The organism is Geminicoccus harenae, from assembly GCF_019800005.1.
Taxonomy (GTDB): domain Bacteria; phylum Pseudomonadota; class Alphaproteobacteria; order Geminicoccales; family Geminicoccaceae; genus Geminicoccus; species Geminicoccus harenae.
Genome location: NZ_JABGCL010000022.1, coordinates 1 through 56,601 on the forward strand (window position 1 = coordinate 1; position 56,601 = coordinate 56,601).

Sequence of the window (56,601 nt, forward strand, 5' to 3'; positions counted from 1 at the left end):
ACCCTTACCGCACGCATGGGGCTGAACCCGCTGCCCAGCGGTCCCCTCGGCCGCACGACCACCACGACCACGACCGGCACAACCACGTCCAGCGATCGAACCACGCGACCCTGAGCATTAGGTCAGCACATAGGAATCTGGGAGACCATCTCGTGGCACAGCAGACCATCGTCGCGCATTTCGACAACCGTTCCGATGCTCAGCAGGCAGTGGATGCGCTCGTTCAGGCAGGCATCAGCCAGACGTCCATCACGCTCCTTCCAGAGAACGAGGCGGCCTATCAGCAGACCAATACGGCATCCTATGACCATGGCCGGGACGAGGGCGGGTTTTGGACCTCGCTTGGCAACCTCATGCTGCCTGATGAGGATCGTTACGCCTATGCCGAAGGTATGAGCCGGGGTGGTGTCACGCTCTCGGTCATGACGGACGACGCTCAGTTGGAACAGGTGGCCGACATCATCGAGCGCTATGGTGCGGTCGATATGGACGAGCGGGAGGCCTCCTGGAAGCGGGAGGGATGGACGGGCTATACGGGCAGCTCTGCGGCCGTGTCCGGTGCTTCGACGGCTGCGGCCAGCAGCTCAGCGGCCCGTCCGGCGCTCGATGCCACCAGTACCGAAGATGGTACAATCGAGCTTGTCGAGGAGCAGCTCAGGGTCGGCAAGCGCCAGAGCAGCAAGGGCAGGCTGCGCCTTCGCACCTATGTCATCGAGCGGCCCGTTGAGGAGCAGGTCAACCTGCGGTCCGAGCGGGTGACCATCAAGCGCCGCCCGGTCGATCGGGAAGTCGCGCCGGGCGAGGCCGCCTTCCAGGAGCGGACAATCGAGGCTGAGGAGCGGTTTGAGGAGGCGGTGGTCTCGAAGACTGCGCGGGTGAAGGAAGAGATCGCCCTGCACAAGGATGTCGAGATCCATACCGAGACGATCCATGACACCGTGCGGAGCACGGAAGCCGAGATCGAGGATGATCGGGCTGGCCGTGGTCCTGCGGACAACACGGATCCGCTGCTGCCGCGTGATCCTGACAAGATCTGACAAGACAGGGAGCTGGTCGCCTTGGGCGGCCCCCCTGAACAACGCACATGCACATGCTCATCGGTTTGCCGATGGTAGGTCATCAGTTTAGGAGGATGAACATGAGCCGAGGCATGCCATCCATGGCAGCGCTTTTGGGACTCCTTGCGGTCGCCGGCTTCCAGAACCGCGACAAGCTGGCTGAGATGTTTGGCGGAACGGGGCCTAATCCTGGTGGTGCCGACGGCCAGCCTGATCCCCGCGGTGGCTTAGGTGGCGGACAGCAGGGTGGCCTAGGCGGTCTTCTTGGCGGCCTGTTTGGTGATGCTGGGACAAGCGGTGGTGCCGACAGCCTTCTGCGGGGCGGTCTTGGCGATCTGGTTGATCGCTTCAAGCAGACCGGGCACGGCGACATCGCCGACTCCTGGGTGAGTAGCGGCCCTAATCGAGAGGTGGTGCCGCATCAGCTGGGACAAGCGATCGGACCTGAGGTGTTGGCGTCGCTCACCCAGCACACCGGCCTTTCGCGCGAGGAACTGCTATCCCGGCTGACCCGGGAGCTGCCAAGCGCGGTCGACAACTATACCCCAAACGGCCGCCTGCCCTCCTGAGGCTGCTTCTTTCGCTTACAGTTCAAACGACCGCGGCAAGCTCCTCCTCCACCCTGCAGCGCTGTTGAGCGAGGGACACGGCAGGGTCCGATCCGGTTGGACAAGGCGGAACTGAAGCGACACGTACGTCTTGTGCCGGATGTGTTCATTGAATTTCATCAGAATGACCGGAGTCGCGCGATGATCCGTCCTACTAGCATCTGCATGATGCTGAGCTTGATCGCGCCTGCAGCAGCCTATGCGCAGACAGGATCGGATGCCCAGCCCATGTCCGCCGGCGGCGCGGCTGCCTTGCCTCAGTCGGGCTCGTACGAGGTCTTCTTCGACTTCGACAGCGCTAGGCTCGACGACGATGCCCTGGCCACGGTCACCTCGGTCGCCAACGCCTATCGGCGGACCGGCCAGGCGAACCTGACCGTGAGCGGCCATACCGACACCACGGGCAGGGCTGAATACAATCAGGAACTCGCAGGGCGTCGTGCCGAGGCCGTCACGCAGGAACTGGTCCGCCTCGGCGTCCCACAGGACGTCATCACCCAGAGGGACGCGGGCGAGAACGATTTGCTCGTGCAGACGGGCGACGGCGTCCCGGAGCGGCGCAACCGGCGCGTCGAGATCACGCTCGAGCAGCCGCAGCCGGAAGCGCCGGCAACTGCCAGCGTCGTGCCGCCGGTCGTGTCAGAAGCCGCCACGGAGGTCGCCGATGCCGTCGACCGTGGCCGGTTCAGCCTCGGCCTCTATTACGGCGCCAACCTGCTCGATGAAGGCAACGATTCAGGCGAGGACACCCACCATGTGACCCATCTGGCGGGTCTCAACCTCAGCTTCGACTATCTGCTGACCGACTGGCTGAACCTGTCCCTGGAGCAGGCCGGCTTCTACAACATCGATACCGACGACGACGGCTTCGGCGGCCGAAGCGTGGCCGGTGTCGATTTCGTGTTTCCTGTGAGTGAAGGTGGTTTTGGCACCATCACCAGCTTCCTGCCCTATGTCGGCCTCAACATCGGCGGCATCTATGGCTCCGGCCTGGACGACGACTTCATATGGGGCCCGGAGATTGGCCTAAATATCGGCCCGATCGTCGCGAAGATCGCCTATGACATGCCGTTCGACCGCGACATGGACGAGGGCATCATCTCGACCACCGTGGGCGTCGGCATCACCTTCTGAGCCGAGCCGCTTCGGTGGATTAGGAGAGGCGGTGCTCAGGCACCGCCTCTTTTCTGCTGACGGAGAGATGTGGAGAAGGTGCTGACTTCAAGCGCCTGGGTCCTGCCGCTACGGTCGCCGAAGCTCTGGATCTCTTGATCTACCAAACACCGACGCGACCCCAGTGCCCATGCAAGCAGGCGTTCAAGAGATTGCCGGCAACCCGAGCAATCCTGGCTCCGGCCGCAGCCTTCGTAGGGTGTACCTGAACAAGGCTGCTCGACCTCTCAGGCGGCCTTCCCCTGCACGTCGAACTCGACGTGGATCCGGTCGTAGGGAAACTCGAAGCCGGCAGCAGTGCGGTCGATCACGCCGTTGACCAAGAGCGCGTGCATGTCAGCATGCACCGCCTTGACGTCCCGGCCCAGCAGCCTGGCCACGGCGCGCAGCGACATCGGCCCCTTGCTGGCCATGGCCCGGATCAGGGCCCAGCGGTTGGGCGTGAGCACGCTCCACATCGCTTCCACCGACTCGAACACGATGAACCCACCCTGATGCTCGCCGCGACAGGCCGCCTTGGCGTGGGCATGGTGTCATCGAGGCTCGACACGCCGATGTTCACGGTCCTCATGATACCCTCCACCCTTGCACGTCGCGCCAGAAGTCGTCGACGAGCTCGTTCAGGCTGCGAAAGCGGTACGGCAGCTCGATGTCGTCCAGATGCCGGTGATCGCTCTTGCCGGCCTCGTTGTCGTGGCCCGGCACGCATGTTCCCTCGCCACTCGAGCCAGATCACCGTTGCCACGAACATGCCGTCAGCGCGCCGCGTGCGCTGCCTGATCGGTAGCTCGGCCTTCATGTGCCCTGATGGACAACATAGCGCAGCGCAGGCCCGAGAAGGGTGACGTCGGGCAGAGCATGTTGGTGCAGGCCGGTCCTGATCGGCGGCCTGAAGGAGATGGGTCTGCCTGAGCTTCTCATCACGGTCCCAGGCGGTAGCCGATGCCCGGCTCCGTCACGATCAGGGCCGGGGCTGCCGGATCACGCTCGATCTTCTGCCGCAACTGGCCGACATAGACCCGCAGGTACTGGGTGTCGTGCTCATGGGCCGGGCCCCAGACGGTCGTCAGCAATTGGCGGTGGGTGACCACCTTGCCGGCATGGCGGACGAGGAGGGCCAGCAGGTCGAATTCCTTGGGCGTCAGCTTCAGTTCCCTGCCGCCCCGGGTGACCCGGTGCCTGGGCAGGTCGATCTCCAGATCCTCGACGCGCAGGACCGGCACCTCGCCCGCGGCCTGCATCCGGTGGCGCAAGGCCGCGCGCAGCCGGGCCATCAGCTCGCCGACGCCGAACGGCTTGTTGACGAAGTCGTCGGCGCCGGTGTCGAGCGCCTCGATCTTCTCGGTCTCGCGATCACGGGCCGAGAGGATCACGACGGGCAGCTGCGACCAGCTCCGCAGGCGGCGCAGCACCTCCTTGCCGTGTCGGCGCCGGCCGGCTCGTCATGCTCGAACGCCCAGCGCGCGGCGGTGAGCGAGCCCGTCCTGGCCGTCCCGCAGGATCACGACCGACCGGTCCAGCATGGCACCGATCTCGGCGGCCGCCCCTGCCGCCATCGCCTGCTCGTCGGCCAGTGTCGACAGCTTGCGGGTGAACTCGTAGAGCCGCCGGGTCGTCCGCATCCGGACGATCGCCGCATCGGCCTGCTCGCGCGCCCGGCCGACGATCGCGGAGGTCAGGACGTGGACGGCGATGCCGTTGCCGCTCTTGACCAGCGCATCGGCGAGGGTGCGGCCGAACAGGGCACGGAACCGGCCGGCCCTCGCCTGGCCGATCACGATCTGGGTGACGTTCTGGAAGCGGGCAAAGCGCAGGAGCTCGCCCGCCAGGTCGGCGGCCACCAGTTGCCGGACCTCGCCGCCCAGGCTCTCGGCCAGGCGCACGGCCTCGGCGACCCTGCGGCGGCCTTCGGTGTCGATCGTCCGCCCGGGCTGCTCGACGCTCACTGCGAACCAGGAGCCGCCGGTCAGGTCGGCCAGCCGCTTGGCTTCGCGCACGACCCGCATGGCCGAGCCGTCCGGACCGACACAGACCATGATCCGCTCGCCGGCCGCCCAAGGCCCCTCGATGGCGCAACCCTGCATGCGCGCGGCCAGGTCGCTGTGGATCCGTGCCGCCACCCGGCGCAGCGCCAGCTCGCGCAGGGCCAGGAGGTTGCTGGGCTTGAAGAAGCTCTGCACCGCCCGGGTGGCGGTGTCCTGGACATAGACCTTGCCCTCGGCCAGGCGCTTGAGCAGCTCGTCCGGCGGCAGGTCGACCAGGACGATCTCGTGGGCATCCTGGAACGCCGCGTCGGGCACGGTCTCGCGCATCCGGACCCCGGTGATCCGCTGTACCACGTCGTTCAGGCTCTCGACATGCTGCACGTTCAGCGTGGTCCAGACGTCGATCCCGGCGTCCAGCAGCTCGTCCACGTCCTGCCAGCGCTTGGGGTGCCGGCTCCTGGGACGTTGGCATGGGCGTACTCGTCGACCAGAAGGAGGCCCGGCCGGCGGGCCAGGGCCGCTTCCAGGTCGAACTCGGGCACCAGGCGGCCGCGGTAGAGGATCGACTTTCTGGGCAGGACCTCGATGCCCTCGGCCAGGTCCTGGGTTCCTGGCGCCCGTGAGTCTCGACCACGCCGATCACCACGTCGACCTTGCCGGCCCTGGCGGCACGCGCCGCCTGGAGCATGGCGTAGGTCTTGCCAACCGCCGGAGCGGCACCCATGAACACCCGCAGCCGGCCCCGCCCTTCCTGCGGGCCTGGTCGAGCAGGGCCTCGGGCGAGGCGCGCTGCGGGTCGGGCTGGTTCATGGGGAGGGCGGCTCAGGACAGCGCCGGCCCGGCTGGCCGCGGGAAGGCCCGGTCGAGCGCCAGGTTGAGCAGCAGCACGTTGACCCGCTCCTCGCCGAGCATGCCGAGCTCGCGTCCTTCCACATGCTCCAGCACCAGCCGGCGGAGCGCATCCGGCGCGATCCCGCGGGCCTGGGCGACCCGGCCCACCTGCAGGAATGCGGCGGCCGGCGACAGATGCGGGTCGAGGCCGCTGCCCGAGCTCGTCACGAGATCGGCCGGGACGGTAGCAGGCGCCCTGGCATCGCGCAGCGCCTGGATATCGGCATGGAGCCGCAGGGCCAGCTTCGCACTGGTGGGGGCGAGGTTGCTGCCCGAGGAGGCGGCGACATCGTAGCCGGCACCGGCAGCGGAAGGGCGGCCGTGGAAAAAAGCAGGGTCGGTGAAGGACTGGCCGATCAGGGCCGAGCCGACGATCCTGCCGTCCTGTTCGACTAGGCTGCCGTTGGCGGCGGCCGGGAACAGGGCCTGGGCGATCCCGGTGATCGCGAGCGGGTAGGCCAGGCCGGTGAGCAGGGTGAAGAACAGAAGCAGCACGGCGACCGGGCGGAGATGTTCATGCATGGCAGGACTCCTTCTCAGGCGAGGCCGAGGGCGGTGACGGCCAGATCGATCAGCTTGATGCCGACGAACGGCACCAGGATCCCGCCCAGCCCATAGATGCCGAGGTTGCGGGCGAGCACGCTGCCGGCATCGGACTGGGCCAGGGCCGGCGCGTCATTGGTGCCGTCGCCGCACATGGCGACCAGGCGGCCCTGGCGCTGCTCGGCGCGGATATAGGCGAGCTTGTCCTGCGGGGTGGCCTCGGCGATGAAGTCGTCCGCGCCGGCCTCGGATGCGATCGCCGCGGCGGTGACGGGATTGTCGCCGGTCACCATCACCGTGCGGATGCCCATGCGGCGCAGTTCGGCGAAGCGCTCCTTGATGCCCTGCTTCACCACGTCCTTGAGGTGGATGACGCCCAGCAGCCGGCCTCCGTCGCATAAACCCAGCGGCGTGCCGCCAGCCCGGGAGATGCGCTCGACCGCGGCGGCGAATGCCGCCAGCTCCGCCACCGGCTGCTGGGCCTGGCCGGCAGTGAAGCGGCGCACGGCGTCGATGGAGCCCTTGCGGTCGATCGCTCCTGAGGGGGCAGAAGGTCTTGCCGGCCAGCATCTGCACCTGCTCGGCGATGGGGCCGAGGGCCAGGGCCGGGAAGAACTGCAGGCCGCCCAGGATGAGGATCACGCCGGCGAGCAGGCCGACGAACAAAGGCCCGTGGGTCGGGAAGATGCCAGCCGACGCCCTGGCGCGGGTCTTGGCGGCGAGCGAGCCGGCGATCGCCATCATCGGCACGATATAGGCGAACCTGCCCGGCAGCAGGGCCAGGCACAGGGTCGTGTTCCACCAGGGCGTGTCGGCCGAAAGGGAGGCGAAGGCCGAGCCGTTGTTCCCGACTGCCGACGAGTAGGCGTAGAGGATCTCGGACAGGCCGTGCGGGCCGGCATGGCCCAGGCCGGTCAGGGCTGCGGGGAGCACGGCGGCTACCGCCGAGAAGCCCAGGATGGTGACCGGCAGGATCAGGATGGTGACCGGCAGGATCAGGATGGCGAGCACGGCCAGCTTGACCTCGCGCACCTCGATCTTCTTGCCGAGATATTCCGGGGTCCGCCCGACCATCAGCCCGGCCACGAACACGGTGATGATCGCCATCACCAGCAGGCCATAAAGGCCGGAGCCGACGTCGCCCGGCAGGATCTCGCCGAGCTGGATCAGCAGCATCGGGATCATGCCGCCGATCGGGGTGAACGAGCCGTGCATGGCGTTGACCGCACCGCAGCTGAGGCCCGTGGTGACGCGGCCCACAAGGCGGACAGCGCCAAGCCGAAGCGGACCTCCTTGCCCTCCATGTTGGCGCCGGCGGGATCCAGCCCGAGCGACGCCAGGAGCGGGGTGCCCTGCGCTTCCGCGGCATAAACGACGGCGGTGCCGGCGATCAGCAGGAGGCCCATGACCGCCAGCAATGCATAGGCTTGGCGGCGGTCGCCGACCATGCGGCCGAAGGCGAAGACCAGGGCGGTGGCGACCACCAGCATCTGCCAGGTCTGCACGAGGTTCGCGAGCGCGGTCGGGTTCTCGAAGGGGTGCGCGGCATTGGCGTTGAAGAAGCCGCCGCCATTGGTGCCGAGCTGCTTGATCGCGACCTGCGAGGCCACCGGCCCCAGCGCCAGGGTCTGCTGCCCGTCCTCCAGCGTGGTCGCGGCCACGGACGCATGGAGCGTCTGCGGCATGCCCAGCGCCACCAGCAGCAGGGGCGTGACGAACGCCAGCGGCAGGAGGACGTAGAGGGTCGAGCGGGTCAGATCGACGAAGAAGTTGCCGACCGTGCCGGCGTTGAAACGCGCAAAGCCGCGCACCAGCGCCATCGCCAGGGCGAGGCCGGTGGCGGCGGACAGGAAGTTCTGCACGGTGAGCCCGGCCATCTGGCTCCCATGGCTCATGGTGGTCTCGCCGGCGTAAGCCTGCCAGTTCGTGTTGGTCACGAAGCTGACCGCGGTGTCGAAGGCGAGGTCGGGGGCCAGGCCCGGGAAGCCCTGCGGGTTGAGCGGCAGGACGCCTTGGAGGCGCAGCAGGAGGTAGAGCAGCAGGAAGCCCGCCGCGTTGAAGGCGAGTATGGCCGACGTGTAGCCGAGCCAGCTCTGCTCGGCCGCGGGGTCGACCCGGGCCAGGCGGTAGAGGCCACGCTCGAGCGGGCCCAGGACGGGGGTGAGGACGTTGCGTTTGCCGGCATGGACGCGCGCCATGAAGCCGCCCAAGGGGAGGGCAGCGAGCAGCACGACGGCGAACAGGAGAGCGATCTGGAGCCAGCCGTGCCAGGTCATGGCGATCTTCTCTCCAGAGCAGGCTGGCTCAGGATTTCTCGGGCGATGCCAGCGTCACCACGAGGTAGACGACCAGGCCGAAGGCCACGAGGCCGCCCAGGATCAGGTCCAGCATGCCGGTCAGGCCCGTGCCACCAGGCGCAGATAGCCGGCCATCAGCAGGAAGAAGCCGATCCCGGTCCCAAGGTAGATGATGTCGAGCATGGTCGAGCTCCGTGGTGGAGCAGGCCTTCTAGCCCTGGACTGTATAAGCGGGCCACGTGAGATCCACCCGCGCAGGATAAGGATTGTATAAAGAGCGCCAGTCGAGTGATGGCGGCGGCTTCCAGGCAGGACTGCAGCCCCATTTGGCAGGACTTTCCGGCAGAACCTTCCGTTTCTATTGCGTCGTCACCGGATAGAAGCTACCCCACCATGGCGACAGGTGACCCGCGCGGCCCGCAGGACCGCAAAGCCCAACTTGGCTGCTGGCGCTCGCCCGGGGGGCAGGATGGAGTGGGTCGTCGGGATCGTCACGCAGACGCCCGCCTGGGTCTATCTGCTCCTCGCCTATCTCGTCTGGATCGGGATCAAGGCGCGCCGGCCGGGCCAGGTGAGCCTGACCAGGCTCGCGATCGTGCCGGCCCTGCTGACGGCCTGGGGCCTGCATGATCTCGTCCGGCTGTACGGCATCGAGGCCGCCACGGTCCTGCCCTGGCTGGGTGCGCTGGGGCTGGGCGCGCTGCTCGGCCTGTGGCTGCTGCGGGGCCGGGCGATCACGGCCGACCGGACGCGCGGCCTGATCCACCGGCTGGCCGACGGTACCGTCCTGCCGTTGGTGCTGGTGGCGTTCGCCCTGAAATACACGTTCGGCGTGGTCGGCGCGGTCTCGCCCGCGACGCTCGAGCAGCCGTTCTGGCGCCCGGTCGACCTTGGCGCCTACGGCCTGTTCGCCGGCATCTTCGTCGGCAAGTTCCTGGGCTACCTGCTGCGCTATCTGCGGGCAGCCGGCCCGCGGGAAGGCCCGCTCCGCACCTGATCCGAGCATCCGGAATTTTTCCCGAACGGCGCCAATGGGAGGCGGCATGATCGACTGGGACAGGGTATCGCGCCGGCAGCGTGCCGCACTGTGCGCAGGTACGGCGCTGGTCGGGCTCGCGGGCCTGATCGGCACGCTGCCGGCATGGGCGGACAGCGGCAACCCCGCCTGCGTCAACACCAACGGCAGCAATTGCCAGATCGGCCTGACCGCCAACCCGGCCGGGCGCGGCCAGACCGGCCCCACGCCGCCGCCCGACCCGATCACCTACGACTTCACCGACCAGCAGACGCTGAATGCCGGCAATGGTGCGGGTGCCGTCGACTTCGTCACGGTGGCGGGCGACGGCGGTGCCGCCAACCATGACGGCATGAACGGCGGCACCGGCGGGACCGGCGGCGGCATCGGCACCAGCCAGGCCCCGGTCTCGATCGGCTCGGCCGTCACGGTGGGCGGCGCCAACGGCGCTGGCATCCTGCGGTTCCTGAGCCAGGGCGGCCGCGGCGGCGGCGGCCAGGGTGCGCATACCGGCACCCGCGGCACCGGCGGCACCGGTGGTGCCGGCGGCGGCGTCTATGTCGACATGGAAGGTGGGCTCACCTCGTCGGACGCGGGCTCGACCGGCCTGGTGGTGACCTCGCAGGGCGGCAGCGGCGGCAGTGGCGATGCCGGCTCGACCGGCTTTTTCGGCGCCCATGCCGGCATCGGCGGCAGCGGCGGCACGGTCGGCGTGACCGTCGGCGGCTCGATCGACCTGGCCGACACGGGGATCCAGGCATCCAGCTATGGCGGGATGGGCGGCCAGGGCCCGAACGACAATAGCGGCTTCAACAGCGCGTCGGGCAGCAATGGCGGCAATGGCGGTGCGGGCGGTGCCGCGACGGTGACCGTGACCGGTGCCGGTGCGGTGACGTCGAGCCAGGCCGATGGCGTCGAGGTGGCGGCCAGCGGCGGGGACGGCGGCAATGGCGGCAACGGCTCGGCAGCACCCGCCACCGGTGGCGGCACGGGTGGCACGGGCGGCACGGGCGGTGCTGCGACCGGCACCGTCGATGGCACCGTGCAGGCTGCCGTGATCGGGATGTCCGTGGTCAGCGCCGGTGGTGCCGGCGGCACGGGCGGCACCGCGACGACCGGCGCTGCCAGCGGCGGCAATGGCGGCCTGGGTGGTGCCGGCGGTACGGCCACCGGCACGGTCAACGGCAGCCTGACCGGCGGCTGGACCGGCCTGACCGTGGCGAGCACCGGCGGGGCCGGTGGCGATGCCGGCACCGCGAGCGGCAGCAGCAACAGCGGTGCGGGCGGCGGCAATGGCGGCAATGGCGGCCAGGGCGGCTCGGCCACGGCCACGATCGCCGGCACCGGCACGGCGACCTCTGCCCTGCTGGGCGTGCTGGCGACGGCGGCGGGCGGCAATGCGGGGAATGGTGCCCAGGCCGGTGCCGGCAGCGCCACGGGCGGCAATGGCGGCATCGGCGGTAGCGGCGGCCGCCCCAGCGTGATCATCGACGGCAAGGTGGCCGGCACGGCGGGCAGTGCGGTGACCGGGGTTCTGGCGGTTGCCGATGGCGGCACCGGTGGTGCCGGGGCCGGGGCCGGCGGTGGTAGCGCCACCGGCGGCAATGGCGGCAATGGCGGCCAGAGCGGTACCGCGTCGGTCACCGTCGCGAGCGGCGGCAGCGTCACCACGACCGGGGTGGATGCGCCGAAAACCACGTCAGTGGTCGATCCCGGCGTTCACGTCAGCGCGAATGGCGGGGTCGGCGGTGCCGGCGGCTCGGCGAGCGCGCCGGTCGGCGCCGAGGGCGGCGGTGCCGGCTTCGGCGGTGCCGGCAACAGCGCGATCGCGGTCATCGACGGTACGGTCACGACCAGCGGCAGCTTCGCCCATGGCGTGCTGGCCCAGGGCGTCGGCGGCCAGGGCGGCAATGGCGGCGATGCCGGCAGCCTGTTCTGGGCCCATGGCGGCCCCGCGAAGAACGGCGGCCATGCCTGCGCCCCCAATGCCGCCGACTGCAGCGTCGCGGTCTCCGGCACGGGCGGCACGATCACCACCACCGGCACCGGCGCCTCGGCGATCGTCGCCCAGAGCATCGGCGGCGGCGGTGGCAGCGGCGGCAACGCCCTGAGCGTCGACACCGCCATCAACATCGCGATCGGCGGCAATGGCGGTGCCGGCGGCAATGGCGGCACCGTGTCGATCGGCAGCAATGCCGGTGACGCCAATGCCGGCGTGCTCGACGACACGCTGGTCACCCGCGGGGCCGATGCCGCGGCGATCGTGGCGCAGAGCGTCGGCGGTGCCGGCGGCAATGGCGGCAACGCGCTGGCGGCCAGCGGCAGCGTGCTGACCCTCTCGATCGGCGGCGACGGCAAGGGCGGCGGCAATGGCGGGGCGGTGACCGTCACCAATGACGGCGTGATCACCACCTTCGGCCTGCAGTCCGGCGGCATCGCCGCGCAGAGCGTGGGCGGCGGCGGCGGCAATGGCGGCTCGGGTGTGAGCGTCAGCGCCAACCTGATGACCGCGGCGGTGGCGATCGGCGGTACCGGGGCCGGTGGCGGCCCAGGCGGCACGGTGACGCTCACCAACAACGACCAGGTCACCACCTATGGCGCCGATGCCTACGGCATGAAGGCGCAGAGCATCAGCGGCGGCGGCGGCGAGGGCGGCACGGCCACCGCGGTAGCACTCGCGGCCTCGCCCGACCCGGAGGTCCCCGCCGTCTCGGTCGCGGTCGGCATCGGCGGCACGGGCGGTGCGGGCGGCGACCAGTCGAGCAGCCCTGCGGCGATCACCAATAACGGCTTCCTGTCGACCGCGGGCGACGGCGCCATCGGCCTGTTCGCCCAGAACATCGCCGGCGGCGGCGGCAATGGCGGCGATTCGACCGCATCCTCCTATTCGGCCGGTGCCGGTGACGGCGTCTCGATCAGCTTAGGGGTTGCCGGTCCGGGCGGGGCCGGCGGCACGGGCGGGCCGGCGACCGCCACCAACAACGCCCTGGTCCTGACACTCGGCGAATCGGCCCATGGCGTCATGGCGCAAAGCGTCGGCGGCGGCGGCGGCACGGGCGGCATCGGCGACAGCCAGGCGTCGAACCTGCCGGGCGACTTCAGCGCCTCGACCTCGATCTCGGTCGGCGGCCAGGGCGGCACCGGCAGCGTCGGCGGCACGGTGCAGGTGGCCAACAGCGGCGGCATCGCGACTCGGGGCGACGGGGCCCGCGCCATCTATGCCCACAGCGTGGGCGGTGGCGGCGGCGCGTCCGGCGGCGGCGTGGCCAAGGCCAATGCCCAGGACCTGTCGCTCGGCGTGACGCTCGGCGGCAATGCCGGCTCGGGCGGCAATGGCGGCACGGTCGAGGTCACCAACACGGCCAGCCTGCTGACCCGCGGCAGCGATGCCGATGCCATCCATGCCCAGAGTGTCGGCGGCGGCGGCGGCTCGGCCGGCAAGGGCTCGTCCACGGCCGGCGGTGCGCAGGATCCCCAGGCCGCCGCCAGCGACCTCGCCACCAGCCTCGCCAACGGGCTGGGCCTCGGCCAGAACGTGACGACGCTCACGACCGGCGTGTTCAAGGTGGGCGACGGTGCGCTCAAGGACATCAACCAGCTGGCGCAGCTGGAAACCATCCTGCCCGGCGACGACGATGCGCTCCGCCTGACCGACGATGACGACGACGGCGAGGCCAGCAACATCGAGCTGAGCGCCACGATCGGCGGCCAGGGCGGTGCCGGCGGCAGCGGCAACACGGTCACGGTGGACAATAGCGGCAGCATCGCCACCACGGGTGCCCGCTCGGATGGCATCTTCGCCCAGAACCTGGGTGGCGGTGGCGGCGTCGGCGGTGCCTCCAGCTTCTCGGGCACGCATGGCGATGCCAGCGGCCAGCTCAGGGTCGGTGCCAGTGGCGCCGGCGGCGGGGATGCCTGCATCGACAGCGATTGCAACGTCACCGTGACCAACGAGGCGGGCGGCTCGATCCGCACGGGCGGCGTGACCGCGAACGGCATCACCGCGCAGAGCATCGGCGGCGGCGGCGGCAAGGGCGGCGTCACCGCCTCGGCCAGCGGCGCGCTCAAGGATCTGACCCTGACGCTCGGCGGCTCGGGCGGACGGGGCGGTGCCGGCGGCCCGGTGACCGTCGACGTTTATGGCGCGATCGACACCACCGGCCGGCATGCCTACGGCATCCTCGCCCAGAGCACCGGCGGGGGCGGCGGCATCGCCCACGCGCTCTCCAGCGACCGCAAGACCGATTCGACCGATCCGGGCGACATCGGTCTCGCCGTCGCGATCGGCGGCCAGGGCGGCGCCGGCGGCGATGGCGGTGCGGTCACCGTCAATGTCGGCCAGTCCGCGGTGAGTCATGTCGGGACCAGCGGCATGGGTGCCATCGGCCTGGTGGCGCAGAGCATCGGCGGCGGTGGCGGCCTGGTGGTCGCGACCAGCACGGACACCGACGACAGCAACCTGGCGGGCCTGAGCAGCGCCACGGTCATCCCGGTGACCATCGGCAGCAGCAACGGGACGAGCGGCAATGGCGGCAGCGTCACCGTCACGCTCGACCCGACCGACGCCAACCACACCACCGGCAATCTTCAGACCACCGGCAGCGACGCCTATGGCGTGCTGGCGCAGAGCGTGGGCGGCGGCGGCGGCCTGGTGGTCGGCGGCAGCAATCCGCAGGACGTGCTGGGCAAGCTGTTCGCCGCGGGCAGCCAGACCGGCAATGGCGGTGCCGTCAGCGTGACGGTCAACAACGGCTTCAGCATGGGCACGGCCGGTGCCGGTGCCGTGGGCGTGCTGGCGCAGAGCATCGGCGGCGGCGGCGGCGTGATCGGCGGCCTGTCCGGCGTCGACCTGACCCAGGCGATCCGGGCCACGCCCGTGGCGCAGAGCGGCCAGGGCGGCAATGTCACCGTCGACCTGGAAAGCGGCGGCAACATCGTGACCAGCGGCCCGGGCGCGCATGTGATCGTGGCGCAGAGCCTGGGCGGCGGCGGTGGCATCCTCAGCCAGCCGGACGGCAGCGGCTACGCCTTTGCCGGCAGCAGCCCCTACGCGAACTGCAGCGGGCCTACCTGCACCGGTGCCGTGACCGTCACGCTCGGCGGCAACACGGTGGTCCGGCCGCTGGGCGAGGGCGCCTATGGCGTGGTCGTGCAGAGCCAGGGCAACGGCGTCAACGACACGACCATCAACGTCAATGGCGGCTTCATCGAGAGCTGGGCCAAGTCGGCCGGCGCCATCTTCATCGCCGGTGCCGGCACCAACACCGTCAACAACAGCGGCACCATCGACGACGGCTCGGACAGCTCGCTGCCGGGCGGCCCCACGGCGAACGCCACCGGCGTCTCGATCACCGGCAACCAGCCGGCCACGATCAACAACAATAGCGGCGGCACGATCAACGGCTCGATCGTGCTGCCCAACGGCAGCAGCGCGCTCAACAACAATGGCGGCACCTACAATCCCGGCAGCACGGTCGATCTCGGCCAGGATGGCGTACTGACCAATGCCGGCACGGTGAGCGTGGGCGGCACGGGCCGGATCAGGTCCACGGCGCTGGCCGCGGACTATGTCCAGACCCCTGCCGGCCACCTCCTGGTCGATACCGGCCATGTGGCGGGCACGGCCGACCGGCTGGAGGTGAGCGGCGACGTCGATCTGGCCGGCACCATCACGGTGCGCCCGCACGCCCTGATCCCGGCCACCGTCACCGTGCTGTCCGCCGTCGGTGCCCTCGATCTGGGCGAGGGCTTCGGTGCTACCCGCAGCCACCTGTTCACCTTCACCCCCTCGCTCGATGCGACTGGCAAGTCCGTCCAGGTGACGCCGTCGGCCGACTTCCACGTCGACGACGACCGCCTGAGCAGCGGCCAGCAGAGCCTGGCCGCGCATCTGGCGCGCCTGTGGGAAGGCGAACGCCCGGAAAGCTTCGCCACCGGCTTTGCCCGGCTGGCCAACGAAGCCAGGATCACCGACAGCACCAGCTACGGCCAGGCCCTGAACGAGCTGTCCGGCCAGTCGGTGAGCGCCATCGGCGCCTCGCGGCACCAGGCGGGCCAGCGGTTCGTCGCGGCCATGAACAGCTGCCCGGTCTTCGAAGGCGACGGTACCCGGCAGCGCGAGCGGGACTGCGGCTGGGTGCGCACCAGCGGGGGCGGCAGCGACCGCAAGGCCGGCGGCGACCAGCTGGGCTTCATCGAGCGCGCGGTGCTGCTCCAGGCCGGCGGGCAGAAGGAGATCGCCGACGGCTGGTTCCTGGGCGGCTCGCTCGCCTACGAGAACAGCACGCTGGACGCCCGGCAGGGTGCCGGCAGCGCCCATGGCGACGGGGTGCTGGCGGGCCTGCTGGTCAAGCGCCAGTTCGGCAACTGGGTGGTCTCCGGGACGCTCGCCGGCGGCTATGGCTGGTACGACAGCAAGCGCCATCTCGACCTGGGCGGCATCCGGCAGACCGCCGCGGCCTCGCCGGAGACCCAGCAGCTGGGCCTGTCAACCCGGATCGCCTACCAGCTGCCGTTCGAGGGCTGGTACCTTGAGCCCTACCTGGACCTGGACGCCACCTACCTGCGCACCGGCAGCTACACCGAAAGCGGGGCCGGCGCCCTCGACCTCAGCGTCGACAGCGCCGATGACGTGAAATTCGCCGCTTCGCCGATGATCGAGCTGGGCGGCAGGGTCCTGCTCCAGGACGGGGTGACGCTGCGCCCCTATGCCAGCCTGGGTGCCGTGTTCTACGACGACAACGACTGGCATGCCGACACCAGGTTCGCCGGCGCACCGGCCAGTGCCGGGACGTTCCAGGCGAGCACGGAGCTGCCGGACACGCTGGGCCGGCTGAACCTGGGCCTGGAGCTGCAGGCGGCCGACCAGATCCAGATCCGGCTCGAATATGCGGGCGAGCTGGGCGAGGACTATCAGGGCCACAGCGGGACGCTCCGGTTCAACTATCTGTTCTGATCCTCGGCGCTGCATAGGCCAGGCCCGTGCAGCGCCGCTTGCCCTTGCCACCAGCATGGTGCTCGCCCGGCGACCCGCGCAGGGGGCTGAAACGCGGCCTCTCACGTTCCCGAGACATTAGCTAAAATTGTTGTCAATTTTTCCCGAATGCGTTCACTGTCAGGTAGCAGACGGCTAGATAGCCACCATAGCGACAGGCAGGAGCCGGACATGACCAGGGCGCACCGGGCAGCTCGTCTCGAACTGGGGGAAGGAGAACTCTGTCTTTCCCGGGCCGATGCCGAGCTGCTCCATCGCGTGGCGGCGGCATTGGCCAGAAACGATGGCCGCGCCCAGTGCCTGCGCCAGATCATCCAGCACACCGGCCAGGCCCCGATCACGTTCACGGGGTGGCTGGCAACTTCCGGCAAGACCAGGCAATAGCCCCGACTCCCGGTTGGCAGGCAGCGGGCGCATGCTCGCGTACCGGAGGACATAACCGGAAGGCGGAAAGGCGCGAACGGCTCTGCGCAGGGATGCGCTGCCTAGCCGCTCGCACCTGGGAGCATAGCAAAACAGGAAGGCAGCCATAGTGCGGCGCAGCGTCCCGCCTGCCGGACGAGCGGACGGCCCGAGGGCCGTGCATAGACCGGCGCTGTCGGGGCAGCCGCTTCGCGACCTGAAAAAGGACCGCCCGGCAACAGGCCGGGCGGCAACACGAGGGAGGACATTCCACGCTCGACCGGTGAGGGGAAGGGGACCGGTGAGCATGCACGACAATAACTATCCAGCCCGGCTTATCGTGCCCGCGACCAGACGTCGCTGACACGGGAGCAGAACTCGTGCATCGAGGCAAGGTCCGGAACCACGCCGTAGCGGATGATTTCCGGAAGAAACGCATCACTCACCCTGGATGATCCTACACGCCACATGATGGTATCATCCTGCCCGGCTACGTTCGTCCTCGAAGAGGTCCGGGAGTCGTTCGAGCAGTATGACCACCCCCAGGCCGCATCGAGCGAGGATCGGCCGGCGCGTCGGATCTTACTGGCTCCCGCGCGTCCGCATCGTCGGGCGCGACGGGCAGAGGTGGAGAACCGTCGGTCATCCGGTTGCGAACTCAAGGGGCAATGATCTGCGGATCATCGCGCTGGTCACCATGATCATCCCATACCCCTGATACGTCATAAGACCACTACTAGTAGATGAAGAAGGCGATCGGCTCGGGCGGGCGGTGCCGGCGGCGGGGCAGATGAACGCGGCTGGCCATGCCGGCTTGCGGGCAGCCAGGATCGGGGGATGCAGCTCCGATCCGCCGTGCGTTCCGTCTGCTTCCGGACGCGCAGGTACCGGAACATGCGGCGCTCAGCCTGCCCTGGCGATGCGCTGGAAGGCCTCGACCTCGCCGGGTTGCGGGGCCTGGCCGGTGAAGCTTTGGACATAGTCGGCCGTGTAGCGCAGGCGCTGCTCGCGCGGCTCGTTCAGCTCCAGGGCGTAGTAGCCGATCTGCATGAAATAGAGCACACGCGCCCGGATGAAGGCGCCGGTCTCGTCCCAGCCATGGCGCCGGTAGAGCTGGCTGATCGCCTCGACCCGGGCGTCGTCCTCCGCGCGGACGATGGCCTGCAGCTCTGCTGAGCGCCTGGCCCAGGCGCGGATGGCGAAGTCGAGCCGCGGATCGAACGGGGCGCCGTCGACCCAGCACTCGAAGAGGTGGAGCACGCCTTCGGTGATCGTCCGGGATGGCCGTCTGGCCTGGGTGACGATGTCCTGGGTGTTGGTCTCCTGCCAGGAGCGCACGAGCTGGTCGAGCAGCTCCTGCCGGTTCCGGAAATACCAGTAGAAGCTCGAGCGGGACACGTTGAGCTGTCGCGCCAGCGGCAGCACCTTGACCTGGTCGACCCCGGCCGTGATCAGGGTCGACCGGGCCGCCTGCAGCCAGTCTTCGCGCGTCACCCGCGCCTGGGGGGAAAGCGTGGTGTCGCCCCTGCTCGTCATCGCGGCTGCTTAGAGGGCCGGGCGCCGCAGCGCTACTGCCCCGTCTTCTTGACCCGTCTTTCTGTACAGTAGTGTCTAGGCGCCAGGTGCCGGTTCGGCTAGCCATGGTGGATCGGAGCGCGAGAGGTGGCGGATGAGGTCGCACTACCGGGTCGTGGTGATCGGCGGCGGCATCGTCGGGGCGAGCGTGCTCTACCACCTGGCCAGGCTCGGCTGGCACGAGGTGGCGCTGATCGAGCGACGCGAGCTCACCGCCGGCTCGACCTGGCACGCCGCGGCCGGCTTCCATGCGGTCAATGCCGACCCGAACATCGCCGGCCTGCAGGACTACACGATCAGGCTCTACCGGGAGCTCGCGGCCGGGACCGATCAGGCGCTGGGCCTGCACGTCACCGGTGCTGTCACCTTTGCCGGCACACCGGAGCGCTGGGCCTGGCTGCAGGCTTCACTGGCCCTGTTCCGCAGCATCGGTCTGGACGAGGCACGGCTGGTCTCGCCGGACGAGATCAGGGCGCTCTGCCCGATCGTCGACGTCACCGGGATCCATGGCGGCCTGTGGGACCCGAACGACGGCTACCTGGACCCGTACGGCACCACCCACGCCTTTGCCGCCGCGGCGCGTGCGCGCGGGGCCGAGGTCATCCTGCGCAACCGCGTGATGGAGCTGCATCCCCAGGCCGACGGGCAGTGGCAGGTCGTGACCGAGGAGGGCACGATCACGGCCGAGCATGTGGTGAACGCCGCTGGCCTGTGGGCCAAGCAGGTGGGCCGGATGGCCGGGGTCGACCTGCCGGTGACGCCCATGGAGCATCACTACCTCGTCACCGAGCCGATCCCCGAGCTGGTGGCGCTCGGCCGGCAGATCCCGACGCTCGTAGACCTGGAAGGCTTCACCTATGCGCGGCAGGAGGGAAAGGGCCTGCTGCTGGGCGTCTACGAGCGCAACCCGAGGCACTGGAACGTCGAGGGCGCGCCCTGGGACTATGGGATCGAGCTGATCCCGGAGGACATCGAGCGCATCGAGCCCGAGCTGGCCCTGGGCTTTGCGCGCTATCCAGCGCTGGGCACGACCGGCATCAGGCGCTGGGTGAATGGTGCCTTCACCTTCACGCCGGACGGCAATCCCCTGATCGGCCCGGTCCCGGGCCTGCGCAACTACTGGTGTGCCTGCGGGGTCATGGCCGGGTTCAGCCAGGGCGGCGGCGTGGGCTTGGCGCTGGCGCAGTGGCTGGTCGAAGGCGAGCCCAGTGCGGACGTGTTCGGGATGGACATCGCGCGCTACGGGCAGTTTGCCGCCAACCGCAATTATCTCAAGGCCACCACCGCGCAGTTCTACGCGCGCCGGTTCCTGCTGACCTACCCGAACGAGCAGCTGCCGGCAGGGCGGCCACTGCGCACGCCGCCCGCCTATGACCGGATGTGCATGGCAGGCGCGCAATGGGGCGTTTCCTGGGGGCTGGAGGTGCCGCTCTATTTCGGACCCGCCGGCCAGCCGTTCGTCGAGACGCCGACCATGGGGCGCTCCAATGCCTTTCCGCTGGTGGCCGCGGAATGCCGGGCGGCACGGGAAGCGGTGGGTTTGCTCGATACGACCGCCTTCGCGCGCTACGCCGTGAGCGGGCCGGGGGCAAAGGCTTTCCTGGACCGGCTGCTCGCCTGCCGCCTGCCCGAAAAGGGGCAGGTACGGCTGGCGCCGATGCTCAGCCGCTCCGGCCGGCTGATGGGCGACCTCACCGTGCTGGCCTGGGAGGACGAGACCTGGTGGCTGATGGGCTCCTATTACCTGCGCGCTTGGCACATGCGCTGGATGGAGGAGCATCTGCCGCGCTCGGGCGTCACGCTCGCCGACATCTCCGATCAGGTGACGGGCCTGGCCCTGATGGGGCCGAGTGCGCGGGCGCTGCTGGCGCGGCTCGCCGAAGCGGACCTCTCTAACGCCGCCTTCCCGTTCCTGCACTGCCGGGACATGGATGTGGGCCTGACAAGAGCCAGGGTGGCGCGCCTGTCGGTTTCGGGCGAACTCGGCTACGAGATCAATGTCGCTGCCAGTGAGCAGCTCAGCCTCTACGGAGCACTGCTGGCGGCCGGGCAGGATCTCGGCCTGAAGCAGGTCGGCTACCGCGCGCTGGACTCCCTGCGCATCGAGAAGAGTTTCGGGATCTGGTCGCGGGAGTTCACCTGGACCAGCACGCCCAGGATGAGCGGGCTCGACCGGTTCGTAGCGTTCGACAAGGGCGGGTTCATCGGCCGGGAGGCCGCGTGTGCCGAGCGGGACGGCCCGCCCGTGCCGCGGCTGCTGGCGACCCTTGAGGTCGACGCCGTGCATGCGGATGCGTCCGGCTTCGAGCCGGTCTGGCTGGACGGGCGCCTGGTCGGCCAGGTCACGTCCGGCGCCTTCGGTCATTTCTGCGGCAAGAGCCTGGCCCTGGCCTATCTGGACCGTGCGCTCGTCACGCCAGGCCAGCCGGTCGAGGTCGATGTCGTCGGCATCCGGCGCCAGGCACGGGTCATCGCTCCCTCCCCGGTCGATCCGCCGGGGGAACGCATGCGCGCCTGAATCTTGGAGGCTTGCACCATGGTCGAGCGGGCCGGTCGTACCGGGCGGAGAGGGCGGCGCGAAGCTGGCGGGAGCAGTGGCGTCCCTTCAGGGGGTGCCCGCTACCGCCGGCTGGTCAACACGCTCCAGCCGCAGCGGGCCTTTTCCGACGACCATGTCGCGCACATCCACGCAACGGCCCTGCGCGTGCTGGAAGAACTGGGCATGCGGGTCCTGGACCCGGCGGCCCGCCGGGTTTTCCGGCAAGCGGGTGCTGAGGTCGACGAAGCGAGCGGCATGGTGCGTCTCGACCGCGAACTGGTGGCGGACGCGCTGCGCCAGGCGCCCGGCTCGTTCGAGGTCGCCGGCGCCCATGCCGGGCGCGACGTGCCGATCGGTGGTGCCGGCATCGCCTTTCTGTGCGTGGGCGGCCCGCCCCATGTCAGCGACCTGGACCGGGGCAAGCGGCCGGGCACGCTCCTCGACATGCAGAACTTTTTGAAGCTCTCCCAGCATTTCGACGTGCTGCACATCCAGTCGTCCAATGTCGAGCCGCAGGACGTGCCGGTGGAGTTCCGCCACCTGCGCCAGGTGGAAAGCCAGCTTTCGCTGAGCGACAAGCCGCTGTTCGTCTACAGCCGCGGCAGCGCCCAGGTCCGCGACGTGTTCGAGATGATCCGGCTGGGGCGCGGCCTGGACGAGGCGGGCTTTAGGGCGCGGCCACGCTGCTACACGGTGATCAACACCAACTCGCCGCGCCAGCTCGACCTGCCGATGTGCCAGGGCATCATGGATTTCGCCCGGGCCGGCCAGGTCTCGATCATCACGCCCTTCACCCTGGCCGGCGCCATGGCGCCGATCACCATCCCGGGTGCCCTGACGCTGCAGCATGCCGAGGCACTGGCCGGCATCACGCTTGCCCAGATCACTCGGCCGGGCGCGCCGGTGGTCTATGGCTCCTTCACCTCGAACGTCGACATGAAGTCGGGCGCACCGGCCTTCGGCACGCCGGAATTCGTGCGCGCCGCGTTCGGGGCCGGACAGCTCGCTCGCCATGTCGGCCTGCCCTGGCGGGGCTCGGGTGCCACCGCGTCCAACGTCGCCGATGCCCAGGCGACCTACGAGTACCTGAACTCGGTCTGGGGCAGCCTCCTGGGCGGGGTCAACGTGCTGGTGCACGCAGCGGGCTGGCTGGAAGGCGGGCTCTCGGCGTCCCTGGAGAAGTTCATCCTCGATATCGAGATGCTGCAGATGTTCGCCGCCCTGTTCCAGCCGATCGAGCTGGACGAGGCGGCGTTCGGCTTCGACGCCATCGCCGAGGTCGAGCCGGGCGGCCATTTCTTCGGCGCCGCGCACACCATGGCTCGCTACCAGACCGCCTTCTACGAGCCGCTGGTCTCGGACTGGCGCAATTTCGGCCAATGGTCCGAGGATGGTGCCAAGACCGCGACGATGCGGGCGAACGCGATCTGGAAGAGGGTGCTGGACGAGTTCGAGCCGCCGCCGCAGGACCCGGCTTTCCGTCAGGCCGTTGAAGACTTCGTGGCCCGGCGTATCCGCGAAGGCGGGGCGCCGCCCGGCTGATGAAGGATGGCCGCATGTTCACCCGCTCCCCGATCGAAGGCATGCCATGACCCCGACCAGCAAGGGGCTCGCTGCCCGCGCGCGCGAGCTGAGCCTGACCCTCACCGCCTGGCCGAGCGTCACCGGCACGGCCGACGAGGCGGGCTTCGCGCACAAGCTGGCGGAGCTGCTGGCCGCCTTGCCCTATTTCCGGGACAACCCGGATGATCTCGCCGTGCTGCCGGTGCCGGGCGGCAGCCATGCAAGGGCCAGCGTCCTGGCCCTGGCCCGCGGCACGGGCAGCCGGACCGTGGTGCTCGCCGGCCATTTCGACGTGGTGCCGGTGGACGATTATGGCGACCTGGCACCCCTCGCCTTTTCGCCCGAAGCGCTGAAGGCCGGCCTGATCCAGCGGCTGCGAACGACCGGGACCTTCGCCCAGGCCCTGGACGATCTCGAATCGGGCCGCTTCCTGCCGGGCCGGGGGCTGCTCGACATGAAGTCCGGGCTGGCCGCCGGCATGGCGGTGCTGGAACAATTCGCTGCCGATCCGGACCGGGTCGGCAACCTGCTGCTGATCGCCACGCCGGACGAGGAGGACCGCTCGGACGGCATGCGCGCCGCGGTGGCCGGGCTGCCGGGCTTCCTGCACCAGCGCGGCCTGGAGGTGGCGCTCGGCATCAATCTCGACGCCTTGTGCGACAATGGCGACGGTGCGGATGGCCGGGTGGTGGCGCTGGGCTGCATCGGCAAGCTGCTGCTGAGCGCGCTGGTGGTCGGCAAGGAGTCGCACGCCTGCTATCCGCTGGACGGCGTGAATGCCGCCTATCTCGCCGCGGAGCTGGTGGCGGAGATGGAATATGCGCCGGAGCTGGGCGAGCTTGCCGGCAGGGAGATCGCCGCAGCGCCGACCGCGCTCGGCATGAAGGATCTGAAGAACCTCTACAACGTCACCACGCCCGGCCGGGTCTGGGCGTTCTGGAACGTGCTGACCCAGCGCCGCACGGCCGGCAGCGTGCTGGCGATCGCCCGGCAGGTTGCGGAGCGGGCGATGGCGCGGGCCCGGGCCAGGGTGGCGGAGCGGGCCCGGCAGCTCTCGCCGGACGGGGTGCCGAGCGAGGCATGGTCGCGGCTGGAGGTCACGACCTTCGACGCGATCCTGGCCCGTGCCCTGGCGCGCGATCCCGGCTTTCGCCGCCGCTTCGACGCTCGTGCGGCCGAGCTCGCGACGCGCGACGATCTGGACCTGCCGACGCGCAGCCAGCTCCTGACCGAACTCGCCTGGGATGCCGCCGGTGCGGAAGGGCCGGCGGTCGTGCTGGGCTTCGCCGCCATGCCTTATCCGGCGGTGAACTGGGACGAAGGAGCGGCCGAGGACGCGCTGAAGCAGACGGTGCTGGCGGCCATGCGACGGACCGCGGCAGCGACCGGCGTCGCCATCAACGCCCGGAACTACCTGCCGGTGATCGTCGACATGAGCTTTCTCGGCCGCACCGACCAAGCCGACCTCGCAGCCATCGCCCGGGTGACCCCGATCTGGGGATCGAGCATCGTCTGGAACCCGGCGATGGCCGGGTTCCCGATGGTCAATATCGGGCCATGGGGCCGCGACTATCACCATTGGCTGGAGCGGGTGGACCAGGACTATGCCTTCAGGGTGCTGCCGCTCCTGGTCTGGAACGTGGCCAGCGACGTGCTGCGACAGCCGCCGCCTTCCTGACCTCGTTGCAGAAAACAGCCGCTGCCGCGCCTGCCAGCGGATGATGCGGCTCTGGTGCTCGATGCCCGGCTCATGCCAATCCGTTCGACCCGCCCCATCGTGGAGACCAGCATGGCCGACCCCTTCGCATCCAGCCGGCCCGCCGAGATCGCGCCCTTCATCGGCAAGCACTACATCTACACCTACGACACTGGCTGGCAGTACGAGACCTACATCAAGAACGAGCGCCACCTGGACTACCGGGTGCATAGCGGCATCGTCGCCGGCCGCTGGGTGAAGGACCAGGAAGCGCATATCGTCCGGCTGGCCGAGGGCGTGTTCCGGATGTCCTGGGTGGAGCCCACCGGGACGGGGGTCAGCCTGGCCGTCAACCTGATCGAGCGCCGCCTGCACGGCGCCATCTTCTTCCCGCGCTGGGTGGCGGACGCACCGCACAAGATCGTGGGCTTCCAGAACCCGCAGATCGACCGGATGCTCGGCTATCGCGATGCCGGGCCGACCTATCCGATCGAGCTGGTCGATCCCTTCGCCACGATCACCTTCGTCGAGGACCGCGGCCGCGACGACGAGACGGTGATCGCGTGCGGGCCCGAGGAATTGCCGCCCGGCTATGCGGACAGGCGCAACTGAGACGGCGCTGCGGTCGGGGCTGCCGGCTCAGGGGCGGATGGCGGGCGTCTCCATCGCCATGCCGGCGGCGCGCGCCATCAGATGGAGTTCCAGCTCGATCAGTTCCGGTGCGCCGAAGTCGAACGGCGTGGCGCGCACGCCGATCATGCAGTTGCGCAGCCGGCGCTGCAGCGAACCCAGCGCCTGCCATTCCAGCCGGTAGAGGGGATAGCCGGTCGGGTGCGCCTGCGGGATCGTGCTGCCGCCCAGCCGCCTGCCCCAGTTGTCGTCGTGGCAGGAGGCGCAGGCGAGGTCGAGCTGGCCGATCGGGGTCTGGTAGAGCTCGGCACCCCTGGCGCGGAACGGCTGGAGCCGGGGGTCGTCCGGCGGGTCGATCGGCAGGCCACGCGACTGGTGGGCGACGAAGGCGGACAGCGCCAGGAGCGCCTCGCTTTCGCGGGGAAGCGGTTCCGCTTCCTGGCGCTCTGTCCGGCACTGGCTGATCCGCCCGGCCAGGTCGATTGGCCGGCCGAGCGCGGCATCGAAGGCCGGATAGCGTGCGGCCACCCCGCGCATGCTCTCTTCAGCGTCCCCGTGGCAGCCGGCGCAGGCGGTGCCGGCAGCACCGCCCGGCTCCTGCCACAGGCGCTCGCCATCCAGCACGGAGAACATGCCGGGATTGCTCAGCTCGTCGTCCTGCATCGCCCTGAGCTCGGGCGACATCAGCTCGTAGCCGGACCGCCGGTCCGCCTCCGGGATGTCGGCCGCGGCCGCGGCAGCGGCGAGCACGGCTGCCAGGAGGAGAAGGGCCCACGGCCTGCCCCGCATCAGGTCACCGTAATCTCGGCGGCAGCGCTCTGGGTCGTGCCGTCCTCGTCGGTCCAGGTGAAGGTGAAGCTGCCGCTTTGCGTCGCGATCGTGGTGAAGGCGAGGAACGGGTTGGCCGACATCGCCGGGAACAGGTCGGCGGCGAAGATCTCCCGGCCGGCGAAGCTGCAGGTGAAGCGGTGGATGATCCGGCGCGGGATCGGCACGCCGTTCTCGCCGGTGCGGTAGCCCGTCTCCATCGGGTGGGCGATCATCGCCCGGATCTCGACGATCTCGCCCTTGTTCGCGGTCTTCGGCACGTTGATGAGCGTGCGCATCAGATCAGGTCCTCGATGCAGGCGGCGAGCGTCACCACCACGCTGGCCTCCGCCATCCAGAAGCCGCCGTCGGCCATCTCCGCCACCGCCGCCACCTTTTGCGAGGTGGCGAGCCGCATCCGGGTGGCGACCTCGGCACGGCCGGCGCCCGGGAACAGGTGAAACACCGCGATGTCGGGCTGCGGGTTGCGCTCGTTGAACAGCGCGATCCGGCGGACATGGTCGGCCTCGGTCATCGGGCTCTCGACCGTCACCTTCACCGGCACGGCGTTGCCGTTCTCGACCAGGGGCGACAGGTCGAGCGTGACCTTGCCGGTGCGCACCGCCATCCCGTTCGTGAACGCCCGGATCACCTCGTCCAGCGGTGGGCGGTCATAGGCCAGGCGGGGGGTCGGCTCGCTCGGCATCGGCTCAGTCCTTCAGGCTCGCGAGATGGGCCACCAGGTCCTCGATCTCGGCCGCGGACAGGATCGTCCGGCCGGCAAAGGCCTCTGCCACGTTCCGGCCGGGCTCGGGCAGGCGGTAATAGGCCGGCATGATCGTCGCCGGGTCCAGATGCTTCGGGTCGACGATGCGCAGGCGGATCTGCCCGGCATCGAGCCGCGCCCCCACGCCCGACAGGTCGGGACCGAGCGTGCCTTGTAGATGCGGGTCGGGCCAGGGGCCGGCATGGCAGAGGACGCACAGGCTTTTGTGCCGCTCGCCGATCAGGACGGCACCCCTGGCGGGATCACCGGGGGAACCGGTGAGCGAGGCCGGGATGGCGTCGCCGACGATCCGGAAGGGAACCGGGGCCTCCTGCACGCTCGCCGGGATCACGGCCAGGCCGATCATCGCAGCACCGAGGCCCAGCACCTTCATCCGAACACTTCGTCCGTAGCCGTGCGGAACCAAGCCTCGGCATAGGCGGCTTCCGCCTGGCGCACCGATGCCGCGGCCTCCAGCGGGCTCACCCCGCCGGCCCCCTCGACCTCGGCCAGCAGCCCGTCCTTGGGCGCATAGACCCCAGCGATCGAGATGCCGTAGTCGGGGGCCACCAGGCTGTAGCAGGTGTTGATCAGCTTGGGCGTCGGCGGCGCCTCCTCCCGCACGAGGTGGGCGATCGCCGTGGCGCAGGCCTTGGCCTGGGCATTGGCGCTGAACGCCGACTTGGGCATCGCCCCGCCGATCGCGGCATCCCCGATCACATGAATGCCGGGCACCAGCGTCGATTCGAACGTCACCGGGTCGATCGGGCACCAGCCGGTCGCATCCGCCACCCCGGCGAGTGCGGCGATCGCACCGGCCCGCTGCGGCGGGATGACGTTGGCGACGTCGGCCTGGTGGCTGCCGAACTCGGTCACGAGCGTGCTGGTCCCGGGATCGACCTCGGTGACTTGGCCGCCAAAGGAGAGCGGCACCCATTCGATCAGGCCGCCATAGATCTCTGCCCAGCCCTGCTCGAACAGGCGCTGCTTGGAGAACTGGTCCTTGGCGTCGAGGATGATCAGCTTGGCGCGCGGCTTGTGGGTCTTGAGGTAATGCGCGATCAGGCTCGCCCGCTCATATGGCCCGGGCGGGCAGCGGAACGGGTTGGCCGGCACCGCCATGACCACCTGGCCGCCGTCGGGCATGGCCTCCAACTGGCGGCGCAGCAGCTCGGTCTGCGGCCCGGCCTTCCAGGCATGCGGCATGCGTTCGGCAGCGGCCTCGTCATAGCCCGGGATCGCGTCGAAGCGCAGGTCCACGCCCGGTGCCACCACCAAGTGCAGATAATCGAGTTCCGTCCCGTCCCCCAGGCGGACTCGCCGCCGCTCCGGGTCGACCGCCACCGCGGGCTGGCGGGCGATCGTGACACCGGCCGCTTCAATGCCGGCATAGCCGAATGCCTGTTCGTCCAGCTCGCGCAGCCCGGCCAGCACCAGATTGCTGAACGGGCAGGCGAGATAGCGCTCGGCCGGCTCGACCAGGGTGACCACGAGGCCGGGATCGGCCCGCTTCAGGCTGCGGGCGCAGGTCGCCCCGGCAAAGCCGCCGCCGATCACCACCACTTGCGCTGCCGCCTGGCCGAGTGCGGCAGGGGCGCCCAGCCCCAGCAGCGCACCCGCCGCGAGCGTGCCCCCAAGTGCGGTTCTACGGCTGGTCCCCCTGGTCAGCGAGCCAGTCGGCGATGGCGCGGGTCTCGTCATCCGTAAATCCCCTGGCGATCCGGTCCATGACCGTGGCCTCGCGCTGGCCGGTGCGGAATGCCGCCATCGCGGCGGCGGTCTCCGCGGCCGGCCGGCCCAAGAGGCTCGGAACCGGCCCCTCCGATCCGGCCGGGCCGTGGCAGCCGGAGCAGGAGGCGGCACCGGGCGGCGGCTCCGCCCGGGCCGGCCCGGTGCCGGCCATGGCGACAACTGCCGCCATGAGACAGCCAAGGGCCAGCCGGCGCTGCGGGCTCATGCGAGGTCGTGGTTCTTGAGCGGCAGGGTGCGGATGCGCTTGCCGGTGGCGGCGAAGATCGCATTCAGCACCGCCGGGGCCGCCACCGCGATGGTGGGCTCGCCGACCCCGCCCCAGAACCCGCCCGAGGGCATGATGATCGTCTCCACCTCGGGCATCGAATCCATCAGCATGACCTGGTAGCTGTCGAAGTTCTCCTGCTCCATCCGGCCGCCGCTCACCGTGCATTCGCCATACAGCGCCGCCGACAGGCCATAGACGAACGAGCCCTCGACCTGGCGCTCCACCTGGGCCGGGTTGACCACATGGCCGGGATCGGTCGCCGCCACGATCCGGTGGATCCGGAGCTGGCCGTCGGTGACCGAGACCTCGGCGGCCGCAGCCACATAGCTGCCGAAACCCATGATCTGGGCAATCCCCCGATGCCGGCCCGCAGGTGCCGGCTCGTTCCAGCCGATCCCGTTCGCCGCTGCCTCCAGCACCGCCAGGTGCTGTGGGTGGTTCGCCATCAGCCGGCGGCGGAAGGCCAGGGGCTCGACCCCGGCGGCATGGGCCAGCTCGTCGATGAAGCACTCCACGTAGATGGCGTTCTGGTTGAGGTTCACCCCGCGCCAGAAGCCGGGCGGCACCGGCGGGTTGCGCATCGCATGGTCGATCAGGAGGTTCGGCACGGCATAGCCGAACGAGCCTTCCGGATTGTCGAGGACGAGGCCCTGGAACACCACCGGGTCCCTGCCGCCGACCATGCCTTCCGGCCGGACCGAGGCCAGGATCGACTGGCCGGAGATCCGCATGTGCAGGGCGCTGACCTCGCCGTCCGGGCCGAGTGCCGCCGTCAGCTTGCAGCGCGTGGTCGGGTGGTAGTTCCCGTGCAGCATGTCCTCCTCGCGCGTCCAGAGCAGCTTCACGGGCGTGCCCGGCATCTCCCGCGCGATCCCTACGGCCTGGCGGACATAGTCCTGGAAGTTGCCGCGCCGGCCGAACCCGCCCCCCAGGTGGATCTTGTGCACCTCGCATTTGTCCACCGGCAGCCCGGCCGCCTCGGCGGCGACCGCCAGGCTGGACTCGCCGTTCTGGGTCGGAACCCAGACCTCGCAGCGCTCCGGCGTCCAGACCGCGGTCGCGTTCATGGGCTCCATGGTGGCGTGGTTCTGGTAGGGGAAGGCATAGACCGCGCTGACCGTCCGCTCCGCCCCCGCGAGTGCTCCGCGGGCATCGCCCGCCTCCGCGCCGATGAACGCATCCGCCGCGTCCAGCCCTTCCTCCAGCATCGCCTGGATCGAGGCGCTGGACAGGTCGCGGTTCGGCCCCTCGTCCCAGGTGATCGGCAGGGCATCCAGCGCGGTCTTGGCCCGCCACCATGTGTCCGCCACCACCGCGACGGCCGTGTCGTCGACCTGGATGACCCGCTGGACGCCGGGCATGCCGGTGACCGCCTGGGCATCGAAGCCGGCGAGCCTGCCGCCGAAATAGGGGCAGGCCTTGATCGCCGCATTGACCATGCCGGGCATGACCAGGTCGGCGCCATAGACCTGCCTGCCGGTGAGCTTGTCGCGCGTGTCGAGCCTGGGCAGAGGCTGGCCGGCGATCTTCCAGTCCTTCGGGTCCTTCAGCTGCACCTCGGCGGGCGGGCTCACGGCGGCGGCGGCCTGTGCCACCTTGCCGTAGGTCGTGGTGCGCCCGCTGCCCGGATGGCTGATCACGCCCTTCTCGACTTGGCATTCGGCCGCCGGCACGTCCCATTCGGCGGCGGCCGCCGCAATCAGCATCTCGCGCGCCGCCGCCCCGCCCTGGCGGACATAGTCGTGGGAATCACGGATGCCGCGGCTGCCGCCGGTGGAGAAGCTGCCCCAGACCCGGTCGCGGGCGATGTTCTGGCCGGGCGTGGGATATTCGGTGGTGACGTTCGCCCAGTCGCACTCCAGCTCCTCGGCGACGAGCTGGGCCAGGCCGGTGAGCGTGCCCTGCCCCATCTCGGAGCGGGCAACCCGGACCACCACCGTCTCGTCGGGGTGGATCACCACCCAGGCATTGATCTCGGGCACCTCGGCCGGGGCCGCATCGGCGGCGGCCTTGGCCTGGAACGGCACGTGGAAGCCCAGGGAGAAGCCGCCGAGCGCTGCCGCCGAGCCGGCGACGAAATGGCGGCGGGAAAGCTGCACGCGGGTCATCGCCGTCTCCTCAGCCATTCCGGGTGGCATCATTGTCGGCGGCAGCGAGCTTGATCGCCACGCGCACGCGATTGTAGGTGCCGCAGCGGCAGATATTGGTGATCTCGGCGCTGATGTCGTCGTCGCTGGGGTTCGGGTTGGCCGCGAGCAGGCCGGCGGCCGCCATGATCATGCCGGGCTGGCAGTAGCCGCATTGCGGCACGTCCAGCTCCAGCCAGGCCTGCTGCACCGGGTGCGAACCGTCCGGGGACAGGCCCTCGATCGTCACGATCGCCTGCTCAGGGGTGAGCGCGCTGACCGGCAGGACGCAGGAACGGGTGGCGACGCCATCCACATGGACCGTGCAGGCCCCGCACACGGCGATGCCGCAGCCGAACTTGGTCCCGGTCATCCCGAGCTGCTCGCGCAGCACCCAGAGCAGGGGGGTTTCGGGGTCGACGTCGACGTCGCGGGTGGTACCGTTGATGGTCAGTCGAGCCATGCTGTGTTCCTCGTGCGAAGGGAGGAGCGTTCTTGTCCTGGCGCGTCTCGGGTCGCTGGCGCCTCGCCGGATGGCCTCTTTCTGGCCCGGAACTGTCGCAGAACCTTGTCCCGTGCAGCCGACTTCTTCTTGATCTGTCGCGAAACGACCGTTCCGACAAGAATTGATACAATTCCAGCCAGGGCCGGCAGGCTCAATGCGTCGTGCTGCGTCCGTCCAGATAGGCGATGACCGCCGCGCGCTCCGCCGGCGCCCGCAGGCCGACGGTCATGGTGGTGCCCGGCACGAGCTGCCGGGGATCGGCGAGGTAGGCGTCGATGGTCTCGCTGCTCCAGACGATCCCGGACTCCCGCAGGGCCGGGGAATAGCGGGCACCCTCCAGCGTGCCGGCCGCGCGGCCGAGCACGCCGGCAAGGCTCGGCCCCACCCGGTTCTGGCCGGGCTCGATGCTGTGGCAGGTGCCGCAGCGCGTGCGGAACAGGCGCTCGCCATCGGCGGCCTGCTGGGCCAGGGCCGGCGATGGCATCGCCTGGGCGGCGAGCAGGGCGAGCGTCAGGGCGAGGGCCATCCGGGTCATCGATGGTCTCCGGTGCAGGGTCGGGTGGTCGGCGGGCTGGCAGGGCCCGTGCCGTGAACGGCCCCTGCCGACCGTTACCCTGGCAGTACCCGTTCGCAGGAATTTGCCAGGCAAGCTGCCGGACTGTCGCCAGATGTGGCGACGGGCGCGGTTGAGACAGATCGATACAGTTACGGCGCGGATGACAGCGCAGCGCTGCTGGTCAAGCCGGCCCGGCCACACCTAGACTGCCGCCTTCCCCTGATCGGAGGCATCCGTCCTCATCGGCAGCAGCGTCGCGCGGAAGGTCCCATGGAGCCGGCACCCCATATCGCCGTGGTCGACGATCATCGCGACATTCGCGACCTGGTCGGCCGCTACCTGGCCCAGCACGGCTACCGGGTCAGCGTGGCGGAGAATGGCACCGCCCTCCGGCGCCTCCTGGAGCGCAGCGCCCCGGACCTGGTGATCCTCGACATCATGATGCCGGGCGAGGACGGGCTCAGCCTGTGCCGCCACCTGCGCGGCACCACCGAGGTGCCGATCATCTTCCTGACCGCCATGGTCGAGGACACCGACCGGATCGTCGGGCTGGAGCTGGGGGCGGACGACTATCTGACCAAGCCGTTCAACCCCCGCGAGCTCCTGGCCCGGATCAAGGCGGTGCTGCGCCGGGTCAACAGCCTGCCGCCGCAGCGGATCAAGCTGAAGGCCAGGATGCTCAGCTTCGATCGCTGGATGCTGAATGTCGGCCGGCGCGAGCTGGTGGACGGCGACGGGGTGGCGGTGCCGCTGAGCACCGCCGAGTTCCGGCTGCTCACCGCCTTTCTCGACCATGCCGGCCTGATCCTGAGCCGCGACCAGCTGCTCGACCTGACGGTCGGCCGGGCCGCGGACAGTTTCGACCGGAGCATCGACAACCAGGTCAGCCGGCTGCGCAAGAAGATCGAGCTGGACCCGAAGAACCCGATGCTGATCAAGACCCACTGGGGCGGCGGCTACAGCTTCATGGCCGAGGTCTGCGAGGCATGACCCGCCTGTGGCGCCGCAGCCTGGCCGCGCAGTTCATCTTCTTCATGCTGCTGGCGCTGGCCCTGTCGCAGGGCATCGGCTTTCTCACCTCCTGGAACGCGCGTGATCAGGCACTCCGGCTGGCGGCCAAGGGCGAGTTTTTGAGCCGCACGGGCTCGCTGGCCCTCCTGCTGGAATCGACCCCACCCGAGCTCGCCCCGGAGATCCTGCGCGTCAGCGACACGGCCTATACCCGCTTCTGGATCTCGCCGGACGCACCCCCGGACGTGCCGGCCTGGCGTGCTACGGCGCTCGGCCATCTCGCCACCCCGCTGCCGAGCGTGAAGCAGCTGCACGGCAAGCCGGTGGACCAGCCGCCGGCGCCACCGGCAGCACTCCCCGCCGGGCCTGCGCCGGATGGGGCCTGGGCCGACTGGCGGGAGCTGCCGCCCCAGGCCTGGCCGCTCTCGCGCGCGGCGAAGTTCATCTATCTCGACCAGGCCTATGGCATGGGCCTGGCCGTGCGCCTGGAGAACGGCGCCTGGCTGAACGCCGTCTATGCCAAGTCGGTGCAAAACGCCCTGTGGACGCCGCAGTCCGCAACCTCGCTCGCGATCACCGCGCTGGTGCTCTCGGTCATCGCCGTGATCGTGGCGCGCAGCGTGGCCCGGCCGCTGCGCCGGCTGGCCGCGGCGGCCGAGCTCTTGGGACGCGGCGAGACGGTGGAGCCCCTGCCCGAGACCGGGCCGGACGACATCCGCCAGACCGCGGAAGCCTTCAACCGGATGCAGGCCCGCCTGCAGCGCTTCGTCGAGGACCGCACCCGGATGCTGGCCGCGATCGGCCATGATCTGCGCACGCCGCTCACCTCGCTCCGGCTGCGCGCGGAGTTCGTGGCCGACCCGGACGTCCAGGAGAAGATGCTCAAGACGATCGATGAGATCCAGACCATGACCGAGGCGGCGCTCGCGTTTGCGCGCGAGGAAGCCACGGCGGAGCGGACCCGGACCGTCGACCTGACGGCACTGGTCGAGAGCCTGTGCGACGACCTGGCCGATCTCGGCCAGGACGTGACCTTCCTGGACAGCCCGCGGTTCAGCTATCGCTGCCGCCCAGACGCGCTGCGCCGCTCGGTGCGCAACCTCGTCGAGAACGCGGTCCGCTACGGCGAGCGCGCCCGGGTCCGGATCGTCAAGGCTGCGGACAGCATCGACATCGTCGTGGCCGACGACGGGCCGGGCATTCCCGATGCCCATGCCGAGCGCGCCTTCGCCCCGTTCTTCCGCCTGGAGCATTCGCGGAACCGCGAGACCGGCGGGGTGGGGCTGGGCCTGTCGATCGCGCGCACCATCGCGCGCCACCATGGCGGCGACATCACGCTTGCCACCCGGCCGGACGGCATGACCGCCACCATCAGCCTGCCCCTGGCCAGCCTGGCCCCGCAGCCGCCGGCGTCCCAGGAGCCGCATCCGGCCCTGGCGTCGGCAGCCAGGGCCATGCAGCCGGTACGCCACGCACCCGGCCACCTGCCGACGGAGTCCAATCCGTCCTAGCCGGGCCGGACAGGCTGGCGACAGCTCGTTTGGATGAAAATGGATGAAGCAACGTCGCCAGCGTTCAACGTCGCCAGCCTGCGCATCACGCCGCAGATCCTGGCGCTGATCGCGGGGATCGACGCGTTCAGGGATGCCTGGCGCGCCATCGACTGGATCGCGCCGGAACGCCGGTCCGCCCTGTGCCGCGCCGCCACCATCGAGAGCATCGGCGCCTCGACCCGGATCGAAGGTGCCAGGCTCAGCGATCGCGCGGTCGGGAAGCTGCTGGCCAACCTGCCGGCCGCGTCGCTCGCCACGCGCGACGAGCAGGAAGTGGCCGGCTACGCCCAGGTCCTGGACACGATCCTCCAGGCCCATGACGCCATCGCGCTGACGGAGAACCATATCCTGCAGCTCCACCGCGACCTGCTCGCCCATTCGACCAGGGACGAACGGCATCGCGGTGCCTACAAGACGCTGCCCAACCATATCGAAGCCGTCGATGCGGCGGGCCGGAGCTCCGGCGTGGTGTTCGCCACCGCCACCCCGTTCGTCACGCCCGGCCGCATGGCGGAGCTGGTCGGCTGGTTCCGTGCCGTCGAGGCGGAGCGGAGCCTGCATCCGCTGCTGCTGATCGCGATCTTCATCATGGTCTTCCTGGCGATCCACCCGTTCCAGGACGGCAATGGCCGGCTGTCACGGCTGCTCACGACCCTGCTGCTGCTGCTGCGCGCCGGCTATGCCCATCTGCCCTATGGCTCCCTGGAAAGCGTGATCGAGCAGCAGAAGGAGGAGTATTACCTAGCCTTGCGCCGCACCCAGGGCACGATCCGCACGGCCGAGCCCGACTGGAACCCGTGGGTCGAGTTCTTCCTGGGCGCCCTGCATGAGCAGAAGCAGCGGCTCGAGCGGACGATGGAGTGCCAGCGGATCCTGGAACTGGCGCGCGAGCATGGCCGGGCCGCGGGGCACGGTACGGCCTTGCGTGGCGGGGCCAGCTCCGGGAACCCGTCGGCCCGATCGTAGCGCGCATCCTGCTTGAGGGGCGATGGGCGTTGTCCGGAACCGCCCGGGCGTCCGACAATGGGCCTGGTGCTCGATTGATCCGGCCGGTTCATGACCGATCTCGTACAGGTCCGCTTCGCCCGCAAGGCAGATGCCCGCCAGCTCGCCCTGGTTCTGCTGGCCGTCGGCATCGACTGCCGGCTGGTCGAGGGCGATGGCGGGGTGGCGCTGTGCGTCGCCGCGCACCAGGCCGAGCAGGCGCGCCAGGAGCTCGATGCCTATGAGCGGGAGAACCCACCCGAGGAGCCGGCGCCAGCCCATCCGGCGCGACCGGCCCTGCACGGGCTGGGCGCCGCCCTGGCCTATTGCATGGTGCTCCTGTTCTTCTTCGGCGCCGACCGGCGGCTGAGCTGGTCGGTCGACTGGTCGGCGGTCGGTGCCGCGCAGGCCGGGCTGATCCAGGGCGGGGCCTGGTGGCGGACGGTCACCGCGCTGACCCTGCATGCCGACGACAGCCATCTGTTCGCCAACCTGATCGCCGGCCTGGGCTTCGGCATGCTGCTGGCGCAGGTGCTGGGCTCGGGCCTGGCCTGGCTGGCCATCCTCCTGGCGGGCGCGCTCGGCAACGGGCTGAACGCGCTGCTGCACCCGGCCGCGCACACCGCCATCGGCAGCTCGACCGCGATCTTCGGCGCCCTGGGCATCCTGGCGGGCTACACCCAGCGGCGGCGCAGCGCCCCCTGGCGCAGCCGGATCCGCCGCTGGGCGCCGCTCGCGGCCAGCAGCATGCTGCTGGCCTACTTAGGCTTCGGCGGCGCGCAGACCGATGTCGGCGCCCATGTGGCCGGCTTTGCGGTCGGTGCCGGCCTGGGCCTGGCGCTCGGCCGCTGGGGGCAGCATCTGCCCCAGGGGCGGCTGGCGCAGCTCGTCTATGCGCTGCTGGCGGTGGCACTGCTGGCGCTTGCCTGGCTGCTTGCCCTCCACGCGGGCGCATAGGCGGCACCGGCACCGCTTCGCTCAGGCGAGCCCCTGCGCCCGTCCCCAGGCGTCGAGCGGGATGAGCAGGCCTGCCAGCTCCGGATCCGGGTGGCGGCCCATGTCGCGCACGAAGGGCCGGTCGGCGACCATGACGCCCCGGCTGCCCATGGCCACCGCGAAGGCCACGTAGAGGGTATCGTAGGTCGAGTGGTCGACCACGAGGCCGATGTCGAGCGCCACGTCGTGCAGGCCGAGGTCACCGGTGGGTATGGGCGGCAACTGGGCGCGCAGGAGTTCCAGCGCTTCCCGCGCCTCGGCGGGCGACCAGATGCCCTTGCGGACCTGCAGCCAGCAGACATTGGTCGCCTCGTTGAGCCAGAAGTCCGGCACCAGCAGTTCCTCGTCGCCTTCCGCGAGTGCCTGGGCCAGATGGCTGTCCGGCTCCGGCAGCACCCATTTCAGGGCGACCGAGGCATCGACGACCAGCGCCACCGTTCAGGCGCCCGAACTGCCGGCGAGGTCCGCCATCCTGCCCTCCCGGCTTTCCCGGAGCAGTTCCGCCACGGTGGCCGAGCCCCGGCCCGCGGTCCGGCGCCGGAACGCGGCCAGACGCTCCGCGGCCGCCGCGCGGGCCGAAGGCGGGCGGTCGGCGGTCAGGACCTGGCGCAGGATCTCCCGGTGCTCCGCCTCGGCACTGCGTCCATGCTCGGCCGCCCGGATGCGCAGTGCCCGGACGACCTCGTCATCGAGGTTGCGGACGGTCAGGGTCGCCACGGCTCCCTCCTGCTGCGGATGCTGTCATTGCTGACATATAGTCGGCGATGAGCACAACGAAAAGTCCGGAGCCTGCCCCCGTGCCGCCCTACGCGGGGCGTGCCGGTACGCCACCAGCCGATCAGCCGCCGGACGATGCATGTCCTGAACGGCCCGACATGGATTCGATCGCACCGAGGAACTGGCCGGCCATGGCGTTGAACGCGTCGGCGGCATGCCAGAACGGCGCGTGGCCGGCTCCCTCCAGCCGATGGCAGCGGCGCTCCCACAGATTGCCGAAGGCGATGCCGTCGAGATAGTCCAGCCTGATCAACGGGTCGGCACTGCCGTTGATCACGGCGACCGGCACCGTGCTGCGCTCGATCACGCGCCGCTGGTCGACGCCCAGGCCCATGCGGGCCGCCAGGAACAACTGCTCGCGGCACCGGCCGTCCGAGCGCCGGATCGCGTGCTGGAGGAACGGCTCGACCGGCTCGCCGAACATGTGGCGGGCAAAGGCATCGACCTCCGCTTCGCCCAGGAGCCTTTGCCCCGGCAGCCCGCGGCCCGGGGACGCGACGAAGCCTTCCGCCATGCCGTTGCGCCGGACGGGCGGTGTCCCGGTGAGGATCAGGCCGTTGATCCCATCAAAGCGCGCCAGCATCTCGATGGCGATGTGGCCGCCGAGCGACCAGCCCAGGATGGACAGGCCGCTGATCCCGAGGATCTCGAGCAGCTCGATGATGCAATCGGCCAGTCCGGGCAGCGTGTAGCTGCGCGCGGGATCCCGGGCATCGTCCGACTGGCCATGCCCGGGGAGGTCCATGGCGACCAGACGATGCCGGTCGGCGAGCGCGCTCTGGAACTGGCGGGCGAACACGCCCCGGCAGGAGGAATTGCCGTGGATCAGCAGCAAGGGCGGCCCGTTCCCTCGGCTGTGCTCCACGCAGATCGCGCCGTGGGAGGTCCTGACGCTCTGGGTCAGCCGGGGGGGCTGCATGGCGGTCGTTCCTCGATCGGGACAGAGAAGCTGATCGAGTTCCCCTCGCCTCCCGCGGCGGCCTCGTCAAATTCCATGCTGCCGAATACTGCAGTTGCAGCCAGATAGTCTGCTGCAGATGTAATCAAGCTGAATGGCTGTGCCCCGCGATTTCCTGCGCGGGGCAAGGCGCGCGGAGCATGAAGCCCCGCTCGCCCGACAGCGATGCCCGCGGCAACACGGATGGGCCGGCCTCACTGGGACTTGCGGGCCGCACCCTGGGCGGCCTCGTCGATCACATCGGCGACGGCCTTGGGCTGGGTCAGGAAGACGACATGGCTGCCCTCGACTTCCGTGGTGACGGCGCCGATGCGCCGGGCGGTATGGCGCAGGAGCTTCGGGTCGATGGCGCCGTCCTCAGTCGCCACCACCGCCCAGCTGGGCTTGGTGCGCCAGGCAGCGTGGGTGACCTTCTCGCCGAAGATCGCCATGTTGATCGGCACCTGCGAGTCGCGCAGGAACGCGGCGTCGGCATCGCTGGTGTCCCCGGCAAAGCCGAGCTTGAACTTCTCCATGTTCACGAAGCCGAAGCCGTCCGCGCCGGTCTCGATGACGAAGCCCGGCGGGGCGGGGATCTCCGCGAACTGGTCGCCGGTCGATTCGCCGACATCGGGGGCCAGTGCCGAGACATAGACGAGGCCCGCGACCTTGGGATCGACGCCGGCTTCGGTGATGACGGTGCCGCCATAGCTGTGGCCGACCAGGATGGTCGGGCCGTCCTGGCGGGCCAGCACCCGGCTGGTGGCCGCGACGTCGTCGGCCAGCGAGGTCAGCGGGTTCTGGACGACCGTCACGCGATAGCCGCGCGCCGTCAGCTCGTCATACACGCCGCGCCAGCCCGAACCGTCGGCGAACGCGCCGTGCACGAGCACGACATTCCGCGGCGCCTGGTCCACAGGCTTGCCGCTGGGCGGTCCGGCATGGGCCGGGCCCGCGACACTCGCCGCGGCGGCGGCAGCGATGGCGAGCTTCTGGATCCTGCTGATCATGGGTGCACTCCTAACCAGGGTGGTCGGGGAACGGGAGTGTTGTCATGCCCGATAATTTTTATCGCGATAAATTACGACATAGCCACGCGTCGCTGCCTTGTCCAGATTAATTTATCGCGATATCTGTTATCGTGTGTTCACCATCGCCTGATGGCAAAGGAGCCTGCCATGACCGAGGACGCCGCCGGCCCGGTGCCGCTGGACGATCAGCTCTGCTTTGCCATCTACTCGGCGGGCATGGCCATCCAGCGCGCCTACAAGCCCCTGCTCGACGGGCTCGGGCTGACCTATCCGCAATATCTCGTGCTCAATGTCCTGTGGCGCGCGGACGGCCAGACCGTAGGCGGCATCGCCGAGCAGCTGGCGCTGGAATCGAGCACGCTGACGCCGCTGCTCAAGCGGCTGGAAGCGGCCGGCCTGGTCCGGCGGACGCGCAACCCCGCCAACGAGCGCCAGGTCGTGGTCGAGCTGACGGGGGCCGGACGGGATCTTCGTGCCCGGGCCGGCTGCCTGGGCGACACGCTGCTCGCGGCTTCCGCGCAGTCGCCGGCCCGGCTGGGCGAGCTCAACCGGGACATCAAGCGGCTGCGCGATGCCGTCTACCGCCATATCGGCGACCAGGGCGGCACGCAGTCCGACGGCTGACGGCCCGGCTCAGAACAGGAGCTCCACCCGGGCGTTCAGGAGGTAGCCCAGGCCGCGCTCGGTCCGGATCAGCCTGGGGGCAGCAGGGTCGGCCTCGATCTTGCGCCGCAGCCTCAGCACCTGGATGTCGATGCTGCGGTCGAAGACATCCTCGTGCATCCGGGTCGCCCGCATGAGATGGGCACGGGAGAGCGGCCGCCCCGGCGCCTCGAGGAAGGCCACCAGCAGCGCGAACTCCTTCCTGGTCAGCCTGACCGCGGCACCTGCCGGGTCCCTCAGGACCCGGCTGCGATGGTGCAGCTCCCAGCCGGCGAAGCGGTAGCCGCCCTTAGGTGGGGCTGCCGCCGGGCGCCGGCCCGCCTGCTGGCGCCGCAGGATGGCGCGGGCCCGCGCCAGCAGCTCGCGAAGGTCGAGCGGCGCGCAGAGAACGTCGTCGGCACCCAGTTCCAGCCCGACGACGCGGTCGATGGCGCCCTCGCCCTGCCCGGTGACCAGGATCACCGGCACGTCGGAGCACGCGCGGATCCGGCGCAGCAGGTCCAGGCCGTCGAAGGTGACCGGCCAGGCATCCAGCACCACGAGGCTGAACGGGCCGTGCTGCAGATGCCGGGTGGCATCGCCGCCGGACGAACCCTGGGCGAGGTAGCGATGATCCGCAAAGCAGCGCGTGATCCTGCCGCGGAGCCCGGGGTCGTCATCGACCACCAGCACGCGGCCCAGGCGCTGGACCTGCGCGGACGGCATCATATGGGCCGGGAACGCCTGGGCATTCGCCAGATGATGCATCGGCCCGGGGGCTGCCAGGACGGCTCGCCCCTTCCGGCGTTCCGCCGCCTCGAGGGGTGCTGGCCAGCCTGCGCTGGTCACAGCCCATGCGCCGCACGCAGCATCTGGGCGGCCCGCTCGCCGATGACCGCGCAGGGCGCCTGGGTGTTCCCGGTCGTCACCCGCGGCATGATCGAGCCGTCCGCCACGCGCAGCGCCTCGATCCCGTAGACCTTGAGCGCGCCGTCCACGACGGACAGCTCGTCCCGCCCCATCTTCGCGGTGCCGCTCTGGTGCCAGTAGGTGACGGCGGCATCGCGGATATAGGCTTCCAGCGCTGCACCGCTGAGTTCGCCCGGCATGGCCTCGCGCCGGACGAAGGGCGAGAACGCCCGGGCATTGCCCAGGGCACGGCACAAGGAGACGCAGGCTTTGGCGGCCGTCATGTCCGCGGGCTCGGCCAGCATGTTCGCGTCGATCACGAGTGGGCTCATCGGGTCCGCGCTCTGCAGGCGCAGGCGGCCGCGGCTCTCCGGGTGCGCCAGACCGGCGAACATCGTCCAGCCATGCGCCGGCACGCCGAGCGCCGCAGTCCGCTCGCTCGGCACCGGGAACTCGACCTGGCAGAACAGGAGGTCCGGTGCTTCCAGGTCGGGCCGGCTCTTCCAGTAGAGCGTCGCCTCGCTGCCGCTGTTCCGGGGGACGAGCGGTTCCCGATATTCCCAGGTGCAGCCGAACGACACATGGTCCTGAAAGTTCCGCCCCACGCCCGGCAGGTGCTGCACCACCGGGATCCCGAAGCGGCCGAGTTCCTCAAGATCGCCAATGCCTGAGTGCATCAGCAGCTTGGGCGTCTGGATGGCGCCCAGTGACAGCACGACCTCCGCGCTCGCCCCGATCGTGTGGACCTGCCCGGCACGGACGATTTCGACGCCGATGGCGCGCCGGTCATGGATCACCACGCGGCGCACGACCGTGTCGGTCAGCACCGTCAGGTTGGGCCGGTCCAGAAAGGGCCGGACATAGGCGCGATAAAGCGAATGGCGCCGGCCGTCGCGGACCAGCATGTCGGTGATGGCGGCGCCCCCGTCCCCTTCCATCATCTGGCCGTTCGGATGGGCGAAGGTCGGGATGCCGAGCTCCCGGGCCGCGTCGAGCAGGGCGTGTGCGATCGGGCTGGGGTCGGCGGCCGGCTGGACCCAGACCGGCCCGGAACTCCCCCGGTAGTGGGGATCGGGCGCCCCCTGCCAGCTCTCGATCCGGCGATAGATGTCCAGCACTGCATCGTAGCCCCACCCGGGGTCGCCCGATGCCGAGGCGAAGAAGTCCCAGTCGCTGCGGTGCCCGCGCGCCCAGACCATGACATTGACGCTGGAGCCGCCGCCCAGCCCCTTGCCCATGGACATGGCAAGCGTGCGGCCGTTCAGATGCGGGTTCGGCTGCGCCTGGAACCCCCAGTCGCGGGCACTGCCCAGGTTCTCGGGCCACCGGGCCGGGTCCAGCACGGTCTCGGCATCGTCGCTGCCGCCGGCTTCGACCAGCAGCACCTGGACAGAAGGGTTCTCCGCCAGACGCCGGGCGATCACCGAGCCGGAGGCACCAGCACCGCAGACGATGAAGTCGTAATGAGGCCGAAGCCCGGCGGCCAGCCGCGCCTGGTTCTCCTGTGCCCGCCGGGGAAAATCCCGATCCTCGGGAAAGGCGGCATCCTTGATCATCGAAAAATGTCCTCCTTGCATGACCGGGCATCGGGCACGCGGAGGCGTGCTCCGGACGATGCGGCCGGCGCCGTGGCCAGGGGTGCTGCCGTGGCGAAACCCGCTGGCACTCGAGGCGGCACGGTGATTATCAATTTTATCAAATTTAGCAACTCTTTCATTTTTGGCTGCAGCCACTATCCTTACGGGCGGGCGGCGGAAGGGACGTGATGGCAAAGGCGCAGAAGGACATCCTGACGACGGCGGACACGGCCAGGCTGCTCGGCGTCTCGGTGCGCACGGCCCAGTTGCTCATCGAGGGCGGCTCCATCCCGTCATGGAAGACGCCGGGTGGGCATCGCCGCGTTTACCGCGCCGACATCGAGGCATTGATCGAGGGCCGGCCACCGTCCCTACTATCCGCGACCGCCGTGGTCGTGGCATCGGCCGGCCGGCTGCCCGACTACGAGCTTCTGTTCGCCGGTATCGGCGAATGCACGGCGGAACTCTTCACCGACACCCATGCAGCACTGCTCGCGATCGGCGCCACCCGCCCCTGCGCCGTGCTGGTCGATCTGGCGGATGCGGATCCCTTGCGGCTGGCGTTTCTGCACAGCGTCCTGGCGGACCCGTCGCTGGGCCACAGCCGGATCCTGGCGGTTGCCGACGGGTCGATCGCGGCAGCCGACCGGCATGACCGGGTGATCCGCAGCGGCACGGCAGAACAGGCGGTGGCCGCGCTGCGCCGCTCCCTGGCCGATGCCGGACCCGTGACGGTGCCGACCGGCACCGCCTTCCCGATCGCGCTCAATGAGGGCCAGCGGCTGGCGGCACTGGAACGCACCGGGCTGCTGGACACGGCACCCGAGGAGGCGTTCGACCGGGTGACCTGGCTGGCCGCCCAGGCGCTCGGCGCGCCGATCTCGCTGCTCACCCTGCTCACGCCCACGCGGCAGTGGTTCAAGTCGCGCTTCGGGCTGGATCTGCCGGAAACGCCGCGCAGCTGGGCATTCTGCAACTACACGATCCTGCAAAAGCGAGTCTTCGCGGTCGAGGACCTAGCGGCCGATCCGCGCTTTGCCGACAATCCGGCCGTGGCGGGCGAGCCGGGCTTCCGCTTCTATGCCGGTGCCCCGATTCTCGACGGTGCCGGCTTTGCCGTGGGCTCGCTCTGCGTCATCGACTGCCGGCCCCGGGGGCTGGAGGAGCAGGAGGCGCAGGCCCTGCTGGCGCTGGCCGGCCTGGCCTCCGCCGAGGTCCGCCTGCGCGCGACCGAGCGGCAGTTGCGCGAGGCACTCCGGCAGGCGGGGCGGCGGGCCGAGCCGCCGTCACCAGCTCGTGCCGGCCCCTGACCCGGGCAGGACGGCAGCTTTTGGCGGCATGCTCCAGCCCAGCCGGTCCAGGAAGCGCAGCAGCACGGCATTGACCACCTCCGGCTGTTCGAGCGTGGCGGTATGCCCGCAGTCCGGGATCGTGACCAGCTCGGCCTGGAGGATGGCCGCCATCGCGCGGCTCTCCTCCGGCGGCCGCGCACGGTCGCCCTCGCCGGTGACCACCAGCGCGGGTGCCGTGATGTCCGCCAGCAGGCCCAGCGCATCGCTGCGGTCGAAGATCACCCGCCCCAGCGGCACGATCGACCGGCGCAACGTGTCGGCATCGAAGCCATGGATCTGCTGGCGCAGCCGGTGCGGCAGGGTCGGCATGCGCTGTTCGACATCCGCGGCGAAGAACAGCGGGGTGATCGCTGCCACCAGCTCCTCGCTGACCCGGCCGGCGGCCTCGATCTGGTCGAGCATCGCCGTATAGGTCAGCCGCTTGGCCACGGGCTCCTCGCCCAGATGGCTGTTCATCAGCACCAGCCCGGCGACCCGTTCCGGCGCCCGCGCCGCGAGGTGGGCACCCCACATGCCGCCGACCGATGAGCCGATGACGACGCAGCGCTCGATCTCGAGCCGGTCCAGCAGCTCGACCATGTGGCGGGCCAGATCGGCCAGGGTGCGGGTGCCGCTGGGCAGCGGCCCAGACCGGCCATGCCCCCACAATTCCGGCACGATGACCCGGCAGCAGGACGACAGGGCGCGCAGTTGCGGCTGCCACATCCGCCAGTTCCACAAGAACCCGTGGCCGAGCAGGACGGGCAGGCCATGCCCGGCCTCCACGACCGACAGGACGCTGCCTGCAATCGTCATTTCCCCCCGCGCGTTCCGCTTGTCGTCGCCGTGCATCCTGCTCTCCGTTCCACCATCAAGGCGGCGGCACAGCTAGCCGGGCACGGTTTCGGATGCGCTTCAAAGGGGGCGTGATCGTGTTGCAGATGTAGCATTCACCGGGCCCAGGCCCGGAATGACTGCACCAGCGACACCTGCCCCCGGGGGGCAGGACCATGATACGCCGCTCGCTATTCCCTTGAGTCGGCATGAGCGTGATGGTGATGTCGGTCCAGCCACCGGCACCGATGCCCGTCCCGGGCCCGCCCATGACGGGGCGTGGCCGCCTCGCGTTGCGCACCGGGCGATATGCGAGGTTGCGTGAACCCATACGAAACAGCCTCCGCCCGCCTCTCGCCGCTGGCATCGCCGCCGACCCGGCACCAGCTCCGCCTGGCGGCCGGCGTGGCCGCGCTGCTGCTCGTGGCCCTGGCCGCGACGACCCCCTATGCGCGCCAGCCGACCGAGGGGACGGAGGCGCTCTTGCCGGCCTATGCGGCCGCGGTCTTCGTCATCGAGTTGCTCACCTCCGCCCTGCTCATGGCGCTGTTCCATGTGCAGCGTTCCCGGGCGATGCTGCTGCTCGCGGTCGGCTATCTGTTCTCGGGCGTGATGGTGGTGCCCTGGGTGCTGGCCTTTCCCGGCGCGTTCGATGCCCTCACCGGCGGTGGCGCCACGCAGAGTACCGCGGCAATCGGGGCGATCCGGCGCCTGAGTTTCCCCCTGTTCGTCATCGCCTATGCCGTGCTGGCCGATCGCGAGCTCCCGCCGGCCGCCGCGTACCGGGCCATCCTTTTCAGCATCGCCGGGGTCGTGACGGCCGTGGCCCTGGCGGCCTGGCTGATCGTCGCGCACGACGATGTGCTGCCCAGGCTCATGATCGACGCGCGCAAGGTCAGCGGGCTGTGGCGCTTCGTGCCGGCCGCAGCGATCACGCTCTATGCCGTGGGCCTGATCGCGCTCGGCCTGCGGCGACGCTCGATGCTCGACATCTGGCTGATGGTCGTCCTGTTCACCCTGCTGATCGAGCTCGTGCTGCTCTCCTATGTCAGCGCGGGGACCAGGCTGAGCGTCGGCTGGTGGGCTGGGCGCCTCTACGGACTGGCTTCCGCGAGCCTCGTGCTGCTCGTGCTCCTGTCCGAGGCGACCACGGTCCATGCACGGCTGGCACGCTCGGTCCTGGCCGAGCGCCGCGCCCGCCAGAACCGGCTGACCGCCATGGAGGCGCTCTCGGCCTCGATTGCGCACGAGGTCAACCAGCCCCTTGCCACCATGGTGACCAACGCCTCGGCCGGGCTGCGCTGGCTGAAGCACGAGCAACCCCGGATCGAGGAGGCGACGGCGGCACTCGGCCGGATCGTCGCGGAGGGGCATCGCGCCAGCAAGGTCGTCGCCAGCATCCGCACGATGTTCCTCAAGGGTGCCCAGGAGCGGGTGCCGCTCGATCTCAACGGCCTGATCGAAGCCGTGCTGGCCCAATGCCAGGATGAAGCCCGGCTCGGCCGCGTCTCGGTCTCGACCGGGCTGGAGCGGGATCTGCCACCGGTCATCGGCAATCCCGCGCAGCTCCGCCAGGTGGTGGCCAATCTCGTCGAGAATGCGGTCGACGCCATGCGCGGCACCGCACGACCGCGCCTGCTGCAGGTCACCTCGCGCCGCCACGCGGTCAGCGAGGTGGTCGTTGCGGTCGCCGACAGCGGCACCGGTTTGCCGCCGGTCGACAGGGAGCGCATGTTCGAGCCATTCTTCACGACCAAACCGGACGGGATGGGGATGGGACTGATGTTCTGCCGCGCTGCGATCGAGGCCCATGGGGGGCGGCTGTGGGCGTCGGACAACACGCCGCACGGCGCCGTCTTCCAGTTCTCGCTGCCGGCCTCGGCAGCCATGCCCGAAGCAACAGGGCCCGAAGCAGGGGGGCCCGTCCGATGAGCGAGCAGGAATCCATCGTCTTCGTCGTCGATGACGACCCGGCGATGGGGGTCTCGCTCGAGAGCCTGCTCCGCTCGGTCGGTCATTCGGTCATGCTGTTCCAATCGACGCGCGCCTTTCAGCAGGCGCCGCGCCCGGACCTGCCGGCCTGCCTGGTGCTCGACGTGAGGCTGCCGGGCCAAAGCGGCCTCGAGTTCCAGCGCGAGCTTAGCCGTTCCGCCCATCCGCCGCCGATCGTCTTCATCACCGGGCATGGCGACGTGCCGATGTCGGTGGCGGCGATGAAGGCCGGCGCGGTCGATTTCCTGACCAAGCCATTCCGCGACCAGGATCTGCTGGACAGCGTGCATCGCGCCATCGAGTTCGACCGGGCCCGGCGGACCCGGGCCGCCATGCTGGCGGAACTGCGTGCGCTTGCCGCAGCGATGACGCCGCGCGAGCGCGAGATCCTCCCGCTGGTCGCGGCCGGCCAGATGAACAAGCAGATCGCACAGGCGCTCCAGCTCAGCGAGGTCACGGTCAAGGTCCACCGGGCCCAGGTGATGCAGAAGCTGCGGGCGCACTCGATCGCCGACCTCGTCCGGATCGCGGACCGGCTCGCCGCCGCCGAGCGCGCGGGTCAGGCCGAGGATACCAGGGTATAATTGAGCCTACCCTGCGCCCTTGCGCATGGTCGGGACGCGCGAACCCGGCCGCGGCTCCTGATCTCGCCGGGCGCGCGGAGGCTGGGCCGGCGCGGATGCGTGCAGTTCTTCCGATCGCCGTGATCGATGACGACGCCGCGGCCTGCGCTGCGATGATCGACCTCCTGGGTGCCATGGGCTTGGCGGCCATCGGCTTTGCCGGTGCGTTGGCCTTCCTGCGCTCGGGCCATGCCCGCCGCGTCCGCTGCGTGATCACGGACATGCGCATGCCCGTCATGGGCGGCCTCGACCTTTGCCGTCACCTGGCCGCTGACGGCAACCCGGTCCCGACGATCCTGGTCACCGCCTATCCCGACGAGACCACGCGACGCCAGGCGCAGTCCCTGGGGGTGGGCGCCTATCTGGCCAAGCCGTGCGATCCGGAGGAACTGCTGCAGGCCCTCCAGTCGCTCCTGACCGACTAGTCCGGCCAGGAGCGATTGGGCCCAGGCACAGGCTGCACCACACCTCGGTGCAATTGTTTCGACCGTTCCGCCGCTCGTAGAACGTCTCCCCGTCGAGGAAGGTAGCGATGGATCCCGGGCCAGGCCCCGGCAGCCCCGGCTACCTCGCCTGCCGCCCATGACCGCGGCGACACGCCGAAATGGCCGACACCGGGCAGCGCCCCGTAACGGTCCGACATGTCGACATTCGCCAAGCCAAACCATGCACCGGAGTGATCCGCCATGCCGACCGCTTCCCCCGCTCCTGGCAAGGGGCTGCTCCAGCCTGCCGACCACACGCTGATCCTCATCGACTTCCAGTCGCAGATGGCGTTTGCGACCAAGTCGATCGATGCGGTCACGCTGCGCAACAACGCCGCCCTGATCTCCCAGGCAGCCGCCGGCTTCGGCGTCTCGACCATCCTGACCACGGTCGCCGCGAAGGGCTTTTCCGGGCCCATGTTCGGCGAGATCGTCGACGCCTTCCCGGGGCAGCCACTGCTCGACCGCACCTCGATGAACACCTGGGAGGACGCGGCGGTCGTCGCGCGCGTCAACGAGATCGGCAAGCCGCGCCTCGTCATGGCGGGCCTGTGGACCAGCGTCTGCATCGTCGGCCCGGCGCTCTCGGCCCTGGACCAGGGCTTCGAGGTCTATGTCGTCGCCGATGCCTGCGGCGACGTCACGGACGAGGCCCATGAGCGCGCCATGGAGCGCATGATCCAGGCCGGTGCTAGGCCGATGACCGCCCTGCAGTACCTGCTGGAGCTGCAGCGCGACTGGGCCCGCGCGGAGACCTACGGCCTCACCACCGGCATCGCCCGCGAGCTCGGCGGCGCCTACGGGCTCGGCATCACCTACGCCAAGACGATGTTCGGGGCGCAGGAAGGCCATTGAGGCACGCGACCGGCGGGCTGGCCCGCCGGTGACGGGATATTCGGGGGGCGAGATGAAGATCTATGTGCTGGCCCTGGCTGTGGGCCTGCTCGTCGGCGTGATCTACAGCCTGCTCAACGTGCGCTCGCCGGCACCACCGGTGGTGGCGCTGATCGGCCTGCTGGGCATCCTCGCCGGCGAGCAGATCGTGCCCATCGCCAAGCGTGTCGTCGCCGGCGAACGGCTCGACCTGGGCTGGCTCAGGAGCGAGTGCGGCGAGCATGTCTTCGGCGCGCTGCCCGCCCGAGCGCCGGCCCAGGGCAAGGCCGGGACGTACAGCAGCGACGCGGAAAGGTTCCGGTCATGAACCCCACCCGCAGGCAGACCGCCATCGGCGCTGCCGCCAGCACCATCTCGGCCCTGCTGGGCCTTGCCCCCGCAACTCGACCATCCGCCTCGGAAGCCAGCACCATGCCTGCCGACCTCATCCTGGTGAACGGGCGTTTCACCACGCTCGACCGGAGCAACCCGGACCCGCAGGCCGTGGCGATCGGGGCCGAGCGCTTCATCGGCGTCGGCGCCGAAGCGGACATGCGCAGCCTGGCCGGCCCGTCCACCCGGATCGTCGATCTGGGTGGCCGCCGCGTCGTGCCGGGGCTGATCGACAGCCACATGCACATCATCCGCGGCGGCCTGAACTACAACATGGAGCTGCGCTGGGACGGGGTGCGCTCGCTGGGCCAGGCCATGGAGATGCTGCGCAAGCAGGTGGCCGTGACGCCACCGCCGCAATGGGTGCGCGTCATCGGCGGCTTCACCGAGCACCAGTTCGCTGAAAAGCGCCTGCCGACGCTGGACGAGATCAATGCGATCGCACCGGACACGCCGGTCTTCATCCTGCATCTCTACGACCGCGCCCTGCTGAACGGCGCGGCCCTGCGGGTGGTCGGCTATGACAAGGACACGCCCGACCCGCCGGGCGGCGAGATCCAGCGCGATGCCGCGGGCAATCCTACCGGGCTGCTCCTGGCCAGGCCCAACGCCACCATCCTCTATGCGACGCTGGCCAAGGGGCCGAAGCTGCCCCCGGAATACCAGCTCAACTCGACGCGGCATTTCATGCGCGAGATGAACCGGCTGGGCGTCACCACGGTGATCGATGCCGGCGGAGGGTTCCAGAACTATCCGGACGACTATGCCATCGTCGAGAAGCTGCATGCGGATGGCGAGCTGACCCTGCGCATCGCCTACAACCTCTTCACCCAGAAGCCGCAGCAGGAGCTGGCGGATTTCGCGAGCTGGTCGCAGCAGGTGAAGCCCGGCCAGGGCGACGATCTCTACCGCCATAACGGTGCCGGCGAGATGCTGGTCTACAGTGCTGCCGATTTTGAGGACTTTCGGGCCGAGCGCCCGGAGATGCCCCCTTCGATGGAGGGCGATCTCGAGCCGGTGGTGCGGCTGCTCGCGCAGAACCGCTGGCCGTGGCGCCTCCATGCCACCTATGACGAGACGATCACCCGGGCGCTCGACGTGTTCGAGAAGGTCGACCGTGACGTGCCCCTCGAGGGCCTGCATTGGTTCTTCGACCACTGCGAGACGATCAGCGACCGCAATATCGACCGCATCGCGGCGCTCGGCGGCGGCATCGCCGTGCAGCACCGGATGATGTTCCAGGGCGAGGATTTCGTCGCACGCTACGGTGCCGAGGCCGCCCAGCGGACACCGCCCGTGGCGCGCATGCTGGCGGCGGGCGTGCCGGTCGGTGCCGGCACGGACGCCACCAGGGTCGCCAGCTACAATCCCTGGGTCTCGCTCGCCTGGCTCGTCACCGGCCGGACGCTGGGCGGCCTGCAGCTCTACCCGGAGCGCAACCTGCTCGACCGCGAAAGCGCGCTCCGGCTTTGGACCGAAGCCAATACCTGGTTTTCGACCGAGGAGGGCAAGAAGGGCCAGATCAGGCCGGGGCAGCTCGCCGACCTGGCGGTTCTCGACCGCGACTACCTGACCGTGCCGGAGGACGACATCCAGGACATCGAGAGCGTGCTGACCCTGCTGGGCGGCAAGCCGGTGCACGGCAGCGGCGCGTATGAGGGGCTGGCCCCGCCGCTGCCACCGGCCATGCCGGACTGGTCCCCGGTCAGGCGCTTTGGCGGCTACCAGAGGCGAGCGGCCCTGGTCGATCGCGACCAGACGTTCGCCGCCGCCTGCGGCTGCACTAACGCCTGCGGTGTCCATGGCCATGCCCATGCCAGGGCGCTCGCCGTAGCAGTGCCCGCGCGCGACGAAGCCGCCTTCTGGGGCGTGCTCGGCTGTTCCTGCTGGGCCGTCTGACTACAAGCGATAAACCGGGGATGCGCGTCATGCCAAGCTCGCCGACCTCCGCCATCCAGCCGGCCGTCCAGAACCTGCTCGACCGGTCCTGGCTGGCCCTCGTTGCCAGGGTCGCGGTGGCATTGCCCTTCCTGCTCAGCGGCATCGCCAAGCTCGTGGATTTCGGCGGTGCCACGGCCGAGATCCGTGGCCTGACCGGGCTGGAGCCAGCAGCACTCTTCGCCCTGCTGGTCATCGTGACCCAGCTCGGCGGCTCGGCCCTGCTGATCGCAGGGGGGTGCTATGCCTGGGTCGGTGCGGCCGGGCTCGCGGGATTCACGGCGATGGCGACGCTGCTCGCCCATGCCTTCTGGCTGAAGCCGGCGGCCGAGCGCTTCCTGCACCAGAACATCTTCTTCGAGCATGTCTCGATCATCGGCGGCCTCGCTCTGCTGGCCATCCTGTCCAGCCGTTCCAGCCGGGGTGCGGGTCTGTGACGGCGGGGGCAACGGGCGCCGGCGGCAAGACGCTTCCATCATCGGCATTCGCGCCGTTGCGGCAGCCGGTCTTCGCCGTGCTGTGGGCAGCCACGATCCTCGGCAATGTCGGCACCTTCATGCGCGACGTCGCCAGCGCCTGGCTGGTGACCGACCTGTCCGGCTCGCCCGCGGCCGTGGCGATGATCCAGGTCGCCGGCACCCTGCCGATCTTCCTGATGGCGATACCGGCCGGCGTGCTCTCCGACATCGTCGATCGCCGCAGGCTCCTGATCGGCGTCCAGGTCATGCTCGGCCTGATCAGTGCCACCCTGCTCTCGCTGGCGCTGGCCAACCGGCTGACCGTCGAGATCCTGGTCGGGCTGACCTTTCTGGGCGGGATCGGCGCGGCGCTGATGGGGCCGGCTTGGCAGGCGATCGTGCCCGAGCTCGTGCCGCGGCCGGAGCTGCGCAACGCGGTGGCGCTCAACTCGCTGGGCTTCAACATCGCCCGCTCGATCGGCCCGGCGCTGGGCGGCGTGCTGCTCGTGGCCTTCGGGGCGGCCGCGACCTATGGCGCGGATCTGTTGAGCTATGTCGTGGTCATCGCCGCCCTGCTCTGGTGGCGCCGCCCGGCCGGGGCCGACGACGCGCTGCACGAGCGCTTCGGCGGTGCCTTCCGGGCGGGGCTGCGCTACGCCCGCGCCAGCCGCGAGCTGCACCGGGTGCTGCTGCGCGCCGTCCTGTTCTTCATCTGCGCCAGCGCGATCTGGGCGCTCCTGCCGCTGGTGGCGCGTCGTCTGCTCGAAGGCGGTGCCGGCTTCTACGGCCTGCTGCTGGGTGCGGTCGGCGCCGGGGCGATCGTCGGTGCCGCGGTGCTGCCGCGGATCCGGGCGCGCACCGACGCGGATGGGATCATGCTGGGCGCCACGCTGATCACCGCGGCGGTCAGCGGGGCACTGGCGGCGGCACCGCCGCAATGGCTGGCCGTCCTGCTGCTGCTGGTCCTGGGTGGCGCCTGGATCGCGGCGCTGACCACGCTGAACGGCACGATCCAGGCCATCCTGCCGGACTGGGTGCGCGGCCGCGGGCTGGCGATCTACCTGACGGTGTTCAGCGGCGCCTCGGCCGCCGGCAGCCTGCTCTGGGGCCTGGTGGCGGAAGCGGTGGGCCTCCAGGCCACCCTGGTGGCGGCGGCCGCGGCCCTGGTCGTCGTCGCCTTCACCGTCCGGCGCCTGGAGCTGCCGATGGGCGAGGCCGACCTGACACCCTCGTCGCATTGGCCCGAGCCGGCCATCGCCTGGCCGGTCGAGCATGATCGCGGCCCGGTCACGGTCACGATCGAGTACCGCATCGCCCGCCAGAATCGCGCGGGCTTCCTGGCTGCCATGAGCCGGCTGGCATCCGAGCGGCGTCGCGACGGCGCCTTTGCCTGGGGGGTGAGCGAGGATGCCGCCGAACCGGAGCGCATCGTCGAGTGGTTCATGGTTGAATCCTGGGCCGAGCATCTGCGCCAGCACGCGCGGGTCTCGCGGGCCGACGCGGACATCCAGGCCGAGGTGGCGCAGTTCCATGCCGGGCCGCACCCCCCGGTCGTCACCCATCTGCTCGGGCTGCACAGCCAGCCATGATGCCACTTAAGCGGGAGCGGTGCGGTCGGCCGGCAGGACCACGGTGAAACCGACCTCGACGAGCTGCCCACGCAGGGCCAAGCGCGGGGTCTCCACGATCGTGCTAGCACAGGCCGGGCGGTCCGTGCCGTAGGCTGCCTTGCGTACCGCGCCGACAACCGCGAAGGCGGCGTCCATGTCCGTCACGAACACCGTTTCCTCGACGACGTGGTCGAGCGTGGCGCCGAACCCTGCCAGCAGCTTCGCCGCATTCGCGTAGCTCGTGCGCATCTGGAGCTCCATGTTCGATGCGTCCAGGATCCTGCCCGTCGCATCGAGCGGTGCGGCGCCGACGAGCCGGCCTGTCTCGTCATGGCTGAGCTGGCCGGATACATAGATCGTCTGGCCGACCCGGACCGCCTGCGCGTAGCCGTACGCCTCCTCCCAGGGAACGCCGTGATAGGCCAGCTTCTTGTCCAGAAGTCCCGCTGCCTTTGTCATCTGCCTCTCTCCTCGCCTGACGACCCGCGGTAACGCACAGGCTCGGATAGGTGCAATGATACTTAGGTTTGCTGCGATCTGACCTTACAGCTAGAAACCATTGACTTGAGGCGACCAGGAGAAGCCGGGGAACAGGCCCAGGGCTATTGATCGGCTGGACGGGGCCTACCGGTCGACCACCACATGCCGTGTCTGCTGCCGCTCGCCCAGATAGCCGCCCAGCAGGGCGGCCAGGAACGGCAGCAGGCCGGCGGTCAGCAGGTTGCCCAGAGTGAAGGCGCCGCTCAGCAGCAGGCCGATCAGCACGGCGATCGCCGCGGAGATGCCGGGCTCGAGGATCGTCCGCCCGGGCGACTTGCGGCCCACGATGTAGCCGCCGATGGCAAAGCTGGCGATGCCAATCAGGGCACCCAGGAGGAGACGCCCGCCGCCCAGGGCCTCTGCTGCATCCTGCGGGTCGGCGGTGGTCGGGGGCAGGCTGTCGCCCATCAGCGCCACCAGGATCAGGCTCGCCAGGATGTTCAGCCCGAACATGATCGCCACGCCGATCCCGATCCAGCGCCAGTCGAGATTGCCGAACATGGTGGTGGCCCTTCATGCTTTTTAGTGGACGTCCTTCGGGATGCAGCACGGCATCCCCCGCTCCACCAAAGCAGCGCCGGAGCCTCCCTTGCGTTCCCTCGCCTGCCTCCCGTGCAACAGGGGCCATCCCGCGCAACAGGGGGTGAGGAACCTGCGGCTCGTGACGTATTTTCCTCGTGTAGCGGCCTCTTCTCCTGGCAGGACAGTGCCGGTGCCGGAAGAGCGGGCTTCGCGGGCGCCGGAGCCGAGCCAAGAAGGACGACAGCCATGCCGAGCAAGACGACCAAGGGCAAATCCGCAGCGGATGAAGGCGGCGCCAAGAAGGCGGCCGGCGGCAAGCAGCCGAACGCGCTGCAAAAGCCGGTCAAGCCCTCCAAGGAGCTGGCCGAGGTGGTGGGCGCCGATCCCCTGCCGCGCAGCGAGGTGGTGAGCAAGGTCTGGGAATATATCAAGCAGCACCAGCTCCAGAACCCGGAGAACCGCCGCGAGATCATGGCGGACGACAAGCTGGAAGCGGTGTTCAGCAAGAAGAAGGTGACCATGTTCGAGATGAACAAGCACCTGTCCCGCCACCTGAGCTAGGCCGGCCGGACCGCCGCCATCTTTTGGGGATGCTGCCCGGCCGGGCCGGGCATTCTCCGGGGATGGGCGCCCGTCAGCCGCGGGCCAGGGCGCTCACGATGGCGGCTTCCAGTTCCTCGATCCGGAACGGCTTGCGCAGCACCGTCGTGCCCATGCCGACGGCGTCGATCTCGGCCGTGTCCGCATACCCGCTCGCGAACACGATCGGCAGGTCCGGCTGCCGCGTGCGCGCGATGCTCGCCACCCGGGCCCCGTTCATGCCGGGCATGGCGAAGTCCACCAGCATGAGGTCGGGCCGCACCTCGTCCAGCACCTGCAGTGCGGCATGGCCATCCTTGGCCTCGACCACGCGATAGCCGAGCGTGGCCAGTGAGTTGGCGAGAAAGCAGCGCACGTCGGGATCGTCGTCGACCACCAGCACCGTCGCGGCCCTGGCGGCCGTGTCGTCCGCCCTGCCCTCGTCGCCCGGCCGGGCTGCGGCAGAGGCGAGCTCCGCCCGGCACAGCAGGAGCGTGACCACCGTGCCCTCCCCGGGCGTGCTCTCGATGCGCGTGGCACCGCCGGCCTGGCGGACCATGCCATAGACCTGGCTCAGGCCCAGGCCGGTGCCCTTGCCCACGTCCTTGGTGGTGAAGAACGGGTCGAAGGCGCGCGCCTTCACCTCCGCCGACATGCCGATGCCGTCGTCGATGACCCGCAGCGCCAGATAGTCGCCGGGTGCGAGCTCGAGATCATGGGCGACGGTATGGAGGCGGGTCTCGATCGTGAGGTTGCCCCCGTCGGGCATGGCGTCGCGCGCGTTGATCGCGAGGTTCAGGACCGCCATCTCGAGCTGGGTCGGGTCGGCGAACACGCCGTGCTCGCCTGCCATGAGGTCCAGCCTGACCCGCACCATCGGCCCGAGCGTGCGCGTCAGCATGTCCTCCATGCCCCGCAGCAATGCTGCCACCGCCACCGGCCGCAGTTCCAGCCGCTGGGCACGGGAGAAGGCCAAAAGCTGGGCGGTCAGCTTGACCCCCCGCTCGGCCGCCTGCAGGCCGTTCTCGGCCCAGCGGCCGACCCTGGCGCTGTCCTGGGGCTTGCGGCGGATCAGGTCCAGATTGCCGTACACCGCCTGGAGCAGGTTGTTGAAGTCGTGGGCGATCCCGCCGGTGAGCTGGCCGATCGCCTCCATCTTCTGCCCCTGGCGCAGCTGCTCCTCGGCCCGGCGCAGCTCCTCCGCCCTGGCCTTTTCCAGGGTGATGTCACGCCCATAGGCGAAGACCAGCCCGTCCTCGTGCGAGGTATGCCAGGACGTCCAGCGCGTGGTGCCGTCCCGGTGCAGGAGGCGCGTCTCGAAGTCGGTCAGGCCGTGGCCCTGGACAGCGGCGTGGAAGGCCGCCTGGCTCATCGCGACATCGTCGGGATGAAGCAGATCGAAGGCGCGCCGCCCGGCCAGCTCGTCCGGCTGGTAGCCCAGGACCTCCGTCCAAGACGGGCTGACCGAGCACAGGATGCCGTCCTCGCCGACCACCGCCAAGAGGTCGCGCGAGTTGTTCCAGACGCGGTCGCGCTCCTTGGTGCGCTCGCGGACCCGGGCCTCCAGGGTCTCGGCGAACTGGCGCAGCTTTTCCTGGGCTTCCTTGGCGGCGGTGACATCGTAGATCGCGCCGATGAAGCGGACGCCCAGGGCATGGCCCTCGTCGCGATGCTCACCGCGCCGGGCCAGCCAGCGCAGCTCCCCGGTTTCGGGATGGACGACCCGGAACTCCCGGTAGGAGGGATCGTCGCCCTGGCCGCCGATGAGCGGCGGGTCGTCCGGATGGACCACCGCGTTCACGGTGCGCACCGGCAGGGCCTCGCAGGGATGCAGGCCGAGCAGCCGGCAGAACTGGTCGGACACGGTGACGGTCCCGAACCCGCTCACATGCTCGAACGTCCCCACCCCGCCCGCGGTCTGGACGATGCGCAGCTGTTCCTCGACCCGCTTCTGGTCCGTGATGTCGGTGAGGATGCCTTCGAAGCGCAGCAGCTCATGGTCGGCCCCCCGCCTGGCACCGCCGCGTGCCGCCACCCAGCGCACCGAGCCGTCCGGGTTGATGATGCGGTAGTCCTTCGCGAAGATGTCCGCCCCGTGCATGATGCCGGCCACCGCGATCCGCAGCCGCATGCGATCCGCCGGATGGACCGGCGCGAAGAAGGCGTTCGTGGGCAGGCCGGCCGCGGCGGCACCCGGTGCGATCCCGTAGAGCTCGGCGAACCGGGCATCCGCATAGAGCCGCTCACCCGGCACGTC

The 56,601-nt window shown here is 70.0% G+C and carries 49 protein-coding genes and 4 pseudogenes (1 of these 53 only partly in view); 25 read left to right on the forward strand and 28 right to left on the reverse strand.

The window, feature by feature from the left end; all coding sequences use genetic code 11:
* Positions 1–152 precede the first annotated feature (152 nt).
* The 3 genes from HLA95_RS28965 to HLA95_RS18865 all read left to right on the forward strand — a co-directional run bounded on the left by HLA95_RS28965 (position 153) and on the right by HLA95_RS18865 (position 2,800).
* Positions 153–1,037, forward strand: coding sequence for a YsnF/AvaK domain-containing protein (locus tag HLA95_RS28965; RefSeq protein WP_191059051.1), 885 nt, complete (start codon positions 153–155; stop codon positions 1,035–1,037).
* A gap of 101 nt (positions 1,038–1,138) precedes the next feature.
* Positions 1,139–1,627 (forward strand): YidB family protein, encoded by a 489-nt coding sequence (locus tag HLA95_RS18860; protein ID WP_191059057.1) that lies wholly within the window; start codon positions 1,139–1,141, stop codon positions 1,625–1,627.
* Between the two features lie 96 nt (positions 1,628–1,723).
* The gene (locus HLA95_RS18865) at positions 1,724–2,800 is read left to right on the forward strand and encodes an OmpA family protein (protein ID WP_191059052.1); all 1,077 of its coding nucleotides are present in this window, start codon (positions 1,724–1,726) and stop codon (positions 2,798–2,800) included.
* Positions 2,801–3,066: 266 nt separating this feature from the next.
* Here HLA95_RS18865 and HLA95_RS18870 read toward each other — a convergent pair whose 3' ends face one another.
* From HLA95_RS18870 to kdpF, 8 genes and pseudogenes are all read right to left on the reverse strand, one after another.
* On the reverse strand, positions 3,067–3,318 hold the full coding sequence (locus HLA95_RS18870) for an HVO_A0114 family putative DNA-binding protein (protein WP_222184169.1): 252 nt from the start codon (positions 3,316–3,318) through the stop codon (positions 3,067–3,069).
* Between the two features lie 88 nt (positions 3,319–3,406).
* The gene (locus HLA95_RS18875) at positions 3,407–3,544 is read right to left on the reverse strand and encodes a toxin-antitoxin system TumE family protein (protein WP_191059053.1); all 138 of its coding nucleotides are present in this window, start codon (positions 3,542–3,544) and stop codon (positions 3,407–3,409) included.
* A 215-nt stretch (positions 3,545–3,759) separates the two neighbouring features.
* A pseudogene (locus HLA95_RS18880) lies at positions 3,760–4,260 on the reverse strand (winged helix-turn-helix domain-containing protein); the annotation flags it as partial.
* Positions 4,260–5,634: pseudogene (locus HLA95_RS18885) on the reverse strand (KdpD family sensor histidine kinase); the annotation flags it as partial. The pseudogenes HLA95_RS18885 and HLA95_RS18880, both read right to left, overlap by 1 nt.
* A 12-nt stretch (positions 5,635–5,646) precedes the next feature.
* Positions 5,647–6,237: a potassium-transporting ATPase subunit KdpC gene (gene kdpC, locus HLA95_RS18900; protein ID WP_191059055.1), complete on the reverse strand. Its 591-nt coding sequence runs from the start codon at positions 6,235–6,237 to the stop codon at positions 5,647–5,649.
* 14 nt (positions 6,238–6,251) lie between these two features.
* Positions 6,252–6,785: pseudogene (locus HLA95_RS18905) on the reverse strand (HAD-IC family P-type ATPase); the annotation flags it as partial.
* A gap of 22 nt (positions 6,786–6,807) precedes the next feature.
* Positions 6,808–8,534: pseudogene (gene kdpA, locus HLA95_RS18910) on the reverse strand (potassium-transporting ATPase subunit KdpA); the annotation flags it as partial.
* A 28-nt stretch (positions 8,535–8,562) separates the two neighbouring features.
* Positions 8,563–8,649, reverse strand: a complete 87-nt coding sequence (gene kdpF / locus HLA95_RS29310; protein WP_369076375.1) for a K(+)-transporting ATPase subunit F — start codon at positions 8,647–8,649, stop codon at positions 8,563–8,565.
* A gap of 375 nt (positions 8,650–9,024) precedes the next feature.
* Between kdpF and HLA95_RS18915 the strand changes: the two genes are divergently transcribed.
* The 3 genes from HLA95_RS18915 to HLA95_RS18925 all read left to right on the forward strand — a co-directional run bounded on the left by HLA95_RS18915 (position 9,025) and on the right by HLA95_RS18925 (position 16,948).
* Complete coding sequence (locus tag HLA95_RS18915; protein WP_191059056.1) at positions 9,025–9,552, forward strand: DUF6622 family protein; 528 nt, start codon at positions 9,025–9,027, stop codon at positions 9,550–9,552.
* Between the two features lie 46 nt (positions 9,553–9,598).
* A complete protein-coding gene (locus HLA95_RS18920; RefSeq protein WP_222184173.1) occupies positions 9,599–16,525 on the forward strand; it encodes an autotransporter outer membrane beta-barrel domain-containing protein in 6,927 nt (2,308 codons plus the stop codon).
* Positions 16,526–16,735: 210 nt separating this feature from the next.
* Entirely contained in the window at positions 16,736–16,948 is a 213-nt protein-coding gene (locus HLA95_RS18925; RefSeq protein ID WP_191059496.1) for a hypothetical protein, read from the forward strand.
* Between the two features lie 921 nt (positions 16,949–17,869).
* On the opposite strand, the gene HLA95_RS18930 is transcribed toward HLA95_RS18925, so the two are convergent.
* Positions 17,870–18,502, reverse strand: a complete 633-nt coding sequence (locus tag HLA95_RS18930) for a TetR/AcrR family transcriptional regulator (RefSeq protein WP_191059497.1) — start codon at positions 18,500–18,502, stop codon at positions 17,870–17,872.
* A 133-nt stretch (positions 18,503–18,635) separates the two neighbouring features.
* Here HLA95_RS18930 and HLA95_RS18935 point away from each other — a divergent pair, with 133 nt between their 5' ends.
* The 4 genes from HLA95_RS18935 (at position 18,636) to HLA95_RS18950 (ending at position 24,951) form a co-directional block, all read left to right on the forward strand.
* Positions 18,636–21,059 (forward strand): GcvT family protein, encoded by a 2,424-nt coding sequence (locus HLA95_RS18935; RefSeq protein ID WP_191059498.1) that lies wholly within the window; start codon positions 18,636–18,638, stop codon positions 21,057–21,059.
* 18 nt (positions 21,060–21,077) lie between these two features.
* Positions 21,078–22,622, forward strand: a complete 1,545-nt coding sequence (locus HLA95_RS18940; protein ID WP_191059499.1) for a trimethylamine methyltransferase family protein — start codon at positions 21,078–21,080, stop codon at positions 22,620–22,622.
* Between the two features lie 46 nt (positions 22,623–22,668).
* On the forward strand, positions 22,669–24,321 hold the full coding sequence (locus HLA95_RS18945) for a M20/M25/M40 family metallo-hydrolase (protein ID WP_222184175.1): 1,653 nt from the start codon (positions 22,669–22,671) through the stop codon (positions 24,319–24,321).
* Between the two features lie 111 nt (positions 24,322–24,432).
* Positions 24,433–24,951 (forward strand): phenolic acid decarboxylase, encoded by a 519-nt coding sequence (locus tag HLA95_RS18950; protein WP_223861630.1) that lies wholly within the window; start codon positions 24,433–24,435, stop codon positions 24,949–24,951.
* A 27-nt stretch (positions 24,952–24,978) separates the two neighbouring features.
* Here HLA95_RS18950 and soxA read toward each other — a convergent pair whose 3' ends face one another.
* The 9 genes from soxA to HLA95_RS18995 form a co-directional block, all read right to left on the reverse strand.
* Complete coding sequence (soxA, locus tag HLA95_RS18955; RefSeq protein ID WP_191060938.1) at positions 24,979–25,758, reverse strand: sulfur oxidation c-type cytochrome SoxA; 780 nt, start codon at positions 25,756–25,758, stop codon at positions 24,979–24,981.
* Entirely contained in the window at positions 25,758–26,078 is a 321-nt protein-coding gene (gene soxZ / locus HLA95_RS18960; protein ID WP_191060941.1) for a thiosulfate oxidation carrier complex protein SoxZ, read from the reverse strand. The genes soxA and soxZ overlap by 1 nt, the downstream gene beginning before the upstream one ends.
* Positions 26,075–26,482, reverse strand: a complete 408-nt coding sequence (locus tag HLA95_RS18965; protein ID WP_191060939.1) for a SoxY-related AACIE arm protein — start codon at positions 26,480–26,482, stop codon at positions 26,075–26,077. Before HLA95_RS18965 ends, soxZ begins: the two co-directional genes overlap by 4 nt.
* 4 nt (positions 26,483–26,486) lie before the next feature.
* Positions 26,487–26,936: a sulfur oxidation c-type cytochrome SoxX gene (gene soxX / locus HLA95_RS18970; RefSeq protein ID WP_222184177.1), complete on the reverse strand. Its 450-nt coding sequence runs from the start codon at positions 26,934–26,936 to the stop codon at positions 26,487–26,489.
* Positions 26,933–28,243, reverse strand: a complete 1,311-nt coding sequence (locus HLA95_RS18975; RefSeq protein ID WP_222184179.1) for an NAD(P)/FAD-dependent oxidoreductase — start codon at positions 28,241–28,243, stop codon at positions 26,933–26,935. Before HLA95_RS18975 ends, soxX begins: the two co-directional genes overlap by 4 nt.
* The gene (locus tag HLA95_RS18980) at positions 28,188–28,499 is read right to left on the reverse strand and encodes a c-type cytochrome (protein ID WP_222184181.1); all 312 of its coding nucleotides are present in this window, start codon (positions 28,497–28,499) and stop codon (positions 28,188–28,190) included. The genes HLA95_RS18975 and HLA95_RS18980 overlap by 56 nt, the downstream gene beginning before the upstream one ends.
* Positions 28,496–30,670, reverse strand: coding sequence for a xanthine dehydrogenase family protein molybdopterin-binding subunit (locus tag HLA95_RS18985; protein ID WP_255592080.1), 2,175 nt, complete (start codon positions 30,668–30,670; stop codon positions 28,496–28,498). The genes HLA95_RS18980 and HLA95_RS18985 overlap by 4 nt, the downstream gene beginning before the upstream one ends.
* A 10-nt stretch (positions 30,671–30,680) precedes the next feature.
* Complete coding sequence (locus HLA95_RS18990; RefSeq protein ID WP_191062017.1) at positions 30,681–31,151, reverse strand: (2Fe-2S)-binding protein; 471 nt, start codon at positions 31,149–31,151, stop codon at positions 30,681–30,683.
* A 193-nt stretch (positions 31,152–31,344) separates the two neighbouring features.
* Positions 31,345–31,728: a c-type cytochrome gene (locus tag HLA95_RS18995; RefSeq protein WP_255592081.1), complete on the reverse strand. Its 384-nt coding sequence runs from the start codon at positions 31,726–31,728 to the stop codon at positions 31,345–31,347.
* A gap of 291 nt (positions 31,729–32,019) precedes the next feature.
* On the opposite strand from HLA95_RS18995, the gene HLA95_RS19000 reads away from it, so the two are divergent.
* From HLA95_RS19000 to HLA95_RS19015, 4 genes are all read left to right on the forward strand, one after another.
* The gene (locus HLA95_RS19000; RefSeq protein ID WP_191062353.1) at positions 32,020–32,739 is read left to right on the forward strand and encodes a response regulator; all 720 of its coding nucleotides are present in this window, start codon (positions 32,020–32,022) and stop codon (positions 32,737–32,739) included.
* The gene (locus tag HLA95_RS19005; RefSeq protein WP_222184185.1) at positions 32,736–34,271 is read left to right on the forward strand and encodes a sensor histidine kinase; all 1,536 of its coding nucleotides are present in this window, start codon (positions 32,736–32,738) and stop codon (positions 34,269–34,271) included. The genes HLA95_RS19000 and HLA95_RS19005 overlap by 4 nt, the downstream gene beginning before the upstream one ends.
* Before the next feature lie 33 nt (positions 34,272–34,304).
* Complete coding sequence (locus HLA95_RS19010) at positions 34,305–35,279, forward strand: Fic family protein (protein ID WP_370467506.1); 975 nt, start codon at positions 34,305–34,307, stop codon at positions 35,277–35,279.
* A gap of 90 nt (positions 35,280–35,369) precedes the next feature.
* Positions 35,370–36,254, forward strand: a complete 885-nt coding sequence (locus tag HLA95_RS19015; RefSeq protein WP_222184186.1) for a rhomboid family intramembrane serine protease — start codon at positions 35,370–35,372, stop codon at positions 36,252–36,254.
* Positions 36,255–36,275: 21 nt separating this feature from the next.
* Here HLA95_RS19015 and HLA95_RS19020 read toward each other — a convergent pair whose 3' ends face one another.
* The 4 genes from HLA95_RS19020 to HLA95_RS19035 all read right to left on the reverse strand — a co-directional run bounded on the left by HLA95_RS19020 (position 36,276) and on the right by HLA95_RS19035 (position 39,017).
* On the reverse strand, positions 36,276–36,728 hold the full coding sequence (locus HLA95_RS19020) for a type II toxin-antitoxin system VapC family toxin (RefSeq protein ID WP_222184187.1): 453 nt from the start codon (positions 36,726–36,728) through the stop codon (positions 36,276–36,278).
* A gap of 3 nt (positions 36,729–36,731) precedes the next feature.
* Complete coding sequence (locus tag HLA95_RS19025; RefSeq protein WP_222184188.1) at positions 36,732–37,010, reverse strand: FitA-like ribbon-helix-helix domain-containing protein; 279 nt, start codon at positions 37,008–37,010, stop codon at positions 36,732–36,734.
* A gap of 121 nt (positions 37,011–37,131) precedes the next feature.
* On the reverse strand, positions 37,132–37,989 hold the full coding sequence (locus HLA95_RS19030) for an alpha/beta fold hydrolase (protein ID WP_191061522.1): 858 nt from the start codon (positions 37,987–37,989) through the stop codon (positions 37,132–37,134).
* A 233-nt stretch (positions 37,990–38,222) separates the two neighbouring features.
* Entirely contained in the window at positions 38,223–39,017 is a 795-nt protein-coding gene (locus tag HLA95_RS19035; RefSeq protein WP_191061521.1) for an alpha/beta fold hydrolase, read from the reverse strand.
* A 168-nt stretch (positions 39,018–39,185) separates the two neighbouring features.
* On the opposite strand from HLA95_RS19035, the gene HLA95_RS19040 reads away from it, so the two are divergent.
* On the forward strand, positions 39,186–39,662 hold the full coding sequence (locus HLA95_RS19040) for a MarR family winged helix-turn-helix transcriptional regulator (RefSeq protein WP_191061520.1): 477 nt from the start codon (positions 39,186–39,188) through the stop codon (positions 39,660–39,662).
* Positions 39,663–39,671: 9 nt separating this feature from the next.
* On the opposite strand, the gene HLA95_RS19045 is transcribed toward HLA95_RS19040, so the two are convergent.
* Complete coding sequence (locus HLA95_RS19045) at positions 39,672–40,448, reverse strand: response regulator transcription factor (protein WP_222184189.1); 777 nt, start codon at positions 40,446–40,448, stop codon at positions 39,672–39,674.
* 77 nt (positions 40,449–40,525) lie between these two features.
* Positions 40,526–42,145 (reverse strand): GMC family oxidoreductase, encoded by a 1,620-nt coding sequence (locus HLA95_RS19050; RefSeq protein ID WP_191061413.1) that lies wholly within the window; start codon positions 42,143–42,145, stop codon positions 40,526–40,528.
* A gap of 209 nt (positions 42,146–42,354) precedes the next feature.
* On the opposite strand from HLA95_RS19050, the gene HLA95_RS19055 reads away from it, so the two are divergent.
* A complete protein-coding gene (locus tag HLA95_RS19055; protein ID WP_222184190.1) occupies positions 42,355–43,476 on the forward strand; it encodes a GAF domain-containing protein in 1,122 nt (373 codons plus the stop codon).
* Here the strand turns inward: HLA95_RS19055 and HLA95_RS19060 are convergent.
* Positions 43,453–44,349 (reverse strand): alpha/beta fold hydrolase, encoded by an 897-nt coding sequence (locus HLA95_RS19060; protein WP_222184191.1) that lies wholly within the window; start codon positions 44,347–44,349, stop codon positions 43,453–43,455. The two genes, HLA95_RS19055 and HLA95_RS19060, sit on opposite strands and share 24 nt — an antisense overlap.
* A 303-nt stretch (positions 44,350–44,652) precedes the next feature.
* On the opposite strand from HLA95_RS19060, the gene HLA95_RS19065 reads away from it, so the two are divergent.
* From HLA95_RS19065 to HLA95_RS19100, 8 genes are all read left to right on the forward strand, one after another.
* Positions 44,653–46,263, forward strand: coding sequence for a sensor histidine kinase (locus HLA95_RS19065; RefSeq protein WP_222184192.1), 1,611 nt, complete (start codon positions 44,653–44,655; stop codon positions 46,261–46,263).
* The gene (locus HLA95_RS19070) at positions 46,260–46,907 is read left to right on the forward strand and encodes a response regulator transcription factor (RefSeq protein WP_191059566.1); all 648 of its coding nucleotides are present in this window, start codon (positions 46,260–46,262) and stop codon (positions 46,905–46,907) included. The genes HLA95_RS19065 and HLA95_RS19070 overlap by 4 nt, the downstream gene beginning before the upstream one ends.
* A gap of 95 nt (positions 46,908–47,002) precedes the next feature.
* Positions 47,003–47,371, forward strand: coding sequence for a response regulator transcription factor (locus HLA95_RS19075; RefSeq protein ID WP_191059565.1), 369 nt, complete (start codon positions 47,003–47,005; stop codon positions 47,369–47,371).
* A gap of 261 nt (positions 47,372–47,632) precedes the next feature.
* Positions 47,633–48,286, forward strand: coding sequence for a hydrolase (locus HLA95_RS19080; protein ID WP_191059564.1), 654 nt, complete (start codon positions 47,633–47,635; stop codon positions 48,284–48,286).
* A gap of 52 nt (positions 48,287–48,338) precedes the next feature.
* Entirely contained in the window at positions 48,339–48,632 is a 294-nt protein-coding gene (locus HLA95_RS19085; RefSeq protein WP_191059567.1) for a XapX domain-containing protein, read from the forward strand.
* On the forward strand, positions 48,629–50,596 hold the full coding sequence (locus tag HLA95_RS19090) for an amidohydrolase (RefSeq protein WP_191059563.1): 1,968 nt from the start codon (positions 48,629–48,631) through the stop codon (positions 50,594–50,596). Before HLA95_RS19085 ends, HLA95_RS19090 begins: the two co-directional genes overlap by 4 nt.
* A 29-nt stretch (positions 50,597–50,625) precedes the next feature.
* Positions 50,626–51,072, forward strand: coding sequence for a DoxX family protein (locus HLA95_RS19095; protein ID WP_191059562.1), 447 nt, complete (start codon positions 50,626–50,628; stop codon positions 51,070–51,072).
* Positions 51,069–52,682, forward strand: a complete 1,614-nt coding sequence (locus tag HLA95_RS19100; RefSeq protein ID WP_222184193.1) for an MFS transporter — start codon at positions 51,069–51,071, stop codon at positions 52,680–52,682. The genes HLA95_RS19095 and HLA95_RS19100 overlap by 4 nt, the downstream gene beginning before the upstream one ends.
* A gap of 6 nt (positions 52,683–52,688) precedes the next feature.
* Here HLA95_RS19100 and HLA95_RS19105 read toward each other — a convergent pair whose 3' ends face one another.
* A complete protein-coding gene (locus HLA95_RS19105) occupies positions 52,689–53,162 on the reverse strand; it encodes a RidA family protein (RefSeq protein ID WP_191059872.1) in 474 nt (157 codons plus the stop codon).
* A gap of 165 nt (positions 53,163–53,327) precedes the next feature.
* Complete coding sequence (locus tag HLA95_RS19110; protein WP_191059871.1) at positions 53,328–53,744, reverse strand: hypothetical protein; 417 nt, start codon at positions 53,742–53,744, stop codon at positions 53,328–53,330.
* A 267-nt stretch (positions 53,745–54,011) separates the two neighbouring features.
* Here HLA95_RS19110 and HLA95_RS19115 point away from each other — a divergent pair, with 267 nt between their 5' ends.
* Complete coding sequence (locus tag HLA95_RS19115; RefSeq protein ID WP_191059870.1) at positions 54,012–54,326, forward strand: SWIB/MDM2 domain-containing protein; 315 nt, start codon at positions 54,012–54,014, stop codon at positions 54,324–54,326.
* Between the two features lie 73 nt (positions 54,327–54,399).
* On the opposite strand, the gene HLA95_RS19120 is transcribed toward HLA95_RS19115, so the two are convergent.
* On the reverse strand, positions 54,400–56,601 hold the 3' portion of the coding sequence (locus HLA95_RS19120) for a hybrid sensor histidine kinase/response regulator (RefSeq protein WP_369076374.1). The gene runs 465 nt beyond the window's last position; only the last 2,202 of its 2,667 coding nucleotides appear in the window; its start codon lies off the right edge, out of view — the gene reads right to left on this strand; its stop codon occupies positions 54,400–54,402.

What these genes read in the sequence shown, in the direction of transcription:
- HLA95_RS18860 (WP_191059057.1), top strand. Translation starts at nt 1,139, where the DNA reads ATGAGCCGAGGCATGCCATCCATGGCAGCGCTTTTGGGACTCCTTGCG.
- kdpC (WP_191059055.1), bottom strand. Translation starts at nt 6,237, where the DNA reads ATGCATGAACATCTCCGCCCGGTCGCCGTGCTGCTTCTGTTCTTCACC.
- kdpF (WP_369076375.1), bottom strand. Translation starts at nt 8,649, where the DNA reads ATGCTGGACCTGATCCTGGGCGGCCTCGTGGCCTTCGGCCTGGTCGTC.
- HLA95_RS18915 (WP_191059056.1), top strand. Translation starts at nt 9,025, where the DNA reads ATGGAGTGGGTCGTCGGGATCGTCACGCAGACGCCCGCCTGGGTCTAT.
- HLA95_RS18920 (WP_222184173.1), top strand. Translation starts at nt 9,599, where the DNA reads ATGATCGACTGGGACAGGGTATCGCGCCGGCAGCGTGCCGCACTGTGC.
- HLA95_RS18925 (WP_191059496.1), top strand. Translation starts at nt 16,736, where the DNA reads ATGACCAGGGCGCACCGGGCAGCTCGTCTCGAACTGGGGGAAGGAGAA.
- HLA95_RS18930 (WP_191059497.1), bottom strand. Translation starts at nt 18,502, where the DNA reads ATGACGAGCAGGGGCGACACCACGCTTTCCCCCCAGGCGCGGGTGACG.
- HLA95_RS18935 (WP_191059498.1), top strand. Translation starts at nt 18,636, where the DNA reads ATGAGGTCGCACTACCGGGTCGTGGTGATCGGCGGCGGCATCGTCGGG.
- HLA95_RS18940 (WP_191059499.1), top strand. Translation starts at nt 21,078, where the DNA reads ATGGTCGAGCGGGCCGGTCGTACCGGGCGGAGAGGGCGGCGCGAAGCT.
- HLA95_RS18945 (WP_222184175.1), top strand. Translation starts at nt 22,669, where the DNA reads ATGACCCCGACCAGCAAGGGGCTCGCTGCCCGCGCGCGCGAGCTGAGC.
- HLA95_RS18950 (WP_223861630.1), top strand. Translation starts at nt 24,433, where the DNA reads ATGGCCGACCCCTTCGCATCCAGCCGGCCCGCCGAGATCGCGCCCTTC.
- soxA (WP_191060938.1), bottom strand. Translation starts at nt 25,758, where the DNA reads ATGCGGGGCAGGCCGTGGGCCCTTCTCCTCCTGGCAGCCGTGCTCGCC.
- HLA95_RS18965 (WP_191060939.1), bottom strand. Translation starts at nt 26,482, where the DNA reads ATGCCGAGCGAGCCGACCCCCCGCCTGGCCTATGACCGCCCACCGCTG.
- soxX (WP_222184177.1), bottom strand. Translation starts at nt 26,936, where the DNA reads ATGAAGGTGCTGGGCCTCGGTGCTGCGATGATCGGCCTGGCCGTGATC.
- HLA95_RS18975 (WP_222184179.1), bottom strand. Translation starts at nt 28,243, where the DNA reads ATGACGAGACCCGCGCCATCGCCGACTGGCTCGCTGACCAGGGGGACC.
- HLA95_RS18980 (WP_222184181.1), bottom strand. Translation starts at nt 28,499, where the DNA reads ATGAGCCCGCAGCGCCGGCTGGCCCTTGGCTGTCTCATGGCGGCAGTT.
- HLA95_RS18985 (WP_255592080.1), bottom strand. Translation starts at nt 30,670, where the DNA reads ATGACCCGCGTGCAGCTTTCCCGCCGCCATTTCGTCGCCGGCTCGGCG.
- HLA95_RS18990 (WP_191062017.1), bottom strand. Translation starts at nt 31,151, where the DNA reads ATGGCTCGACTGACCATCAACGGTACCACCCGCGACGTCGACGTCGAC.
- HLA95_RS18995 (WP_255592081.1), bottom strand. Translation starts at nt 31,728, where the DNA reads ATGACCCGGATGGCCCTCGCCCTGACGCTCGCCCTGCTCGCCGCCCAG.
- HLA95_RS19000 (WP_191062353.1), top strand. Translation starts at nt 32,020, where the DNA reads ATGGAGCCGGCACCCCATATCGCCGTGGTCGACGATCATCGCGACATT.
- HLA95_RS19005 (WP_222184185.1), top strand. Translation starts at nt 32,736, where the DNA reads ATGACCCGCCTGTGGCGCCGCAGCCTGGCCGCGCAGTTCATCTTCTTC.
- HLA95_RS19010 (WP_370467506.1), top strand. Translation starts at nt 34,305, where the DNA reads ATGAAAATGGATGAAGCAACGTCGCCAGCGTTCAACGTCGCCAGCCTG.
- HLA95_RS19015 (WP_222184186.1), top strand. Translation starts at nt 35,370, where the DNA reads ATGACCGATCTCGTACAGGTCCGCTTCGCCCGCAAGGCAGATGCCCGC.
- HLA95_RS19030 (WP_191061522.1), bottom strand. Translation starts at nt 37,989, where the DNA reads ATGCAGCCCCCCCGGCTGACCCAGAGCGTCAGGACCTCCCACGGCGCG.
- HLA95_RS19035 (WP_191061521.1), bottom strand. Translation starts at nt 39,017, where the DNA reads ATGATCAGCAGGATCCAGAAGCTCGCCATCGCTGCCGCCGCCGCGGCG.
- HLA95_RS19040 (WP_191061520.1), top strand. Translation starts at nt 39,186, where the DNA reads ATGACCGAGGACGCCGCCGGCCCGGTGCCGCTGGACGATCAGCTCTGC.
- HLA95_RS19045 (WP_222184189.1), bottom strand. Translation starts at nt 40,448, where the DNA reads ATGCATCATCTGGCGAATGCCCAGGCGTTCCCGGCCCATATGATGCCG.
- HLA95_RS19050 (WP_191061413.1), bottom strand. Translation starts at nt 42,145, where the DNA reads ATGATCAAGGATGCCGCCTTTCCCGAGGATCGGGATTTTCCCCGGCGG.
- HLA95_RS19055 (WP_222184190.1), top strand. Translation starts at nt 42,355, where the DNA reads ATGGCAAAGGCGCAGAAGGACATCCTGACGACGGCGGACACGGCCAGG.
- HLA95_RS19060 (WP_222184191.1), bottom strand. Translation starts at nt 44,349, where the DNA reads ATGCACGGCGACGACAAGCGGAACGCGCGGGGGGAAATGACGATTGCA.
- HLA95_RS19070 (WP_191059566.1), top strand. Translation starts at nt 46,260, where the DNA reads ATGAGCGAGCAGGAATCCATCGTCTTCGTCGTCGATGACGACCCGGCG.
- HLA95_RS19075 (WP_191059565.1), top strand. Translation starts at nt 47,003, where the DNA reads ATGCGTGCAGTTCTTCCGATCGCCGTGATCGATGACGACGCCGCGGCC.
- HLA95_RS19080 (WP_191059564.1), top strand. Translation starts at nt 47,633, where the DNA reads ATGCCGACCGCTTCCCCCGCTCCTGGCAAGGGGCTGCTCCAGCCTGCC.
- HLA95_RS19085 (WP_191059567.1), top strand. Translation starts at nt 48,339, where the DNA reads ATGAAGATCTATGTGCTGGCCCTGGCTGTGGGCCTGCTCGTCGGCGTG.
- HLA95_RS19090 (WP_191059563.1), top strand. Translation starts at nt 48,629, where the DNA reads ATGAACCCCACCCGCAGGCAGACCGCCATCGGCGCTGCCGCCAGCACC.
- HLA95_RS19095 (WP_191059562.1), top strand. Translation starts at nt 50,626, where the DNA reads ATGCCAAGCTCGCCGACCTCCGCCATCCAGCCGGCCGTCCAGAACCTG.
- HLA95_RS19105 (WP_191059872.1), bottom strand. Translation starts at nt 53,162, where the DNA reads ATGACAAAGGCAGCGGGACTTCTGGACAAGAAGCTGGCCTATCACGGC.
- HLA95_RS19110 (WP_191059871.1), bottom strand. Translation starts at nt 53,744, where the DNA reads ATGTTCGGCAATCTCGACTGGCGCTGGATCGGGATCGGCGTGGCGATC.
- HLA95_RS19115 (WP_191059870.1), top strand. Translation starts at nt 54,012, where the DNA reads ATGCCGAGCAAGACGACCAAGGGCAAATCCGCAGCGGATGAAGGCGGC.